Here is a 57,480-nt window from a genome sequence, read left to right as displayed (position 1 = left end):
AAGACAAAATTAATTAGTGCTATGCTCCTTGCTGCAGTTTTACTTTCAGCTTGTGGCGGAGCAAAGACTGTTGACGGCACCAAGTCCGGCAGTGATGCGGCAAGTGAACAAACTGCGGAAAAGACCTCTGCCGGCGGCTCTATCGATGTGCAGATCGGTTCTTCTCCGGAGACCATGGATCCGGCTTTGAATTCCGCTGCCGATGCGGCCAACATGATTCTTCATGCGTTTACGGGACTTCTTACGGTAGACAAGAATCAAAACATTGTGGGCGGTCTTGCAGAGAAATGGGAAACTTCTGAAGACGGGTTAACTTGGACCTTCCACCTTCGCCCGGACTTAAAATGGTCTGACGGATCCGACTTAACAGCAGAGGACTTTGTCTACAGCTGGAAGAGACTTGCCGATCCTTCACTTGCGGCTCCTTATGGCTATGATTTATTGAATATGATTGAAGGCTATGATAAGGCCGCAAATGGTGACTTGGATGCTTTAGCTGTTTCAGCACCGGATAGCAGTACTTTTGTAGTAAAGCTAAGTAATCCCTGTACTTATTTTGATAAAATTGCTTCTTTCATCTCCACATCTCCAGTACAAAAAGCTACCGTTGAAGAAAATGGAGACGAATGGTCTACTAAGCCGGAGACCTATATTACCAGCGGTCCCTATAAAATGACGGAGTATGTAGACGGTGACCATATTACCTTTGAAAAGAATGACTACTACTATGATGCGGCAAATATTACCTTCGACAAGATTGTTTTCCATCTGATTTCTGATGATAATGCGGCATATACCGCATATAATCAGGGAGAACTCCTTCTTGCCAAAGCGATTCCTTCCGAGGAAATTCCGAACCTAGCCGGAAAAGAGGATTTCCATGTGGATCCCATGATGGGAACTTACTATGTGTCCTTTAATACACAGAAGGCTCCCTTTGACAACCCGAAGGTAAGAGAAGCACTTTCTCTGGCTATTGACAGAAACTATGTTGCTAACACGATAATGCAAGGTACTTATTCTCCGGCAGTGAACTTTGTAGGCCCAGGTATCAGTGATGCTGCAAAGGACTCTCAGTTTGCGGAAGTTACAAAAGAGAAGTATGGCGATTTCTTTAATAATGACGACTATGATGCCAATTTTGCAAAGGCAAAGGAACTTCTTGCCGAAGCTGGCTACCCGGACGGCCAAGGCTTCCCGCAATTTTCTTATCTCACGAACGATACCGGATATCACAAGGCTGTAGCGGAGTATCTGCAGGACGTATGGAAGAAGCTTGGCCTTAATATGACAATTGATATCCAGGAGTGGAAGACGGTTACGGCAAATCGTCGAAACGGAAACTTTGATGTGGCACGTAACGGTTGGGTAATGGACTATGATGATCCTTCCAATATCATTAACCTCTTTGAAACCGGTAACGGTAACAATGACGGTAAGTACAGTAATCCTGAATTTGATAAGCTTGTGGAAGAAGCAAGAAGCACAGCAGATGTGGAAAAGCACTATGATTACCTCCACCAGGCAGAGCAGGTTATTTTAAAGGATTACGGTATGGCTCCTATAGCTTACTACAGCGAGTTCTATCTCAAGAGTCCGAAGCTTCAGAACGTATGGTATTCTCCGACAGGATATTACTACTTCATGTACGGAACCTTGGCAGAGTAATTTTACAGAAATAAATTCGGAAAACTTAAGTTTTCTTTTACGACGAAAAAGGCTCGGAAGAATTGCCGAGCCTTTTTTTGTATGGTAAACTAGGGCATTAGAAAGAGGAGAATATTATGGAAAAAAGAAGAGTGATGTTGAAGCTTTCCGGAGAGGCCCTGGCCGGAGAGAAGCATTTCGGATTTTCCGATGATGTTATTTTTAGAGTGGCGGATCAGGTAAAAAGAGCGGTAGACAGAGGCATAGAAGTAGCCATTGTAATCGGCGGTGGAAACTTCTGGAGAGGAAGACAGTCGGAGCAGGTAGACCGGTATAAGGCAGATCAGGTCGGCATTCTTGCGACACTCATGAACTGCATCTATGTTTCGGAAATCTTCCGAATCAGCGGAATGAAGACCAGAATTATGTCTTCTTTTTCCATTTCCGATATGAGTGAGGTTTTTTCCAAGGACGAAGCGAATAAGGCTTTACAAAATGGAGAAGTAGTATTCTGTGCCTGCGGTACGGGGCATCCCTATTTTTCCACTGACACCGGCGTAGTGCTCCGCGCACTGGAGCTCACATGTAAGGAAATTCTCCTTGCCAAGGCAATTGACGGAGTTTATGACAAGGATCCGAAGAAGTTTCCCGATGCCAAGAAATACGATACACTCAGTATTGAGGAAGTGGTGGAAAAGCGTTTGCAGGTCATTGACCTTTCCGCATCCATCCTTTGCCTCGAGAACCGCCTCCCGATGTCCGTATTTTCCTTGGAGGAAGAGGATGGCATCTTCAAGGCACTTCTTGGAGAGCACAAGGGAACAAGAGTGACTGCGGATTAAACTTTTGTCTGATTCGATAGCATAGATTTATACTTAGACCGTACTTGATATTGGCTTTACAAAAGTGATTTCCTATTTTTATAAAATAACGAATATATTTTCTAAAACACAGTAGAAAAGCGAAGAAAGAAGAGGACTGAACAATGGATGATCAATTTACAATCTATATTGAGAAAATGCATAAGACCCACGACAACTTAATGAGTGAGCTCGCGACGATTCGTGCCGGTCGTGCGAATCCCCATGTTTTAGATCGAATCACTGTGGATTACTATGGTACGCAGACCCCGATTCAGCAGGTAGGTAATATCTCCGTTCCGGAAGCAAGAATCATTCAGATTCAGCCATGGGATAAGTCTGTGATGAAGGAAATCGAAAAAGCGATCAATATGTCCGACCTCGGAATTAATCCTACAAACGACGGACAGGTGATTCGTCTTGTGTTCCCTGAACTTACTGAAGAGAGAAGAAAGGAACTGACTAAGGATGTAAAGAAGAAGGGCGAAGCGGCAAAGGTTGCTATTCGAAACATCCGAAGAGATGCCATGGATTTGGCTAAGAAGCTGGAGAAAAATGCGGAGATTACCGAGGACGATTTAGCAAGACAGACGAAGGATATTCAGGAGCTCACCGACCACATGATTGAGAAGATTGATCAGTCCGTGGAAGCAAAGAACAAGGAACTCCTTACAGTATGATGGAAAACACGGAGCGCTTTCCAAAGCACATTGCCATTATTTTGGATGGAAACGGTCGTTGGGCGGCTTCTCGCGGGCTTCCGAGAGCCCTCGGCCATAAAAAAGGCTGTGAGACCTTGGAACAGATTGTAGAAGACTGCGCAAGGCTTGGCGTATCCTATTTAACCGTATACGGTTTCTCCACAGAAAATTGGAAGCGCTCTGAAGAAGAGGTTGGAGCGCTTATGCAGCTTTTTCGTTTCTATATGAAAAAGCTTATTTCCGTTGCCAATGCAAATAATGTGAAAGCGAAGATGATTGGCGAGCGAAGTCGTTTTTCCGGGGATATTCAGGAAGGGATCCGTGCTTTGGAAGAAAGCACGAAGGACAATACGGGGATGGAGTTTATCTTTGCCGTAAACTATGGCGGAAGAGATGAAATCATTCGTGCAATGCATCGCTTTTCTGAAGAATATAGGGGAGAGAATTTGAAAGATGCTTTAGCTAATCTTACGGAAGAGCAGCTTGCTTCCTACTTGGATACAAAAGATATTCCCGACCCTGACCTTGTTATCCGTACCTCCGGGGAATTTCGGACTTCGAACTTCCTTTTATGGCAATCTGCCTATTCCGAGTATTATATTACGGATGTGCTCTGGCCCGACTTCAATAAGGAAGAGCTTTTAAAAGCGATAGAAAGTTATGGAAAAAGGGAAAGAAGATTTGGCGGAAGAAAAAAAATAGAGGGTTAGGGTAGATGGAGAAACAAAACGAAACGGAAGAAATAAAAAATAGAGAAGACCGTGTGAAAACAGCTCCAAAAGGACAGAACGAGAAGAAACTGTCCTCCTTTTTTGTGCGATTAGCAAGCGGAATTGTCTTGCTGCTTCTTTTGTTTATCATCCTTCCCGCCGGAGGAAATCTACTGTTATTCTTTAATTTTATTTTATCTGTCTTTGCCTGCTTTGAACTTCTGCATTGCTTTTCCTTTCATAAGGAGAAAATGTCGATTTTGCCCTACCTTTTTATTTCTCTGCATTACCTTGCACTTTTCTATGGGAAGCATTTTGAAATGGTCCTTATGCTGGTTTATTTCATTCTGCTCTGTGTAGACTATGTGTTGTTTTATCCGGAAAAAACGATTCGAGAGATTTGCCTTTATTTTCTGATTCTTCCCTATGCGGGAATCATGTTTTCCTACCTCTATCAGACAAGAGGAGTCATGCATGGAAAGATTCTGGTTTGGCTGATTTTTCTATCGAGCTGGGCGGCGGATACCTGTGCCTATGCCGTAGGGATTCTTTTCGGAAAGCACAAAATGACACCGGTTTTAAGTCCGAAGAAGACCTGGGAAGGGGCTATAGGGGGAGTTCTCGGCTCTTTTCTTTTAACTTACCTTTACGGACTGTATAATAATCAAGTCTATGACGGATTTTTCCATTCCCCTGTTAAGCTTGCGATTTCTGTCGCCTTTGCCTCCCTTTTTTCCATTGTGGGAGATTTGACGGCTTCCGGAATCAAGCGGGATTTTGGAATCAAGGATTACAGTCATTTGATACCCGGACATGGAGGAGTACTGGACCGTTTTGATTCGGCACTCTTTACGGCTCCGATTATTTACTTTGCTTTGGTTCTTTTTGTGAAATAATGTTTTTAGATATTCGTCGTTTTACATTAAGAGTATTGCAGTCTGTTTTTTAAGACAGATTTTTATAAGATGAACTATTCTATATTTCTGTAAGAAAGCCGTTTTTATAGGACTCTAAGTTCATAAGAAGCTGCTTTCATAAAAAGCTACTTTTTCTAAGATTGTGTGAATCGAGGATAGATATGAATATTGTGATTTTGGGGTCTACAGGCTCTATCGGCACACAGACCCTGGAACTTTTAAAAGACCATACGGAATATAAAGTGCTTGCCCTTTCTGCCGGAGAAAATATTTCACTATTGGAAGAGCAGGCGCGGGAGTGGAAGCCGAAGTATCTTTGCGTTTTTCATGAAGATAAAGCAAAACTTCTGAAAGAGCGCTTTCAATCAAGTTATAATCGTGACAATACACTCGATTCGGAATCTGCCGAGAACAGTATACATTACGAAAAAAAAGAGAGCGAAAAAGATAGCTATTCACCGGTGATTTACTCCGGAATGGAAGGCCTTATTCAGCTTTCTGCCTTGACGGAAGCCGATATGATTGTAGTCAGTGTAGTGGGGATGGTCGGAATACAGCCAACTATTTCGGCTATTCAGGCCGGGAAAAAAGTGGCCCTTGCCAATAAAGAAACGTTGGTCTGTGCCGGGCATTTAATCAATGACTTATTAAAAGAGTCGAAGGCAAAGCTTTTCCCTATTGATTCCGAGCACTCTGCAATCTGGCAGTGCTTAAGAGGAGAAAAGGCGGAAGAAGTCGAGAAACTCATTTTAACCGCTTCGGGAGGTCCTTTCTTCGGCCTCACAAAAGACGAAATGAGGGGAAAGAAGAAAGAAGATGCCTTAAAGCACCCCAACTGGTCTATGGGAAGAAAGATTACCATAGACTCCGCTACCATGGTGAATAAAGCACTGGAAGTTTTGGAAGCCCATATTCTTTTCCATATTCCGATTGAAAAAATTCAGGTTGTCATTCAGCGGGAGAGCATTATCCATTCTGCCGTGCAGTTTCGAGACGGCGCAATCAAGGCAGAGCTGGGAGTCCCCACTATGCGCGTTCCCATTGCTTATGCCGTTTTTGAAGAAGAAAGAGAAGATTTTAAGGGAGAGAAACTGGATTTTACCAAGGCCCTGTCTCTGTATTTTTATCCCCCTTCCTATACCGATTTCCCGGCTCTAGCCTTAGGACGGTCTGCAGGACTGAAGGGCGGCTCCATGACGACCGTTTTTAATGCGGCAAATGAAGAAGCGGTTGCCCTCTTCCTTCAGGATAAAATATCCTTCCTTTCCATTCCGGCTTTGATCGAAAAGGCGATGCAGCTGCATGAGAAGGACTGGAAGGCTTACCCTTCCGTGGATGAGATACTTTCTATTGAACGATGGGCGAGAAACTGCGTAGAAGAAAATGCAAATCAGGTAGAAGTATAGATCTTAGGAGAAAGCCAATGAAGGCTTATATTGAAACTGATTTTAGATTTTAATACAAGATAGTATAGAGATTAATGATTTAAACAAGTAAAGGAGTAATTTTGAGTATTGTTTTGGCGTTACTTGCCTTATCGTTTTTGGTTTTTTTTCATGAATTAGGCCACTTTTTGGCGGCGAAATTTTTTAAAGTCGGTGTTTTGGAGTTTTCTATCGGAATGGGGCCTCGGATTCTTTCCGGCGTCTTCCATAACACAAGATACAGTTTGAAACTTCTCCCCTTAGGCGGAAGCTGCGCGATGCTCGGAGAGGATGCCGCCGGAAGCGGTGATTTTTCGACAGCGAAAGGGGAAGAAGAGGAAGATGTCCTGGACTTTGACGGCGTAGTTTTTTCCAAGGAAGACTTGGAAAAATACAGCTTCGAGAAGAAACCCGCCTGGCAAAGATTTATTATCTGCTTTGGCGGTGTATGGCATAACTTTCTTTTGGCCTTTCTCTTGGCCATTATTCTTACGGTAAATATCGGTACGGAATTTCCGATTATCGGAGCCTCCTCTACTGTAGAGACGCCGGCTATGGAAAGCGGTTTACAAGATGGAGATAGAATTGTAGCTATTGCCTTTGCTGACGGAAGTAAACGCTCCCTTGCCACCTTGCAGGAGCTGTCGATTTTTCTTGAGCTTCACCAGGAGGACTTTCAGAAAGGGGATATCAAACTTATCGTGCTTCGAGACGGAAAGAAAGAGAGCTTTACCTTTAGCCCTTATCGGGATCCGGAGAGTGGAAGATATCGTCTCGGCGTACAATTAAAGAACGGAAGAGTAAGTGCAAAAAATCTATTTCAAGTTTTAGAATACAGCTACTACGAATTCCGCTTTAATGCGCGAATTGTCTTTGACAGCCTCGCGATGATTCTAAGAGGAAAGGTTTCCAGACAGGATGTGATGGGGCCGGTAGGAACCGTGGCCGTGATTGGCGGTGCGGTACAGCAGTCCAGCTCCGGAGGTCTTCGCCTAACGATATTGGTTTTAATGAACCTTTCTCTTATGCTTAGTGTAAACCTCGGGATTATGAATTTACTGCCGATTCCGGCGCTGGATGGCGGAAGACTCCTCTTTATTCTTCTCGAAATGCTTCTTCGAAAGCGTTTAAACCCGAAGTGGGAAGAGAGAATCAACACTGTAGGAATGGCTATTTTACTACTTCTCATGGTGGCAATTGTCTTTAACGATGTATTCAACTTGTTTACAGGAGTGTATTCCAAGTTGTTAAACTAATCTGCATGATTTTAAAATAATCCGGCAAAAAAGGAAAAAACAATGATAAAACGAACGGAAACCAGAGTAGTTGAACTCGGTAAAAAAGAAAACGGAATTTATCCCTCCCTTCCCTTAAAAATCGGAGGAGGGAATCCTGTTGTATTGCAGTCGATGTGCAATACCAAGACAGAAGATATAGAGGGGAGTCTTTCTCAGATTCGCGCTTTAAAGATTGCCGGTGCGGATTTAGTGCGTTTAACGGTTCCCACAAAGGAAGCAGCACTGGCTTTCGGGAAGATTCGAGAAGAATCTCCCCTTCCTATGGTTGCGGATATTCACTTTGACTACCGCTTAGCCATACTCGCCATGGAAAATGGAGCCGATAAAATCCGTATCAATCCCGGAAATATCGGCTCCTCCGATAAAGTAAAGGCAGTTGTAGATTGCGCAAAGGAAAGGAATATTCCCATTCGTATCGGCGTAAATTCCGGTTCCTTGGAAAAGGAAATTTTAGAGAAGTACAATGGAAGAGTGACTGCGGAAGGCCTTGCCGAGTCCGCTCTTAAAAATGTCGAACTTGTGGAAAATATGGGCTATCATAATCTTGTCCTTTCCATTAAGTCCTCCGATGTTTTAATGGCGTATCATGCGCATAAGATTGTAGCGGAGAAATGTGAGCTTCCCTTGCATATCGGGATTACCGAGGCGGGCACCGTCTGGTCCGGCAATATCAAGTCCGCCATGGGTCTGGCTCTTATCTTAAATGAGGGAATCGGAGATACCGTTCGGGTCAGTCTTTCCGCGGATCCCGTAGAAGAAATCCGAAGCGGACAGCTGATTTTGGAAACGCTCGGACTGCGTAAAAAAGCTGTTTCCGTGGTATCCTGTCCCACCTGCGGAAGAACGGATATTGACCTTATTTCCCTTGCAAAAGAAGTGGAGAAGATTGCCTTTTCCTATCCCGATAAGTCCTTAAAGATTGCCGTAATGGGCTGCGTAGTAAACGGCCCCGGAGAGGCAAGAGAGGCGGACCTCGGCATTGCCGGAGGAAAGGGTGTCGGCATGCTCTTTAAAAAGGGAGAAATCATCCGAAAGGTTAAGGAAGAAGACTTACTAAGCGCATTACGAGAGGAAATTGAAAAGTATTCATGAAAACCTTTTTTCAAGTATTTCAAGAATTAAAGGGAAACAAAGACTTAGAAACACTCTTCATGACGACGGAAATCAGTCGCATTACGTTAAGCCGGGATCGCACGAAGATGAAAATCTACCTGCATAGCGACCATTTGCTTAAAAAAAATGAACTCCATGCCATGGAAGAGCTCATTCAAAAGCAGGTGTTTTCGGGGAAGAAAATTCAGATAGAAATTCACGAAAGCTTTCATCTTTCTTCCCAGTACAATGCGAAGATTCTTTTTGAGCGTTATGAAGACTCCCTTTTGGATGAGTTAAAAGAAAAAAACATTGTGCTCCATCAAATGTTTACAAAAGGAAAGCTAGAGTGGGAAGACGAGTCCACTCTAGCTCTTTTGCTACCGGAAATTGCCCTTTTTCAAAAGGAAGAGGAAGAATGTATCCGGGTTGTTGAGAAAATAGTACATGAGCGTTGTGGGATTATCCTGCATTTCTCCATTGGCTATAGTCCCGAGTTGAATAAAGCGGAAGAAAAAGAGTTTGAAGAGGATGAGAGACGTGAATATAGGGAAGAAAAGGAAAAGTTCGAGTCAATCGGGGGAGAAAAGCAAGCGGAAAACGCCGACCGGCATAGCGATGATAAGAGTGAAGCCGGCGGCAAGACAGCGGTAAATAAGGAAAGACCGGAAAAAAGCCTTGGAAAGACTAAAGAGGAAGGAAAAGAAGAGAGTAAGGGAGAGCGTAAAGAAGAGGGTAAATCGAAAGACGGAAAGCAAGAGATAAAAGAGCAAAAAGAATTTAAAGAAAAAAAAGATTTCAAAGAGAAAAATAATGATTCTACTTTTAAAAGGAGCTTCGGAAGTAGAGGTCCTTTTAAGAGAAGTGACAAAGAAGAGGTTTATTACGGCAGAGATTTCCAGGACGAAATTGTGCCGATTTCTTCGGTTGGAGAATTCTCCGGAACCGTCGCATTGCAGGGGATTATTCTTCATGTGGATGAACGGCCTACCAGAAAATCCGGTATGGTCATCTTCACCTTTTCCTTTACGGATGATACCGACTCCATCGCCTCTAAAATCTTCGTGGAAGAAGAAAATCTGGACAATGCGAGATCTTTTTTACAGGTCGGAAAAACTATAACCGTAAAAGGGAATATCGAATACGACCAGTACGACAAGGAACTGGAGCTTTCCCGTGTATTTGGCATTAAAATGTCTGATTTTGTTCGGGCAAAGCGTGTGGACAATGCGAAAGAAAAGCGCGTGGAGCTGCATCTTCATACTAAAATGTCCGATATGGACGGGGTTTCCGATATAGAAGAGTATATTAACAGAGCTCTGGAATTCGGTATGCCGGCTCTTGCCATTACCGACCATGGCGTAGCACAGTCCTTCCCGGATGCCATGGCACACTTAAAAAAGCTCGGAAAGGAAGACGAGCTGCAGATAATCTACGGCATGGAAGGGTATCTCGTAAATGACCTGGATAGCGTGATAAAAAATCTTTTCGAGGACCTTCCTTTATCCTGCAGTACCGTAGTTTTTGACCTGGAGACGACCGGCTTTGATCCGAAGAAAAACCATATCATCGAAATCGGTGCGGTAAAACTGGAAGACGGAAAAATCGTGGACCGCATGGATCTTTTTGTGAATCCTCGTGTTCCGATTCCGTATCGCATTACCCAGCTTACTTCGATAGATGACTCTATGGTTATGGATGCGGACGGCATTGAAGTCGTGCTTCCGAAGTTTCTGGAATTTGTCGGAGACAGTATTCTGGTCGCACACAATGCGGAATTTGACTATAACTTCGTGGAAAATAAGGCGAAGGCACTCGGCATTCCTTTTAAACGACCGGTACTCGATACGGTGGCTTTGTCAAGACTCCTTCTTCCGAAGCTCCATCGTTTTAAATTGGACACCGTTGCGAAGGAATTAAAGATCGAACTTTTGCATCACCACAGGGCGGTAGACGATGCGGAGGCAACCGCCCGCATTTACCTGAAAGAATTGGAGATGCTTGAAAAAAGAGGTGTGCAGTCCTTAGGGCAAATAGACAGCCTCGATATGGACACCGTGGGAAAGGTCAGAAAGCTTCCTACCTATCATATTATTTTGCTTGCCAAAAATGACCTTGGGCGAATCAATCTCTATCGACTGATTTCCGAGTCGCATTTAAAATACTTTGCAAAGCACCCCCGTATTCCGAAGTCTCTTCTGAAAAAGTACAGAGAAGGACTGATTATCGGCTCCGCCTGCTCAAACGGAGAGCTTTTTCAGGCTCTGATTCGCGGTATGGACGATCAGCAGCTTCTCGCGATTGCGTCCTTCTATGACTATCTGGAGGTACAGCCTCTGGGAAATAACCGCTATATGCTTTCTTCCGATAAGTACAGTGCGGAGACGGAAGAAGATTTGATCCAGTATAATAAGAAGATTATTTCCCTCGGAGAACAGCTCGGAAAGCCGGTTTGCGCAACTTCCGATGCCCATTATACGGACAAAGAGGAAGACATTTTCCGAAAAATCATCCTCGCCACGAAGGGAATGACGGAAGAGGAGGGGGATACCTTCCTTTATTTTAGAAGTACGGAAGAGATGCTTTCGGAGTTTTCCTATCTTGATGAAAATACCAAGAAAAAAGTTGTGATTGATAATCCTCTATACATTTTAAAACAATGCGAAAGGATTAAGCCGGTGCGTCCGGACAAGTGTCCGCCCGTGATTCCGAACTCCGATGAAAACTTGCGGGAAATCTGCTATGAAACAGCGCATAAAATCTACGGTCCCGCGCTTCCGGAAATCGTGGCAAATCGCTTGGAGAAAGAACTGAACTCCATTATTTCCAACGGGTACTCCGTAATGTATATCATCGCACAGAAGCTCGTGGATCAGTCCAATGCGGACGGCTATCTGGTAGGCTCCCGTGGTTCGGTAGGATCTTCCTTTGCGGCGACCATGTCCCGCATTACCGAGGTAAATCCCTTACCCCCGCACTACATCTGCCCTAACTGCTATTATACGGACTTTGACTCGGAAGAGGTAAAGTCTTATTCGGGTATGGCAGGTTACGATATGCCGCCTAAAAAATGTCCGCACTGCGGCGCGGAACTTGACCGTTTAGGCTTCGACATTCCCTTTGAAACCTTCCTCGGTTTTGACGGAGATAAGGAGCCGGATATCGACTTAAACTTCTCGGGAGAGTACCAGGCGAAAGCGCATGCCTACACCGGAACGATTTTCGGTGAGGAAAATACCTTTAAAGCAGGGACAATCGGTACCCTTGCCGAAAAGACCGCTTACGGGATGATCAAGAATTACTATGAAGAACGAGGAGAACAAAAGCGAAATGCGGAGATAGATCGCCTTGTGCAGGGGCTGACCGGAATCCGAAGAACCACAGGGCAGCATCCCGGAGGCATTGTGGTACTTCCCCACGGAGAGGACATTAATACCTTTACTCCGGTACAACACCCCGCAAATGATGTGGAAAGCCCGATTATTACCACTCACTTTGACTATCATAAGATTGACCATAACCTCTTAAAGCTCGATATTCTCGGGCATGATGATCCGACCATGATAAGAAAGCTGCAGGACTTAACCGGGCTTGACCCTGTAAAAGACATCCCCTTGGATTCTAAAGAAGTCATGTCCTTGTTCCAATCTACGGAAATTCTCGGGATTAAGCCGGAGGACATTCACGGGGTAAAACTCGGTTGTCTCGGAATACCGGAGTTCGGAACCGGCTTTGCGATGCAAATGGTAGTGGATACGAAGCCGCAGTATCTTTCCGACCTGATTCGTATTTCCGGACTTTCCCACGGTACCGATGTGTATCTAAACAATGCGCAGGACCTGATTTTAAACGGGATAACGACTCTTCGTGATGCCATCTGCTGTCGAGACGACATCATGGTTTATCTAATGCATATGGGCTTGGATCCCTCCGAAAGCTTTACGATCATGGAGGCCACCAGAAAGCATAAGCCCTTAAAAGAGGAGTGGTGTCAGGACATGCGCGACCACGGTGTACCGGAGTGGTATATCGATGCCTGTAAGAAAATCAAGTACATGTTCCCGAAGGCTCATGCCGCAGCCTATGTCATGATGGCTTACCGTGTAGCTTACTGTAAGGTTTTCTATCCGCGAGAATACTACACGGCATATTATTCCGTGCGTGCGGACGGCTTTGATTTTGATAAAATGTGCTTCGGGGTGGAAAAGCTCCGTTTCTATATGCAGGAGTATCTGGAGAAGGATAAGCTTTCCGCGACAGAAAATCTATGTCTTCGTGATATGCGAATCTGTGAGGAAATGTATGCCAGAGGCATTCGCTTTGCAAAACTCGATATCTATAAGGCAAAGGCCAAGGATTTTCAGATAACGGAAGAAGGAGAAATCATGCCGTCCTTCAGCTGCATAGCGGGACTCGGAGAGGCGGTAGCCCTCGGTCTGGAAGAAGGGGCAAAATACGGTCCCTACCTTTCCAAGGATGATTTTGTGCAAAGAACACATTGCCCGAAGGCATTTGCAGATAAATTCCATGAATTAGGCCTACTCGGAGAAATTCCTCTCTCCAATCAAATCTCACTTTTTGACTAAGAAGATTGAAATTTTGTCCCTTTTTCGATACAATATGACTATCCATTTTGTTATCAACGAGTTTTCTGTGGGAACGCTTCAGACTCTCGTTGCAAAAGAGGGCTGAATAGGATAGGTTCTCACAAGAAGCTAAGATTGGAGGAAAGGTTTCTATGAAGGTTTATGATACCGGAAGTATTCGTAATGTTGTTCTTTTAGGGCACGGCAGTGCCGGAAAAACGACTGTAGCAGAGTGTCTTTGCTATGTGACCAAGGTAACAAACAGACTGGGCAGCGTAGACGAAGGCAATACAGTTTCCGACTTTGATAAGGAAGAAAAGAAGAGAAAGTTTTCCATTTCCACAAGCTTACTTCCAATAGAATATAAGGGAGAAGATGGAGATTTAAAGATCAATATACTGGATACCCCGGGTTATTTTGATTTCGTAGGAGAGGTTGAAGAAGCTGTCAGCGCTGCCGATGCCGCTATTATCGTAGTAAACGGCAAAGCCGGTATTGAGCCCGGTACCGTAAAGGCATGGGAGCTTTGCGAGGAGAATCATCTTCCGAGACTGTTCTTCGTGACCAATATGGATGACGATAAGGCTTCCTTCCGTCAGCTCGTTTTGGATCTGGAGAAACGCTTCGGTAAGTCCGTGGCTCCTTTCCAGTTACCGATCCGTGAAAATGAGAAATTTGTCGGCTTTGTCAATGTCGTTAAGATGGCAGGTCGCCGTTTTACCAATTTAAATGAATATGAGGCTTGCCCGATTCCCGACTATGTGGAGAAGCATTTGAATATTGCCCGTTCTTCCTTACTGGAAGCCGTAGCGGAAAGCTCCGAAGAGCTTATGGAGAAGTACTTTGCGGGAGAAGAATTTACCACGGAAGAAATTCAGAGCGCTTTACGGGAAAATGTAAAGCAGTGTAATATTGCCCCGATTCTGATGGGTTCCGGTATCCATGTGCAGGGTTTCAATGTTCTTTTACAGATTATCGATAAGTACTTCCCGTCCCCGAAGGAACTGGAAGCGATTGGAGTGGACGCCTCGACAGGGGAGCATTTTACAGCGCACTATAATGACGAAGCAACCATCAGCGGAAGAGTATGGAAGACCATTGCAGATCCCTTCCTTGGAAAATACTCCTTATTTAAGATTTGTACCGGTGTTTTAAAGGCAAACTCCGAGGTTTACAATGTTAACAAAGAGGCCACTGAAAAAATCGGTAAGCTGTATATCTTAAGGGGAAATACCCCAATTGAAGTACCGGAATTAAAAAGCGGAGACTTGGGTGCCGTTGCAAAACTGAGTATTACAGAGACCGGAGACAGTATTGCGGTTCGTAATGCGCCAATTATTTATCATGCACCGAAGATTTCCACTCCCTATACCTATATGGCTTATTCCGCGGAGAATAAGGCGGATGAGGATAAGCTCTCCACAGCTCTTCAGAGGATGATGGAAGAGGATCGCACCCTCAAGGTAAAGGCAGATCCGGAAAACAGACAGAGCTTACTATACGGCATCGGAGAACAGCAGCTTGAGGTACTGGCAGCGCGTTTGAAGGATCGCTACAATGTTTCTCTTATCTTAACTAAGCCGAAGTTTGCTTATAGAGAGACGATTAAGAAGACCGCCAAGGTACAGGGTAAGTATAAGAAGCAGTCCGGTGGACACGGCCAGTACGGTGATGTAGTCATGGAATTCTCTCCGAGCTTCGACTATGACCAGGCTTATACCTTTAAGGAGCAGGTTTTCGGCGGAGCCGTTCCGAAGAACTATTTCCCGGCTGTAGAAAAGGGAATCCAGGAATCTTGCAAGAAGGGCCCCTTAGCCGGTTACCCGGTTGTGGGCGTGCAGGCAGTCCTCTTAGACGGTTCCTACCACCCGGTAGACTCCTCCGAGCAAGCCTTTAAGACTGCAGCTTCCATGGCATTTAAGGACGGTTTTATGCAGGCAAATCCTGTTCTTCTTGAGCCGATTGCCCGCCTTACGGTAAATGTGCCCGACAGCTACACGGGAGACATCATGGGAGACTTAACGAAGAGAAGAGGAAGAATTCTTGGTATGAACGCCGTACATGGCGGTAAGCAGCTCATTGAAGCGGAGCTTCCGATGAGTAATCTTTACCTTTACAACACGGACCTTCGCTCCATGACAGGCGGCTCCGGATCCTTCTCCTTTGAATTTGACCGTTATGAGCAGGCGCCCGGTGATATCCAAAACATCGTAATTCAAGAAGCGAAGGATAGAGCGGCGACAGAAGAGTAAAAGCAAAAATACTATTGCGACAAAATACCGCTCACTATCTGAGCAAAAAACAGTAAGAATCACGAAACGGCATGCCTTGCAAGAATAAGGTATGCCGTTTATCTTTACTTTTTAAGCTCAAACATCTCTTTATCTTTACTTTTTAACAAGAAATTAGTAAAATAAGTAAAGATAATGGAGGAAAAGTATGATTTCGTATGATGCTTTAGAACGGATTTTAAAGGAAAAAGGGATTGGTAAGACAGAGCTTTCCCTGAAACTTGGAATCTCGTCAAGAACTATTGCAAAGATTTCCAAGGGAGAAAAACTGTCCAAGCGAAGTATACAAAAGATTGCGAACTATTTAAAAACCCGACCGGAAAATTTGATGAGGGAAGTAGTGGAAAATCCCATTTTACAGCTTCTTCGTGAGGAGAAGGAATCAAGGCTTCCGGGAGGTCTGTATCATGAGCTTCAGATTAGAATGACCTATAATTCCAATCACATCGAGGGGAGTCAGTTATCTGAAGAGCAAACGCGATTGATTTTTGAGACAAGTACGATTGACACACAGGATGGTGTTCCGGTGGACGATATTTTGGAAACGGTTCACCACTTCCGTGCTATTGACTATGTTATTGAGCATGCTGAAGATCTGCTTTCCGAGGAAATCATAAAGCATATTCACTATATCTTAAAGCATGATACAAAAGATTCTACTCTGAGCTGGTTTTCGGTGGGAGATTATAAAAAGCGTGCCAATATGGTAGGGGGAAGAGAAACAGCGAAGCCTTCCGAGGTCGCCGGCAGGATAAAAAAGCTCTTGGAAAACTATAATGCAATAGAAAAAGTAAGTATTGAGGATATTATTAGCTTTCATGCCGAATTTGAATATATCCATCCTTTTCAAGACGGAAATGGGAGGGTGGGGAGACTCATTATCTTAAAAGAATGTTTACGGCATAACATTATTCCCTTCCTGATAGAAGATAAGAAGAAAAATTTTTACTATCGGGGTCTTAACGAATGGCATAACGAAAGGGGCTGGCTTATAGATACCTGTTTGGATAGTCAGGACAGCTTTTCCCGGCTGCTATCTATGCTGGAAATCCCGAATTCCTAGATTTTTGTCCTCTTTTTATGCTCTTTCGTCCTATTCACCGCAAGTTGACAGTTTAGGGCGAATAATTTATCATATTTCTTGTTGCTATAAGAGAGTAGGAAAAGGAACTTTCTTATGTATAACGATTGCCGGGCTAAGCGCACGGCATCTCGTTTTTGACAGGAAGCAAGGTTTGTTCCTTAGCATCCTGTTTTTATAGCGTAAAAAGGGGTAAATATGGTTCGTATTGCGATAGATGCTATGGGTGGCGATTTAAGCGCAAAAGCCATGGTAAAAGGCGCAGTGGAAAGTCTTAAAGAGGAGGGAATGAAGCTCCTTCTTTTTGGAGAGGAAGAAGTCCTAAAGCAGGAATTGTCTTCCTACAGTTATGATCCGGAGAGGATCGAGATTGTTCCCTGCAGTGAAAATATCAGTATTCATGAATCACCGGTTATGGCGATTCGAAGAAAAAAGGATTCGAGCCTTGTTCGCGGAATGCTGGCTGTGAAAAATGAAGAGGCCGATGCCTTCATCTCCGCCGGATCTACCGGAGCGGTGCTTGCCGGAGGGCAACTCGTTGTAGGAAGAGAAAAGGGGGTTTACAGACCGCCTCTTGCAGCGCTTATTCCGACTAAGAATGGAGTTTGCCTCCTTACGGATTGCGGGGCAAATGTGGATGCCAAGCCGGAATGGCTGCACCAGTTTGCCAAGATGGGCGCAATTTATATGGAGGAAATGCTGCAGATTAAAAATCCGAGTATCGGTTTAGTCAACATCGGTGCAGAAGAAGAAAAGGGAAACAGCCTTGTGAAAGCTGCCATGCAGATTTTAAGGGAAGACACGGACTATAATTTCATCGGTTCCGTGGAAGCCAGAGATATAGTGGAAGGAAACTGTTCTGTTGTTGTCTGTGATGCCTTTGTAGGAAATGTTGTTCTGAAAATGTACGAGGGTGTCGGAAAGATGCTCCTTTCGGAAATTACGGACACCATGAAACACAGCGGTCCTTTGGCACTTCTTGCGGCTCTTCTTTTAAAGAAGCCCTTAAAGAAGAGACTCAAAAAATTTGATGCAAAGCAGTACGGCGGAGCACCTATTTTGGGACTTAAGGGACTGGTAATCAAGGTACACGGAAATACGGACGGTAAGGAAGTCACAACGGCTATCAAGCAAGCAAAGGAATTTGCGGAAAAGAAGCTGACAAAGAAAATAGCGGAGGCTATCGATTTTAAGGAAGTAGAGGAATAAAGATGGAATTAGAGAAGTTAAAGAAGATTATTTGCAGAGAATTAACGAATATTAAGGAAGAGGATATCACCGAAGACACCCGTTTTGTGGAAGACTTAAATGCCGATTCCTTAGATGTGGTACAGATCGTTATGGGAATTGAGGACGAGTTCGGGATTGAAATTCCGGAAGAGGCAAGCTACCAGATTAAGACTGTCGGAGAAGCACATAAGGCTATTTTAAAAGCATTAGGACAGTAAAATGACAGAGAAGGGAGAGGCGCTTTCCGCCTTGGAAGAGCGTTTAGAATATCATTTTCAAAACAGAGAATTGCTGCAGCACGCCTTAATTCATCCCTCTTACTCCAATGAAATGGGAGAGGCCAAGGAAGCCTCCAACCAGCGTTTGGAATTTCTGGGGGATGCCGTGCTGGAGCTTATTTCCAGTACCGTGCTTTATCATAGGAAGCCTGTCATGCAGGAGGGACTTATGACGAAGCTTCGTGCCGCACTGGTTTGCGAACCCGCGCTTGCCGCCGTTGCCAAGGCTCTCAAGCTCTCGGAGCACATTGTGCTGGGAAAGGGTGAGGGAAGAGAGGGAATCCAATACCGGGATTCCGTGCTTTCTGATACACTGGAAGCCATTATCGGTGCCATTTACCTGGATAGCGGTATTGAAAGTGCAGCCTGTTTTATAAAGAAAAATCTATTAAATGATATCGAGAAGAAGCAACTGCAAATGGATGCCAAAACCATGCTGCAGGAATATTCTACGGCAAAGCACCTTCCTCTTCATTACAGTCTTTTGGAGGAATCCGGGCCATTTCATGACCGCTTTTATCGCGTAATGGTGTATCTGGGAGACACGGAGTACGGTATGGGAGAAGGAAGCTCCAAGAAAAAGGCAGAGCAGAATGCAGCATACTTTGCTTTAGAAAAAATAAAGGCGGAAACAGGGGATGTATTTAAAATCTATTGAGGTACAGGGCTTTAAATCCTTTGCGAATAAAACCGTACTGGATTTTTCCCCGGGTATTACGGGAATTGTGGGCCCGAACGGTTCAGGAAAATCGAATATCTCCGATGCTGTGCGTTGGGTTTTGGGTGAGCAAAAGGTAAAACAGCTTCGTGGTGCTTCCATGCAAGATGTGATTTTTGCCGGAACCGCAACAAGAAGACCGCAAAACTATGCCTCCGTGAGCATTTCCTTTGATAACAGTGATCATGCACTATCGCTTCCCTATGAGGAAATCACCGTCAGTAGAAGGCTCTATCGTTCCGGGGAGTCGGAATACCGTTTAAATGGTTCAGAATGTCGTTTAAAGGACATTCATGAGCTTTTTTATGATACCGGAATCGGAAAAGAGGGCTATTCCTTAATCGGACAGGGACAAATTGATAAAATTCTCTCCGGTAAGGCGGAAGAAAGAAGAGCCCTTTTTGATGAGGCGGTGGGGATTGTCAAGTTTAAAAGAAGGAAGGACATCGCCGAAAAGAAGCTGGAAGAAGAGCAAGCGAATCTGGAACGCATTCAGGACATTGTCTCCGAGCTCGAAAAGCAGGTAGGCCCTCTGGAAAAGCAATCCGAAAAGGCCAGAAAATATCTGAGCTTCCGTGATGAGCTTGTAGTACTGGAGTCAACGCATTTTTTGCAAAAGCTGCAGGATACGGAAAAGCTGTTACAGAAGCTGGAAGAGGCGGAAAAAGATCTGAAGGCCACTATCGAAGCAGAAGTCAAAAAGCAAAATGCGCTTTCCGAGTCCTTTAAGGGCTTGGAGGAAGAGCTCCTCTTACTGGATGAAAAGGAGCAGGAAATCAGCCGCGGAAACGAGGAGGACGAGAGCAGGAAAAAAACGCTCGAGGAAGAGATTGTCCGTTTAAAGGAGGCTATCTCCGGAAAAGAAAGCTCGTCGAGGCATTTTCAGGAAAGAGTCAATGCCTTAAAGGAAGAGGCATCGTCTTCCATTGGGAAAATGGAGGATTTGGTTTCTGCACTCCTTTCCATGAAGAAGAAGTTTCAAAGCTTTCTCCTCTTTAACACGGAAGAAGAGAAGGTGAAGCTTGATATTCAGCTGATTGACTCCACTATTTCGGAAGCCAAGCAAATCATCCGAAGTACCTTTTATCCCGACTTTGACTTTGATGAGGGAATACAGGAGAAGGAAGATGCGGAGGCCTCGTCTGAGGACGCGAAAAATTTCCATGCAATCGAAACGGAAATTCGCGCCTTAAAAAAAGAGGGAGAGGAAAAGCAGGAAGCCTTTTCTCATTTGCAAAGGAAAAGGGCGGACGCGGAAAAGACGGTTACGGATAAAAGAGCAAGCTTACAGGATTTCTTGCACCAAAAGGAAAGACACAGAATTCAGCTGGAAAACCTGCAAAATCTTGCCGAGCGCTATGAAGGCTTCGGACAGGCTGTTCGGAAGTGTATGCAGGAGAAAGAGCGGGAAAAAGGGCTAATCGGTGTAGTAGCCGATGTTTTAAAAACCAAACCCGAGTACGAACTTGCACTGGAAACCACTCTTTCTGGCAGTCTGCAAAACCTTGTTACGGAAGAGGAAGCGACGGCAAAGCGTCTCTTGGAGAAGCTGAAAAGAGAGAAACTCGGTCGGGCAACCTTTTTACCTCTTAGTTCGATTCGAAAGGAAAGAGACGGACGTTATGACAGCGTTCGAGGAGAAAAGGGGCTGATTGGCGTATTTGCCGATTTTGTAGAAGTACCGAAGTCCTGTGCAGGGCTCGAGAACTACCTTTTATCGAAGGTTCTTCTGGTTGACAATCTGGACAATGCCTTAGCCATTGCCCGAAAATATAAACATAGTCTTCGCATTGTCACCCTGGACGGAGAACTTCTCCAGGCCGGCGGTGCTCTTTCCGGCGGAGCTTACCGTAATTCCTCCTCTCTTATTGGCAGAAAGAGGGAAATTGACGAGCTCGTGGAGACGCTGAAAGCTATGGAAAGGGAAGAAGGGGAGAGAAGAGCTTCTCTACGAAGAGAAGAGGACGCATTGCAGGAACTATCCTCTATAGAAGCAGAAAAAAGAGAAGAAATCCTAAATCTGGATAAGCTATATCGGGAAAAACTCCTCACCTTCCAGGGAACAGTCAATGCAGAGAGGCAAACTCTCTCTACTAGAGTTGACTTCTTAACCGAGCAGCTTCATGACTACGGAGAAAGACTCGAAAAGAACTTCACGGACCAGATGGATTTAGAAGAGGAAAATAAAAATACTGCCGGCTCGGTAGAAAAGGACCAAAATCAGATTCATGCTTTGGAAGAGAAGATTTGCACTCTTCTTGAAAAGGAAGAAAAAAGAAAAGAAAGTCTTGCCTCTTTAAAGAATAGAAGGGCGGAAATCGCAGAAGAAGAAAAGCGCTTCTACAAAGAAAAGGAAGGCATTCAGGAAGAGCTTTTGCAAATTGAGAAAGAACAGCTTCGACTGGAGCATCAGAAAGAAAAACTGGAAGACCAGTCTGCTCAATCCGCGTCACAGCTCTTCGAAGACTACGGAATCGGGGTCAGTCAGGCAAAGCAGTATTTCGATGAAAATCTTTCCGATAATCCCGCACTTCCCTCTATTATTCAAGAGAAAAAGGCGGAAATGAAGGGACTAGGCTCCATTAACTTGGACAGTATTGAGCAATATACCGAGGTAAAAGAACGCTATGAATTTCTACGGAAACAGGTGGAAGACCTGATCAGCTCGGAGGAATCGCTTCGAGAGATTATTAAGGACTTGGACAGCGGGATGCGAAAGCAGTTCCATGAGAACTTCTATAAGATTCAGGAGCGCTTTAATGAGGTTTTCCGTGTACTCTTTGGAGGAGGCAGCGGAAAAATCGAAATTGATGACAGTGAGGACCTGCTGGAAAGCGGCATTTCCATTATTGCGGAGCCTCCCGGAAAGAAGCTGCAGAATATGATGCAGCTTTCCGGCGGAGAAAAGGCTTTAACTGCCATTTCCCTGCTCTTTGCTCTGCAGAGCTTGAAGCCCTCCCCCTTCTGTCTTCTGGACGAGATTGAGGCGGCACTGGATGACTCCAATGTGGTGCGCTTTGCGAAGTACCTGCATCATTTAACAAAAAACACGCAGTTTATCGTGATTACCCATAGAAGAGGAACCATGGAAAGTGCCGATCGTCTTTTCGGCGTCACCATGCAGGAAAAAGGCATTTCCACTTTGGTCTCCGTGGACCTTGTGGAAGAACATTTGCAATAACTATATCGAAATGGATTTAGTGGAAGAGCATTTGCAATAAGTAATTAGATATAAAACTATGGTATAAGGAGTAGCTATGGCGAATTTTTTCTCAAAAATTTTAAATAATCTCTTTCAGTCGGATCGGGTTGCCGATGAGGAATTTTACGAAGAGCTGGAAGAGGCTATGATTCAAAGTGATGTTTCTTATCCAAGCTGTATGCGAATTATTGATGCAGTGAAGCGCGAGGCGGATCGAAAGGGCGTGAATCTTACCAAGGATGTCCAGAAGATTTTAAAGGATTACCTTTTGGATACCATGTCGGTAGACGAGGATTACTATAATTTCGAGAAAGAAAAGAGTATCATTTCGGTAATCGGCGTAAATGGAGTCGGAAAGACCACTTCTATCGGAAAGCTCGCCTATCACTTAAAGAAAAAAGGGAAAAAAGTCATTCTTGCCGCTGCCGATACCTTCCGTGCCGGTGCGATTGAACAGCTTGTAGAGTGGGGAAATCGTGTAGGGGTGGACTGTATTCACCAAAAGGAGGGTTCCGACCCGGCTGCCGTGGTTTTTGATGCTTTGCAATCCTTTAAGGCAAAGAATGCGGATGTTTTAATCATTGATACCGCAGGAAGACTGCACAACAAGAAAAACCTGATGGAAGAGCTCGGGAAGATTAACCGTATTATTGACAGGGAATTTGCGGAAGGCTATAGAGAGACACTGGTGGTTCTCGATGCCACAACCGGGCAAAATGCAATGAGCCAGGCCAAGATGTTCAAAGACTGCTCCCAGGTCACCGGTGTGGTTTTAAGTAAAATGGACTCCACAGCTAAAGGCGGTATGGCCATTTCCATTCAGGCGGAACTCGGACTTCCCGTAAAGTATGTGGGAGAGGGAGAAAAGATCGAAGACCTTAAGCGCTTTGATGCAAAAAAATATGTGGAGGATATTTTCGCCTTTTAGAGATTTCTGCCGGCCAAGTTAAAAAAATAAAATCTATTGTAGAAGTAAATTAAATATAAAGCACTCAATAGCTGTCAAGAAAAATACTTGACAGCTATTCTTTTTTTTGTTATTTTATTGCAGCGAGGTGTGCTATGGATGAATTTGTAGAAAAAGGTAATCTATTCCTGCTTTACTCGGGACTTTTAAAGGAAAACCAGAAAAAGGTCTATGCCTATCACATTATGGAAGATATGAGCTTCTCGGAAATCGGCATAGAGATGAATATCACGAGGCAGGCAGCACAGTACTTGTACAGTAAAGCCGACGAACAACTTCGCTTTATGGAAGAGAATCTGCAGCTGGGAAAAAAGTGGTTGCGTATTCGTGCACTGGCGGAGAAGATAGCAGAGCAAAGCGGGGATGAGGAAATCAGGAAATTAGCAGGAGAAATAATGCATGGCATTTGAAAGCTTATCAGAAAGACTAAGTACAATATTTCAAGGTTTATCCGGTAAGGGGAAGCTCTCCGAGGACGATGTAAATCTGGCGCTAAAAGAAGTCCGTATGGCACTTTTGGAAGCGGATGTGAATTTCAAGCTGGTAAAAGACTTTGTTGCCAAGGTAAAGGAAAAGGCCATCGGTGAAGAAGTATTTTCTTCCTTAAGTCCCGCTCAAACCGTAATTAAAATCGTAAAAGATGAGCTTACGGCGATGATGGGTGAGGAAAATACCGAGCTGAAGCTTCGTCCCCAAAGTGAGATTACCGTCCTTATGATGGTCGGTCTGCAGGGTGCCGGTAAAACGACTACAGCGGCAAAGCTGGCCGGAAAGTTCCAGAAGATGCATAGAAAGCCTCTCCTTGTTGCCTGTGATATTTACCGGCCTGCAGCGATTGAGCAGTTAAGAGTCAATGCGGAAAAGCTCTCCATTCCCTTCTTTAGTCTGGGAAATCAGGTTAAACCGGAGGAAATTGCCAAAAGGGCTTATGAAGAGGCGAAAGAGAAGGGATATAATCTTCTCATTTTGGATACGGCAGGTCGTTTGCAAATTGACGATGCTTTGATGCAGGAATTAAAGCGTATGAAGGCTGCCGTTCCGGTGGATTGGACGATCCTTACTGTAGACGCGATGACCGGTCAGGAAGCGGTCAATGTCAGTCAGAGCTTTAGTGAAGACATCGGCGTAGACGGTGTTATTCTTACGAAGTGCGATGGAGATACCAGAGGCGGTGCCGCTTTATCTATTAAAGCAATGACCGGACAGCCTATTTTATTCCTCGGTATGGGGGAAAAGCTTGCCGATCTTGAGCCCTTCTATCCGGATCGTATGGCCGGAAGAATCCTCGGCATGGGCGATGTCCTTTCTTTAATCGAGAAAGCGCAGAGCGAAATTGATGAAGAGAAGGCGAAGGAATCCGTTCGTAAGCTTTCCAAAGGGCAGTTCAACTATGATGACTTCCTGGAGCAAATGAATCAGCTGCAAAAGCTGGGCGGAATTGCCGGGATTTTAAAAATGCTTCCGGGGATGAATAAGGCGATGCAGGGAATAGACCTTGAAGACTCCGAGAAGAAGATGAAGCAGGTAAAATGCATCATCCAGTCCATGACCTTTAAGGAAAGAGCCAATCCGAAGCTTATGAATCCTTCCAGAAAGAAGAGAATTGCAAGCGGTGCCGGTGTGGATATTTCTGAAGTAAACAGACTGGTAAAGCAGTTTGAAGAAATGCAGAAAATGATGAAGCAGTTCGGCGGAGGAAGAGGAAAGCACGGCGGAAATCCGTTTGGCGGTGGCTTCCCCGGTATGGGATTCCCGGGCATGGGTGGCAAAGGAAAAGGATTTCCTTTCTAAGATAGATGAAGAGAATCGGAAATACAATTTTTATCTAAATTTCGATTCAGAATTTGATATATTTAAAGTAAGAAATTAGGCGAATATTTCATTAAACGGTTTCAACAGCATTGCTGAAGAAATAAATCAAGTGTATTTTCAAAGGAGAAAAAAATGGCAGTTAAGATCAGATTAAGAAGAATGGGACAGATCCACGCACCGTACTATCGTGTAATCGTAGCAGATTCCAGAAGCCCGAGAAACGGTAGATTTATTGAGGAGTTAGGATACTATGATCCGACTAAGGAGCCTACCGTATTTAAGGTAGACGCTGAAGCTACAAAGAAGTGGTTACAGAATGGTGCTCAGCCGACAGAAACCGTAGCTAGACTTCTCAAGAAGTTTAACATCTAACTCTACAAGGAGGGGATGCTGTAATGAAAGAACTTCTGGAAACCATTGCAAAAGCATTGGTTCAGTTTCCCGAAGATGTTCATGCCGAAATGGAAGAGAAAGAAGGAGAAGTCTTTCTCACCCTTTCTGTAAATGAGCAGGACATGGGAAAGGTGATTGGACGCTCAGGCCGTATTGCTAAGGCAATTCGTTCTGTGATGAATGCAGCTGCATCCAAGCAAAACAAGAGAATATCCATCGATATTCAGTAAAACCGGCGAGATTTATCTGGCAGTTATGATAAGCGCTGTAAAAGCAAAGCTAAAGATTTTTGATTGCTGTACAAGTCTGTAGAGCATAAGGATGCTTTGATTTTACAGCCCTTTTCTTTAGGAGCGGTAAAGCATGTTAGAAGAATTACGAGTGGGCATTGTAGGAAAGCCTCATGGCTTAAAAGGGGAACTTAAGGTCTTCCCCACAACGGATGATCCGAAGCGATTTTCCGCCTTAAAGGAAGTTATTTTAAAAAAGGAAAGCAAGGGGCTGATCTCCAAGGAAGAGAGAGAAGAGAGAGAAGTTTCCGCTGTCCGTTATCACAAGGATACCGTCCTTTTAAGCTTAAAGGGGATAGACAGCATAGAACTTGCCGAAAAATATAGAGATTACTCTCTTTATGTAAAAAGAGAAGAAGCTCTCTCCTTGGCGGAAGGAGAATATTTCCTCGGTGATTACCTCGGTATGGAGGTTTTTATCGAGGGGGAGGAGAGCCTTGGGCAGGTCTCGGAGCTTATTGAAACCGGAGCAAATCTGGTTTTCGTAGTAAAAGGAAAGGATAAGGAGTATCTGATTCCGCATGTTCCTGCTATCGTCTACTCTATAGAGAACAATCGTATCCATATTCATACCATACCGGGGTTACTCGAATTATGATGAAATTTACTGTACTGACCTTATTTCCGGAACAGGTGGAAGCTGCATTTTCCCACTCCATTATGAAAAGAGCGATGGAGGACGGGAAAATAGAGCTATGCTGCATCAATATCCGGGATTATACGAAAGATCCGCACGGGCATGTCGATGATGCGCCCTTTGGAGGCGGAGCGGGAATGCTCATGCAGGCGGAGCCGATATATGAAGCATTTTCGGAGATACAAGAGAAGGAGAACCCCACAAAGGTAATTTACTGTTCTCCGAGAGGAAGAATATTTTCACAGAAGATTGCAGAAGAGCTGGCAGAAGAAAGTCATATCGTTTTTCTTTGCGGACACTATGAGGGAGTGGATCAGAGAGCCTTGGAGCTTCTTAACGCTGAGGAGCTGTCACTTGGTGACTATGTTTTAAGCGGTGGAGAGCTGGCATGTGCCATTATGATGGATGCCATTTCCAGAGTAAGAGAAGGCGTGCTCAACAAGAAAGAGAGCTACGAGGAGGAGAGTTTCTCAAACGGTCTTTTGGAATATCCGCAGTATACAAGACCGAGAGAATATAAGGGACTCACGGTTCCGGATGTCCTTCTTTCCGGAGATCATAAGAAAATTGCCGCATGGAGACATGAGGAAAGTTTGAAGCTAACCGAAGAGGTTCGTCCCGATCTCTATCAGCTCTATAGAGAAAAGAATCCGGAAGAATTTCAGCCTAAGAAAAAGAGAAGAAAATAGAAAAAAAGAGGAGTAAATATCGGGATTTCATTGTGAAAAGGCTCGATTTTATGCCAATGATATTTCCCTGATCAAGGAGATGGTAAATGCTGGAAATCAAAGGCTTGAAGAAGAGCTTTAAAGCAAAAGAAGTTTTAAAAAATCTGAATCTTTCCATAAAGGAAGGAGTGATTGTCTGTTTATTGGGAAATAATGGAGCCGGAAAGACAAGCTTAATTAACTGCATTCTTCGCATGATCCAGGCAGATGCAGGCTCTATACTCTTGGATGGGCGAGACATTTTTACGTATAAAAACGAAGAGTATTTTTCCAAGGTAAATGCTTTGCTGGAATCCAGTGTGAATGTTTATGACTATCTTACAGGATGGCAAAATATTGAGTACTTTTCCGGACTACTGAAACTCGATTCCGGGAACGAGAAAATAAGACTATAATGAAGTGTTGGAAATAATAGCATTTTGCTGCGGATTATCTGGATTTTTGATTGAAAAATAAGGGATATTTTATATAATATTTTTTCAGGAATGTTCTGCCTTAAAGCGAACTGATATAAGCATGGAACTGCTTATGTGGACTCATTGCAATGAATGATCAGGGGCTGTGTGAACGGCACAGCTCCTTTATTATATATCCGGTATCTACAGCCCCGGTTGTTCCGGATAGGAAATAGAGGTAACGCAGATTGGCTGAGATTGTAATAAATGAAAAGGGCCAGAAGGTCGTGGAGATAGACACCATTATCTTTTCCGGCAAGCGAAAAATCGACTGGGATGGCGTTGAACAATATCTTAAGAAATATGTGGGTGAGTCATATCAGATAGATGAGACGGATGATCTGGTTTATATCGGGTCAGATTTCCCTGATGAATATGCCCATAGTAAGTACAATAACAGGGCATTGGGTACTGTCGGCAAGGCGAAAGCAAATGCATCTCAGGTTATACCGGAGCTTATCAAGATCGCAACGGATATTTCGTTCAGTGAAAACTTTGAGCAGAAGCATTCGCATGACGCGAAGTATGGATGGTATTACTGCATCATTCGCTTTACCCTGCCGGTTACAAATGACCAAAAGGAAGTCATCGGAAGAAACAATTTCCGGGGCAGGATGGTTATTCGGTGCGATCAGGATGGAAAGAAATATCTGTATGATATCGTAGACATAAAAAAAGAAACGTAGTACCCCGCTTGAGCAAAAGCTGTACGGTCCAAAACCACATTCCTCTAGCAAGTATCTTATCAGATGCCGCACTCTTCGTCAAGAGGACAATTTGGAAAAGATGCGGGAACAATTTGGAAAAACTGCGGGAACCGTACACATTATTCTGCACATCAGCTGTTGATATTATTGGAAAATAGTTGTAGTAAATTTGCGATAAGATTCATGATTGATTTTAATGAAAAGCTTTATATAGCCACTAATGTAGTAGTGACTTTTTTCTGCATCTTGACCAAATTCCATGTCGGGATGAAATGATAAGGCAAGGAGGAGCAATATAAAAGTCATTCTTATCAGGCATTGCAAAGTGAAATATGGCTGGCGCAATTTTTACAGCTCGGAAGAATTTGATCGGGCGTGTCGAGAATATGACAGGGCTCCGATTGAAGCCACAGTGCTGTCCGTAGATCAGACGGCGGAGGGCGTGGTTTACATCAGTCGCTTAGAGCGAAGCAAAAGCACCGCGCTTTGCTTCTATGGTAAAGCGGCACTCAAGCAGACGGAGTTATTGGATGAGGTTCCTCTTAGATCAAGTTTTGATACGGAATTACGGTTGCCCTTCTGGTTTTGGAATCTGACGGGGAGAATCCAGTGGTTTTTGAATCATCCAAGGCAAGCAGAGCCCAGACGTCTCACAGAGCGCCGAGCGAAAAAACTGGTCGGAAAAGTATGCGCCGCAGGGGAGAACTGTATCCTCATAACACATGGATTTTATATACATACACTCGTGAAAGAGTTTCAAAAAGCGGGGTTCAAAACAAAGCAGCGCAGAGCGTATTATCAAAACGGGCAAGGAATCACATTGTGGCTTCCTACGTCAAAAGAGGGACAAGCATGAGCTGTGACATTTCGGGACAGAACGATTGACTCACCGGGTTTTTGCGCCGGTTTCAAATGAAACTCAGATGCATTCTGGGAGCTAAGCTTATCGGCATCTATATCCACGGTTCGGTGGCATAGAATGCTTTTCGCTGGGAGCGCTCCGATGTGGATGCGTTCGCGCTGGTTTCGGAGTACCTCACCTAAGCCGAGCGCCTTCACTTTGTAGAGGAGATACGAGCACTCAGTGAGGATGGGTCTGTGAAGGGGATTGAAGTCTCCGTGCTCACGGAGGCGGAGCTTCGTGAGGATGCGCACCCCTATGCTACGGAATGCCATTACTCGCTCTTTTGGGATGAATATGTCCGCGAGGCGGGGTGGGAGAATTGGAATCAAGAATTGCGCAGGGATATGTAAAATCGCGTCTTGATACAATGCCCACCGCACGGGAGTGTAGAAAAGTGCTTAAAGTAAAGGCTTTCCGCAGATTTTGATATTCTGCCGAAAGCCTTCTTCTTTATGTTGCGCTACTGTGGGAGTAGCAACTACAATCGCTTGAACCCGCTCCGAGGTCAAACTGGGAACTTTGAAAACCTGATGATCAAACCTTATTCCATTATGCAAATCATTAGCGTGAAAACCTTGATTTGGTTTATGATCAACAGTGTAAAAGCCTTGATTTGCATAGGAATAGCCTCTTTGTTTATAAAACTTAGCTTTCGGTTTGAATACTTTTATATTGTGATCTTGGTGTGCTTTGGCTGTATGGGGATATCCTATATTCTGTCTGCATTCACCCTCATTTTTACGAAAATGGCTTCTTTTTTCAGCATTGTGGGCTATCTGTTTTTATTTCTTTCTGGCAGTATCTTTTCCTTACCGAAATGTTTGCAGTATACTAACCCGTTATCGGCAGGTTCCCATTTTTACGCTCTCTTGATTCATCAAACAGCAGGTGTTAAAGATTTTTTCATGTTACTAATTCTATGTGCAGTATATTTCTTTGTAGGAAAAGAAATTTTTGCCCTTGTTTTTCGAAGAAGTAAACAGTTTAAATGGACCTATTAAGACTATAATGAAGTGTTGAAAATATCTGTATGATATCGTAGACATAAAAAAAAACGTAGTACCCCGCTTGAGCAAAAGCTGTACGGTTCAAAACCACACTTCTCTTAGGCAGGTATCCTATCAGATGCCGCACTCTTCGTTAAGAGGACAATTTGGAAAAACTGAGGGAACACAATGCAATTTCAATGGTTGAAATTCTAAAGTGCAGAGAATAATAGTTAAGACAGGAGGAAACGATTGAACAAATCGTAATAGTGTTATGAAAGAGTATTATATTAATGACCGCAGGATACCGCCTTGCTTGATAGGAACGTGGACATGGGGCAGCGGAAGTAACGGTTCACAGATGATTTTTGGAAAAAAGTATGATACTGAGACACTTAAAGAAACCTTTAATCAAGCGGTTGAGAACGGTTTTGTTTTCTGAGATACGGCAGAGGTTTACGGAATGGGTAATTCTGAAAAGCTTCTCGGCAGTCTGATAAAGGATTCAAAAGAGAAAATAATCATATCCACAAAGTATGCTCCGAATAAAAAATACCAGAAAGGCAAGATGGGAGAATCCCTTTCAAATAGCATTGAGAGGTTGAAGATAGAGGCTCCAGATATATATTGGCTTCATAATTCAAATAACTGTAAGGAAAATTCAGAGGAAATCCTCCAGCTTCTGAAGGAAGGCAAGGTAAAGAGCGTTGGTCTTTCAAACTTCAGCATGAAGGATATAATCGCTGTTTCTGAAATTGCAAAGAAAAACGGTGTGAAGATAACGGGCATTCAGAATCACTTTAGTTTAATTCACTATAACGACGAACAAAAGAAAATAGTTAAATGGTGTCAGGATAATGATGTGATTTATTTTGCTTATATGGTATTGGAGCAGGGGGCTTTGTCGGGAAAATACGATTATAAGAACAGTTTTCCCTTTTTTTCCACACGTAACTTTTTCTTTGGAAAAAAGAAGTTCAAGCAAATAGACCCTCTGATAAAGCTTATAAGGGAATTAGGGAAAAAATATAAAGTTTCCCCTGCTCAGATACCGATTGCGTGGACAATAAGCAAAGGCGTCGTTCCGATAGTCGGCCTAACAAGTCCATCACACGTAAAGGGACTTGTTGAGGGAGTAAACGTCAGTCTGTCTGCTGATGATATAAACAGACTTGAGAAAACGGCAGAGGAAACGCATCTTGTATTCAAAACAAGCTGGGAACCGTAATTCTATATCCCTTCTGACCAGCGGCAGAAATATTCGCCGAAGCTATTTACTAAGCGAAAATCGTAATATACTGGTACAAGATGCGGTGCTACAAGAACAGAAGCTATTGACGCCAACGGACATACGCCGGTAGATGATGCGGAAGTTCCTGCAACCTGTACCGAAGCCGGGGAGACCTCCGGAACACATTGTTCTGTCTACAACGCTATCCTTTCCGGACATGAGGTAATCCCTGCCACTGGGCATACCGCAGTTGTCGATGCGGCTGTAGCTGCGACCTGCACGGAGACAGGGCTTACCGAAGTGGTGGCAAAAGACGATGGTAACACTGTCGTCTTTTTTCTTTGTGAATTTTAGGGAGAAAGGAGGAAGTAAATGGCAGAAAACAAGAAAACAGAAATTAAAGAAATACAGACAGAAGAACAGGTACAACACCAAAAACCTGATGGTATTCTTACGAAAAAGATAAATGGAAAGACCTTTGTAACAGAGATATGTTTTGATAAAAAGAGTAAAGAGACATTTCAAGATAAGTTATTCAAAGTAATACATTCTAATGGGGAATAGTAGCGAGTGAGTAGGAAATCTGGCAGTAGAAAAAAATGCCTAAAAAATGCTATAATATTTAGCGACATAGACAAATAAATTTGAAGTTATCGAGTTGATAAAAATTGATTTGGCGAAATGGAGTGAAAATATATGTACCAAATATTGAATTGGAATACTGCTTTAACAGAAAAGCGGAATACTGCTTTAACAAAAACAGAAAAGGAAAATAATCTTTCGAAGATATTACAATTTATAAAGAAGTTTTTAGACGGAAAAAATACCATAGCCGTATTGCAACAAATCCCATTCAAAATGAAAAATGAAGATGGCAGCTGGATATATAGTGATTCATATAAGAAATTTGAAACTGAATTTTCAAGTGATGAATATAAAATCATTAGTAATAATGACTTTAATGACGGTTTTATAGTTATGCAGACTGTAATTGTGACAAGAATTAAAACGTTTCCACCAAAGGATAATAATATATATACTAAAGGGGAGCCTACTAATAGAGAAGTGGCTATAGAAATAGAGAATGCATTTTCATTATTGGGACTACATGCGGAAAATGGTGAAAAAAATTTGACTTATATAAAAAGTATTAAAGGAATTGCAGATGTTATAGTTGGTGACTTTAATGCTGGCGATTATCAAAAATATACTCATTGGGAAACTTTCAGAAAAATACTTCCATCACATGTATGTGTATGTAATCTACCTACAAAATGTGTCGTGGATGAAAACGGAAAGTTGATTCGAAAAACATGTATTGATCATATATTTATCAAGAGAGAATTGATTACTAAATGTGAGAATGTAAAAGTACATGATAACATAAACTATTCTGATCATTATCCTATAACATTTGATATTAAATTATAAAAGTTGTTGAATTATATATCATGCAATAATTAAATGAAAGAGATAGATTATTGATAAAGGAATGTAGATAACTAAATCAGACAAATTCCAGTTTGTAGAACTAACAGTTTAATAAAAATTACCACAGGAACAGTAAAGATGAAATTTTTCTGATGATGTAATTTATATTTAGAGTTGGTGTCCTAAGTATGAAAACCGTCAAACAGTAAAGCAATGGTTTAACGAGTGGAATACAAGAGGAATAGTGCTTGCGTGGGATATAAAGCAATTTTTTCAAAAGGATAATCAAACTATTGTAGAATGGCACTTCAAAAATAAAATGAATGAGGGGAAAGTTGAAGAATTTGACGGTATTTCTTTGATTGTTTGGACAGCCGATAATAAATAAAGGCATTAAAAGAGTTTGGCTGTAATTGCAATAACTACAATCCTTATAAAGAGAGTGAAACACCCTTATTTCGAGATGAAAAAGCAAATTGGTTTTGAGGAGATAAAACATTGATAGAAAGTAGACCTGAGTTTGATAAAATTACATCGTTTGATGAATTTAGTAAATACTATTGGTATCGTGAAGAACTTTCACAGATATGCAAGTCATTAGGATTAGAATATAGAGGTATAAAACAAGAACTCAATTATATTATTGAGCAGTATTTTAAGGGTAATTTGATTAAAAAGTCATCAATAAAAAATGAAAAGAAAAAAGTGGAAACTATTACCTTAGATATGCCATTACTTGAATGTGGGTTCTCCTTTAACACACAATTTAGAGAATATTTCTCAATTTTAACAGATGTTTCACCATTTAAATTTACTGCTGATATGGCTACTGCTTGGAGAAAAGTAAAAAGCGAAAATGATTTGAGTTTTACAATTCAAGATATGCTGAAAGTTTATTATGGAAAATCAGATTATGCCAAGTATGATAATTCGGTTTGTCAATGGAATCAATTTTTAAAGGATTTCTGTGCAGATGAAAATAGTTGCAACTATTCAAATAAATTAAAAGTAGCTTCCATTCTTTGGAAAGAAGTAAGAAATTCAAGAAATGAAAAAATTTATTCAAAGAATCTTTTGACTGAATATGCTTATAAAATAAAATAAAAAATATTAGCCTTATAACAATAATAGTATTTTTTCTTGCATTTTAGACTTGTCTGTGCTATTCTATACGAGCTGTTTTGTCATAAGACAAAATATAACCCTATAATATGTTCCGCTGACGAGACCGTGTATGAACATAGAATGTTTTGGAGGACTTGTATATGTCAAATTTTGAAATCATTAGAGAAATTGAGCAGGCGCAGTTAAGACAGGAAGCCTTAGCACCGTTCAACACAGGAGATACCATTAAGGTATACAACAAGATCAAAGAGGGTAACAGAGAGAGAACCCAGATTTTTGAGGGAACCGTTTTAAAGATTCAGGGTGGTTCCAACAGAGAGACCTTTACTGTTCGTAAGTCCAGTAACGGTGTAGGCGTTGAAAAGACCTGGCCGATTCATAGCCCGTTCGTAGAAAAGATTGAAGTAGTTCGTAAGGGTAAGGTTCGTAGAGCGAAGTTGAACTACCTTCGTGATCGTGTTGGTAAGGCTGCTAAAGTTAAGGCTGCGAAGTAATTTAAACCATACAGTACAGGTGTTCCTTTCGGAGCACCTGTTTTTTTCTAAGGAGTGTTATGAAAGAAAGAACGATTTTTCAAAAGTTTATTCATACTCTGGTGGACATCCTTGTTCTTCTTTCTTTGGCCTGGTTCATTGTTTACAGCTTCTTCTCCCTTTACAGGGTTTCTGGACACAGTATGGAGCCCGCACTTTCCACAGGTGATACGGTTCTTATTGATGAGCTGAGCTATCGATTCATTAAGCCGAAAAGAATGGATATCGTGCTGTTCCAAAGAGCGGATAAGTCTTATAATATGAAGCGTATAGTCGGTCTTCCCGGTGAGACCGTGATTATTCAAAATGGAAGAATCTATATTAACGGAGAGCTTCTGGAAACAACAAAGATTTCTCCCATCGCTTTACCGGGTTTGGCTAAGAATCCCGTAGAGCTTGGGAAAGACGAGTATTTCCTTATTGGAGACAATACGGATTCCTCGGAGGACAGTCGTTTTCAGAATATTGGAAATGTGCATTTTTCGCAGATTCGGGGAAGAGTCTGGTTTCGCCTGCTTCCTCTTCGGAAAATGAAGCTCATAGTATAGAAAGGAGCCGGAAGTGAAAATACAGTGGTATCCCGGGCATATGGCAAAAGCCAAGAGAAAGATGAAAGAAGATCTGCCCCTTGTCGATGCAATTATTGAAGTGATAGACAGCCGTTGTCCTAACTCTTCCCGTAACCCGGAAATCGACATTTTGGCTAAAGACAAGGCCAGAATCATGCTTTTTAACAAGGCCGACCTTGCAGATCCGGGAAGAACAAAGAGCTTTATGGAAAGCTTTCAGAAACAGGGCTTTTATACCATGGAAATAGACGCCAGAAGCCGTTCCAGTGTAAAGGGCGTAAATAAGCTTATTATGGAGAGCTGTGCGGAGCTTTTAGAAAGAAAGAAGCAAAAAGGGATTCTTTCTCAAAGCATCAAAGCCATGGTTCTCGGCATTCCGAATGTTGGGAAATCCACCTTTATCAACGCCTATGTGGGAAAGGCAACGGCAAAAACCGGAAATAAGCCCGGAGTCACTAAGGGGGCACAGTGGATTAAGATCGGAAAGGATCTACAGCTTCTCGATACACCGGGAATCACCTGGCCGAAATTTGAAAGAGAGATTGTGGGCTTGAATCTGGCTCTCATCGGTTCTATTAACGATGAGATACTGCCGATAGAAGAGCTTATCTTTTATCTTCTAAAATATCTTACCCGTTATTACGGCTCCGCCCTTGTTTCCCGCTATGGAGAAACGCTTTTAGGGAAAGAAGAAGCTTTGGAAGCAATGGACGCCATTGCCATAAAAAGAGCCTGTATCAAAAAGGGTGGCGATATTGATTACACGAAGGTATCGAGACTCATTCTGGACGATTTTCGAAGCGGAAGACTGGGAAGAATCAGCCTGGAGCATCCCATGAAATGGGAAGAAGACAGCCAAATGGAAGTATAAACTTATGACCGATAAAGCAAGAGAAAAGGAAGAGCTTCGGCTCGAGGAAATGCGAAAAGAGGAGAGGGCAGTACTCGATTTAAGTCCGATAGCAGGAGTGGATGAAGCGGGACGAGGCCCCTTGGCAGGACCGGTGGTTGCCGCCTGCGCGGTGATTCCCTTGGACTATCCGTTTTATTATTTAAATGACTCGAAGAAAATGTCCGAGAAAAGAAGGGAAGCGCTTTTTGAGGAATTACAAAAAGAAGCCATTGCCTTTGGAATCGGCATCGTTTCTCCGGAAAGAATCGATGAAATCAACATCTTACAGGCGACCTATGAAGCTATGCGAGAGGCACTGAAGGATATGGAGAAGCGTTTTTCTCTTAGTCCCCGCATTCTTCTAAACGATGCAGTGACGATTCCGGGAATTTCGATTCCGCAGAAGGCTATTGTTCACGGCGACGCGAAGTCTTTATCCATTGCGGCGGCCAGTGTCTTAGCCAAGGTGACAAGGGATCATATCATGCTGGAATATGATGAACTATATCCCGAATACGGTTTTAAGCAGCATAAGGGCTACGGAACAAAGCTTCATAGAGAAGCCATTCTTACACACGGCCCCTGTCCGATTCACAGAAGAAGTTTTTTAAAGAATTTATACAGTTAAATATGAGTAAACTGCCAAAGAGAATGCAATCTCGATTTGCAGACTTTCCTATGAATAATCAGTGCTTTAGAAATAGCACAACGGTTTATCGAGAGAGGTAAATCAAATGCAGAATAATAAGGCAAAGAATACCCATCTTCTCGGAGAAAAGTACGAGAATAAGGCGGTAGAATATTTGGAAGCAATGGGGTATAGTATTTTGGAGCGCAATGCGCGCTTTCACCATTTGGAGACGGATATTATTGCAAGAGACGGGGAATACCTCTGCTTTATAGAAGTAAAGGGGAGAAAGAGCGGGAGCTTAAGCTCTCCCTATGAAGCCGTGAGTCGAAAGAAAATCCAATTTCTTCGGACCATGGCGGAGGGATACCTGGTAAAACGACATTTATCCTTATATGACACCCCTTGTCGTTTTGATGTACTTTGCATTTCAGGGGAAGAAATTGAATTGATAAAAAATGCATTTTAGCTAATGAATAAAGGAGTTTTGGTAATGGAAGAGAATAGCAAGAAGAAGGCAAGAAAAGTGATTTTAACGGGAGACAGACCTACCGGAAAACTGCATCTTGGACATTATGTAGGATCTTTACAAAGAAGAGTGGAGTTGCAAAATTCCGGGGAATATGACGAAATCAATATTTTGATTGCGGATGACCAGGCCTTAACCGATAACTACGATAACCCGAAGAAAATCAGAGATAACATTATTGAAGTGGCTCTGGACTATCTTTCTGTCGGTATTGATCCCGCTAAGAGTACCATCTGTATTCAGTCGGCTCTTCCCGCGCTCCATGCCCTGTCTTTCTACTACTTAAATCTGGTTACCACGCAAAGACTGAGCCGTAACCCGACTGTGAAGGCGGAAATGAAGCAGAAGGGCTATAGCGGAGAAAATGAAAATGACAATGAGGCGGGGCTTCCTGCCGGCTTCTTTACCTATCCGGTGTCACAGGCTGCGGACATTACCGCCTTTAAGGCGACAACCGTTCCGGTTGGAGAAGATCAGCTTCCCATGATTGAGCAGACGAAGGAAATCGTACGACGCTTCAACCAGCTTTATCAAAGAGAGGTACTTCTCGAGCCGGAGATTCTTCTTCCGAAAAATTCCAGCCAGAGAAGACTTCCGGGAATTGACGGAAAGGCGAAGATGAGTAAGTCCCTCGGAAACGGAATTTACCTTTCCGATGATGAAAAGACTGTTAAAACAAAGATTATGAGTATGTATACCGATCCTTCTCATATTAATATTACAGACCCCGGTCATGTTGAAGGAAATACGGTATTTACTTACCTCGATGCTTTTTCAAAACAAGAAGATTTTGCTGAATTCCTTCCGGAATATCAAAATCTCGAAGAGATGAAGGAACACTACAAAAGAGGTGGTCTCGGGGATGTAAAGTGTAAAAAGTTTCTTCTAAAGGTTATGGAAAACATGCTTTCTCCCATAAGAGAAGAAAGAAAGCTCTGGGAGAATCGCATTTCCGATGTCTATGATATTCTTTATCAAGGCACGGAAAAGGCAAAGGAAACGACAAACGCTACGCTCGAAGAAGTACGCGATGCTATGCGGATCAATTATTTTAAAGGAAATGAAATCATCGGAGAATGGGATAAATGGGTACATGGAAGTCAAGAGGGCTAAGAGGCTCTCTTTTGGAAGAGGAGCTGAACCAGACTATTTCTCTCTATAGGGAAAAGAACCTTGCCCTCATTCAGAAAATACCGACCCCGATTACTCCTATAGAATTGGATAAGAGCCATAAGCAGATCACCCTTGCCTACTTTGACCGGAAGTCCACTGTGGATTATGTGGGAGTAGTGCAGGGGATTCCTGTTTGTTTCGATGCCAAGGAATGTCATAAGGACTCGCTCCCCTTGCAAAACCTTCATGCACACCAAATGGCTTTTATGAATGACTTTATGAAGCAGGGCGGAATCAGCTTCATCATTCTTTCCTTTACCGAAAGAAATGAAATCTATTATGTGCCTCTTCGGGAGCTTCTTCGCTTCACAAAGAGAATGGAAGAGGGCGGTAAAAAGAGTTTTCGCTATGATGAGCTTCTGTGCTCACATCGTATTTACCGAAAAAAGGACCTTTTGGTGCACTTTTTGGAAGCTTTAAACGAGGATATTTTATTATTAAATGAAATGTCTTCGGAATAAAGAAACAAACTTATATCCTACTCTGTCGGGTTGTGTTTTATTGGAAAAACCGAACTAGTATCGTATTTTATTGAAAAAATAGCATTGGAATACAAAAATTTATAAAAAGGAAGACGAAATGAATATTATTGTAGTCGGATGTGGTAAAGTCGGTCTGAACTTAGCCGACCAATTAAACAAAGAAGGGCATAACATCACTATCATTGATAATGACGAAAAAGAATTACGACATGCTGTGGACTTTCTGGACGTCATGGGAATTCACGGTAACGGCGCAATGCCCCAAACTCTTCGAGAAGCAGGCATTAATGATGCGGATGTTCTGATTGCCGCAACAAATCAAGATGAAGTCAATATGCTTTGCTGCCTCTTTGCCAAAAAGGAAGGACACTGCAGTACTATCGCAAGAATCCGTGATCCGCAATATACAACGGAAATCAAATATTTACGAGACGAATTAAATCTCGCTATGGTTATCAACCCGGAAATGGCAGCCGCAAGAGAAATAGAAAGACTGCTTCGTTTTCCTTCCGCTATAAAAATAGACAGCTTTTCCCGAGGAAGGCTCGATTTAATTCGGGCAAAAGTACCGGAAAACAGCAAGCTGGTGGGCATTCCTTTTTATTCTCTTAAAAATGAAATCGGGCTGGATGTCTTGGTATGCTGTATAGAAAGAGGAGAGGATGTTCTCATTCCAAAGGGTTCCGACTGCTTTATGGCAGGAGATGAAATCAGTTTTATTGCTTCTCCGAAAGATATTACAGACTTTTTCTTAAAACTCGGGCTCGAATATACGCCTGTACGGGATTGCATGATTGTAGGCGGCGGAAGAGTCAGCTACTATATTGCAAAATATTGCAAAGAAACACATTTGAAATTAAAACTGAAAATTATCGAAACCAATCGGGAACGCTGCGAGTTTCTTGCGGAAGAGTTTCCGGAGTGCAGCATTATCAACGGAAACGGCATAGACCAGGAACTCTTAAAGCGTGAGGGAATCGAAACCACGGATGCTTTTTGTTCCCTTACCGGTTTTGATGAAGAAAATATCATGCTGTCCCTTTATGCGGGAAAATTATCCGATACCCGACTGGTGACCAAAGTAAACCGTATCAGCTTCGAAAATGTCATTCGTGAAATGAATTTGGGTTCCGTAATTTATCCCAAGCAAATTATTGCGGACAGCATCGTTCGCTATGTTCGTGCTTTGGAGAATTCGAAAGGCTCCAACGTGGAAACCCTTTATAAGATTGCGGACGGAAGAGCGGAAGCCATGGAATTCCGTGTTTTAAATGACCCGGATTTAATCAATAGAAGCTTTTCCGACATGAATTTCAAAGACGGAGTATTAATATGCGGAATCATTCGAAATCATAAAGTTATCACGCCTAATGGTTCCGATATGATGAAAGTGGGAGATCGCGTAATCGTGGTTACCAAGAATACCGGCTATAACGACTTAAGAGATATCTTAGAAGAGAAGGAAGAAGAGGAGAGTGTAATCCATTATGAACTTTAGTATGATTGTCTATATTCTGGCATGGGTACTGAAAATTGAAGGAATTAGCATGATTTTACCGCTCATTTGTTCCTTACTTTACAGAGAAAATGACATTGCGCTTTGCTTTTTCTTCATTGGAGCGGCATCCATTTTACTGGGATATATTTTAACGGCAAAAAAACCGAAGAAAATTGCGTTTTATGCCAGAGAAGGCTTCGTGATTGTAGCGGCCTGCTGGGTTGTTCTTTCTCTGGTGGGGGCTTTACCCTTCTTTATTTCCGGGAGAATTCCTCACTATATAGACGCTTTATTTGAAATCGTTTCCGGCTTTACCACAACCGGTTCTTCCGTGCTTTCCGATGTGGAGGCTCTCGGAAAAGGGCTCTTATTCTGGCGTTCCTTCTCTCACTGGATAGGGGGAATGGGAGTACTTGTCCTGGTTCTTACCGTTCTTCCTCTGGGAGGCGGCTACAATATGATGATTATGAAGGCGGAATCTCCGGGGCCGGAAGTTTCAAAAATGGTTCCCAGGGTAGCGGATACGGCAAAAGCGCTTTATAAAATCTACTTTATTCTGACCATTATCATGATTGTGATTTTTCTCCTTTCCGGAATGCCGCTTTTTGATGCCTTATGCATCGGATTCGGTACGGCGGGAACCGGAGGCTTTGCCATTCGAAACTCCGGAATGGCCGATTATTCCATGCTAAGCCAGTTTTTAATTACCGTATTCATGATCCTTTTCGGTGTGAACTTTAATGTGTATTACCTGATTCAGAGGAAGAAGTTTTCGGATGCATTTCATTCGGAAGAAGCCAGAGGCTATTTTATCATTATTGCGGCAAGCACTTTATTTATCACTTTGAATATCTTCCAGAGTATCGGAAGAGGATTTCTCTTTGCTCTGCATCATGCTTTTTTCACAGTAGGTAGTATTATTACCACAACAGGATTTTCCACCTTGGATTTTAATGAATGGGCTGTGCCGTCCCAGATGATAATTTTATTCCTGATGATTTGCGGAGCCTGTGCAGGATCGACAGGAGGAGGCCTAAAGGTATCGAGACTTCTGATTCTTTTAAAAAGTCTCGGAAAAGAGATGCACTTGATTATTCATCCCGAAGCCATACGAAAGGTGCGTTTGGAGGGAAAGTGCCTGGATCACGCGGTGGTTCGTTCCGTTAGTACTTATTTGATGGCATATTGCTTTATTTATATGATTTCCATATTCCTCATCAGTTTTGACGGATATGATTTTATGACTAACTTTTCAGCCATTTCCGCAACCTTTAACAATATCGGACCGGGGCTGGGAAAAGTCGGACCGCTAAGCAATTTTTCCGTGTATTCTTATTTTTCAAAACTGGTCATGATTTTTGATATGTTAGCTGGAAGACTGGAAATATTTCCGATGTTGATTTTATTCTCCATTAAGACATGGAGAAAGACAAACTGAGCTAACTATTCGCTAAACTCTTGTTTAACGAATAGTTATATGCTAAAATAAGGGTATAGCTGAATAAGCTGTGCCTTTTATATTGCAAATAAACAGCTACTTTAAAGATCTATAAAAGAATTATCAGGACTTACAATATTCAATGCTATTTTAAAAAATGATGTGAGGTGAACCATGGCTTTAGCCTATCATGAGGAATTGGATAAAAAGAATACTTTAAAACTCAGGGAATTACAAAAGGATCTTCCGGCTTTCTGTAATGTATTTTTTCGCGGAATTGACCAGATTACCGCGTCTCGCACAAAGATAGCCTATGCTTATGATTTGAAGGTATTTTTTACCTATCTTATGGAAGAACTGAAACTGCATGATTCTATAGAGCAATTTACCGTTTCAGATGTGGAAAATTGTTCTATACCGGAACTCGAGGAATATATGGAATATCTCAAGTACAGAACCAAAAAGAAGAAAAATGCTGACGGAGAAATGGAAACCGTCGATATTTTAAACCACAATAAGAGTATTAAACGGAAAATTTCTTCTTTAAAGAGCTTTTACAACTACCTTTATAAGGCAGGATTAATCAGCAGCAACAAAGCTTCTCTACTCTCCCTCCCCAAACTCTCTCAAGAGGAGATTATTCGTATGGATCAGGGCGAAATTGCGGAGTTTTTGGATGAAGTGGAAAATGGAAATCAATTAAGCAAAAAAGAGCGTGAATTTCATGAGAAAAACAATGTTCGTGACCTTGCCATGATGCAACTCATGCTGGGAACCGGGATACGTGTTTCCGAGTGTGTGGGGTTAAATTTATCCGATTTAGACTTTAACAATAACGGAATTCGCATTCATAGAAAAGGCGGTAAGAATGTCACGATTTACTTCTCGGATGAGGTGGAAAGCGGCCTTCGCGCCTATTTAGAGGAAAGAAAGCTGAAAATTCCGGCTTCAGGACATGAAGAAGCCTTATTCTTATCCATACAAAACAAGCGTATTTCCGTTCGTTCCGTAGAGAAAATGGTAAAAAAATATGCCGGCAGGGTCACCCCTTTAAAGCATATTACGCCGCATAAGCTGCGAAGCAGCTACGGCACAAATCTCTATCAGGAGACCGGAGATATTTATCTTGTTGCCGATGTACTCGGGCATAGCGATGTAAATACAACAAAAAAGCACTATGCCGCCTTAGAGGAGGAAAGACGTAGAAGCGTACGAAATGTTGTTCGCCTTCGTAAAGAGGAAGGAGAAAGCTGAAATGGCTTTCTCCCTTTTTAATGGCTTTTTCCTTTTTTGCAAGATACATGGACTCAATTACAAAGAATTCGAATTTTACGAGGAACAATTCGATAAAACAGTCTAAAAAAACGACGAATTCTCTTCGTTCCAGCGCTGTTCATCCTTATATTTCTTGACTCGCCTTTGATAAGTTCTGAGCTGCACACCGGCATATTCTGCGGCTTCAGCGCTCTTATGCAACTTACTGTAGAGAAATACTTCCGAAACTTTCTTTGCAGAACCGTAATCTCTTTTCTTTCCGGCGGCTCTTTTTAACCTGTCCAAGGCGATATCCCATTTTAATATAGACTTTTCTTCTTTATTTTGGGATAAAGAAAGCTTCATGCCATATTTTTTCAAAAGAGAATCCAGCTCTGAAACTTCTTTCTGAATCTGTAAAAAACTTTCCTCATCCTCTACTCTAAGCTCCAGGCTTTCCACCACATGTTTTCCGAGACCCGGTTCAGACCATTTTTCCAACATAGGCTTTACTCATTATAATCCAAGACGAATCAATCCCACGGCTTTACCAAGGATGGTACAATCTTCAACAATAATCGGATCCATGGCATCATTTTCCGGTTGTAAACGAATATGTCCATTTTCCTTGTAAAAGCGCTTTACCGTGGCACTGTCATCCACCAGAGCAACAACCACTTCACCCTGGGCGCAGGTGTTCTGCTTAGCCACAATCAGATAATCTCCATGAAAAATACCGATGTTAATCATGGAATCTCCCTTAACCTTCAAGATAAAACTTTCCTGATTGGGAAGTAAATTCACGGGAAAAGGAATGTTCCCGGTGATATTCTCTTCGGCAAAAATCGGTGTTCCTGCAGCAACTGTTCCCACAATGGGAAGGGCAGCCATCTCTTCCCCGTAAGCTTCCGTAGAAACCGTTTCCTCATCTGAAGTCGTTTTTTCTGTAGAAGAATCTTTTTCTATAGAAGAATCAACGGTTCCGGAATCGTTGTTTTGTTCCTCGTTCTGCTTTCTCTCCAAGCTTAATCCTTCACGGTTTAAAATCTCGATAGCTCTCGGGTGAGCAGGATCCTTTCTGATTAAGCCAAGCTTTTCCAAATCATTTAAATAAGTGAACACACTGGAGGTGGACTTTAAGCCGACTTTCGCACAAATATCCCGCACAGAAGGGGGATAATTCCTCTTCTGCACACAATCCTTAATGTATTCATATATTTCTTTCTGTTTTTCCGTTAAATTATCTATGCTATATACTTTTTTGGGTCTTCCCATGCTATCCTCCCGGAATCAGTTCTTCGTCTCTACAATCTCGCTCATATCTCTCTCACGAACTTTTGTTCTTATAAAGTATAGCATAAAGAATCTAAATTGCAAACATTTGTACGGAAATAGTTCTATTCTTTACATTTCCATTCTTTTCGCATCGGACCAGATTTTTTCCAGATCATAAAAAGCTCTCTGTTCCTTTGTGAATAGATGCACCACAATATCTCGATAGTCCATCAGTATCCAACCGGAACTGCTCTCCCCTTCCTTATTTACCTCTAAACGAACATCCTCTTCTACCGCATCTTCCAATGCATCCAACTGCCTTACATTTTCAGCGGATGCCAATATAAAGTAATCAGCCAAAGTGGATATTTCGGAAATATCAAGAGCAAGAATATCCGTGGCCTTTTTTTCCTCCAAAATAGTCATGATTTTTTTTGCTAAAGCTTCTGATTCCATATTTATCCTTTCCGTTCTCTATTTTCTTTCCTATGCTTTTTTGTTTTTCTATGTATGCTATCTTTTTCAATGCGTTTATTTTACTGCATTTCCGGCGCTTCCTCACTCCGCGCTTGATAATAACGTAATGCCTCCAGGGAGGACGTACAAAGTGGCTGTCCCTTTTCTTCGACATACTGTATCGTTTGAGATAAGGCTAAATACATCGCCTCATCCAGATTGGTAAAGGCTACTCTTCTCACCTCTTCCAGTTCCTCCCTATAGCCTCTTCTCACCTCAATATAATCCGCCAGATAAATTATTTTCTCCAGCAAACTCATCGCCGGTTTTCCGATAGTATGGTAGTAGATAGCCGATAAAATCTCTTCATTCTGAATTTGAAAATGCTTTCTGGCATATGTTGCACCGTAAATTCCATGCAAGACCTGCGGAGCTGCAATATATTCCGGAAGAAGGGGGATATGCTCCCTTTCACAAGCGGAAATTAACTCTTTCTTTCCCATAAATTTTGCACAGTCGTGGCAAAGCCCTGCAAGCTCTGCAGCCTGTAAATCATAACCATGGGCCATGGCAAGAGCTATCGCCGAAAAGGAAACACTGATGGAGTGTTCATAACGATTATCCTGTAAATGCTCTTTCAAATGTTTCCGAATGGATTTGATTTTCTCCAGATATTCCTTTTCTTCTATCAAAGCAAGCTCCTTTTTACGTCAATATTAATATTGACGTTTTCCATAAAATAATGACTTTTTCTATAAATCTTCTTGCCATCTATAAAAATACAATTTCACAATGATTCCATTTCCGCAAATTGCCAACTCCGGCAACACAAACTTCATCCTATTTCTTATTCATAAAAGCGATTCTTTTGTATAAATTCTATTACCGGCTCGGGAAGCATTCCTTCTATTGAAGCTTTCTCCTTAATTCGTTTCCGAATAAGGGAACTGGAATATTCTATTCTTTCCATCTCCAAGAAAGTGCATTGGAGACCGTACTCTTCCTTCAAGAATACAGTCCTTTCTTCCAGCGCTTTTTGCTCCGCTTCTCCGTTTCGATTGGCTACCAAAAACTTGAGCACTTTCCCTAACTCTTCAGTTTTGTACCAGTTCTCCAAGGTATAAAATTCATCGGTTCCGATAATCAAAAACAGTTCTGCATAAGGAAAAATCTTTTTTAAAAGAACAGCGGAATCATAGGTATAAGAATTGCCGCTTCGTTCTCCCTCTATTGTGGAAAAGAAAAATCGTGTTAGGGCACCCTGTTCAAAAGCAAGTTTTCGGTTTTCTTCCTGCAGTGCTAGGTAAAGCATCTCCGAACGTGCAGAAAAAGGAAGTATATCCTTGTTTTCCTTATGATAAGGAAGCCCTGTAGGCAAAAATAAAATGCATTCGTTCGGCATCCGGTCCTGTTCACATTGCTTACATTCCTGTGCTTCCAGAGCCTTTAGGGCTGTTCTCCCCAAGATTAAATGCCCGTAATGAACAGGATTAAAGCTTCCGCCAAGGATTCCGAGCTTTTGAACCGAGGGAAAGCACAGTCCTTTTTCGATATCGGAAAGACTGAGGCATAAATTTTGCTTATCCATTAGAAGGCTCTGTTCTTTTCTTCCTTTGCCGGCTTATACAGTACTATTTTCCTTCCGATAATCTGTACCAGCTCGGTATTGGACCGCTCTGCTATAGTATTTCCCAACTCATGCAAATCTTCGTCGCAGTTCTTCAGCACATTAATCTTCATGATTTCATGCTTTTCCATGTATTCTTCCACAGAACGGGTAAACTCAGGCGTAAGGGCATTTTTCCCAACGGAAAGCACCGGATCAATGCTTTGTGCAGCACTTCGAATACGAGCCCGCATCTTACTATCTACAATATAGGACTTCATTCTTCCTCCCCGGACTCATTTTCATCCGCAGCTTCATCGTCATAATATTCAAATTCATGTGAGAAAATCTTAATGGTATCGCCTTCCTTCAAGCCCATTTTTTTAAGTTCTTTAATAATGCCCTGTTCCACCATAAAGCGCTGGAAGAAAAGGAATCCTTTTTCCGCCTCTAAATTGGTGTATCCAAGCATCTTCTCCATCTTCGGCCCCTCCACAAGGAAGAGTCCCTCTTCCGGATGCTCATACTTGATGGGAAGGGATTCTACCGCACCAAGAGTTTCCAGATCTACTTCACTTTCATAGAGCATTTCCTCTTTACTGATTCCTTCCAAGAGTTTGTATGCTTCTTCCAGAAGAGGATAAATTCCCTGATTGCTTGCAGCGGAAATTTTAAAGAAAGGATAATGCATTTCCTTGCAATACTTCTCTAAATCTTTCAGGGCTTCTTCCTGCTCCTCGGATTGAATAAGCTCTACTTTATTTGCGGCAACAATAATCGGTTTCTTTAAAATCTCCAGATCATAGCTTTTGCACTCGGCATGAATGCTCTTTAAATCCTCCAAGGGTACCCTTCCTTCCGATCCCGCCCCATCCACAAGGTGTATAAGGACACGGCAGCGGTGAATATGGCGAAGAAATTGAAATCCGAGTCCCACTCCTTCACTGGCTCCCTCAATCAGTCCCGGAATATCCGCCATGACAAAGCTTCTGTCTCCCTTTAAATTCACCACGCCAAGGTGAGGATTTAACGTCGTAAAATGATAGTTGGCAATTTCCGGTCTGGCATTACTACACATGGAAAGAAGAGTCGATTTTCCTACATTCGGAAAGCCCAAAAGCCCTACATCCGCAATCACACGAAGCTCCAGGCGGAGAGTAATTTCTCTTGCTTCCTGCCCGGGTTGAGCAAACTTTGGAGCCTGCATAGAGGGTGTTGCAAAATGCATATTGCCCAAGCCGCCCTTTCCTCCCGGAAGCAGGACAATTCTGCGGTTTTCCCCGCTCATATCGGCAATCACCTTACCTGTTTCCGCATCCTTTAAAAGCGTCCCGGCAGGTACCTTTAAAATCAGGTCCTTTCCGTTCTTGCCGTGCATTTTACGTCCATCGCCTTCCTGTCCGTCTCCGGCAGTATATTTTGTTTTATGGCGAAAAGAATCCAAGCTGTTCAGACCATCATCCACTTCTACGATAATATCTCCGCCCTTACCGCCATCTCCGCCATCAGGTCCTCCGGCCGGTACGAATAGCTCTCTTCGAAAGGAAACATGTCCGTTTCCGCCCTTACCGCTTCTTACATAGATTTTTGCTACGTCAGCAAACATAAAAGCTCCTTTTATATTGAAGAAAAAACCCCACACCGGAAACCGGCATGGGGTTAACATTTCTTTATGCCCTTGGAAGAACAGAAACCTGCTTACGATCTCTACCTAATCGGCCGAACTTTACAACACCGTCAACCTTAGCGAATAAGGTGAAATCATTTCCCAAGCCTACATTTTGACCCGGATGAATTCTTGTGCCGTTTTGCTTGTACAGGATATTTCCTGCCTTTACAAACTGTCCGTCTGCTCTTTTCGCACCAAGTCTTTTTGAATTAGAATCTCTACCGTTTTTGGTAGAGCCCATACCCTTATGATGAGCCATTTTTTACTCCTTCCTGCAATAAACGAGTTTGATACTTCCTACTCGTTACGAATTAACCGATCTTGTCAATCTTTACTTCCGTAAAGAGCTGTCTGTGACCGTTCTTCTTGTGATAACCGGACTTTCTCTTGTAACGGTAAACAATAACCTTCTTGCCCTTACCGTTCTGAAGAACCGTTCCGGAAACCTTCGCACCTTTCACAGTGGGAGTACCAATCTTCAGAGAACCGTCGTTAATAAGAAGAACCTGATCAAAGGAAACCTTTGCTCCCTCTTCCACTTCCAACTTCTCTACGCGGATTACATCGCCTTCACTGACTTTGTACTGCTTTCCGCCACTTACAATAACTGCATACATTTAGGACATCCTCCTATAAATTTACTCGCTAGCTTTGGTGAGTTGACACTGCTTAAACCTAGCTATGCGGCATCTAAGCTACTCTACAGTATTTTCCTTCTTCCGTCAAGCAGTTTTCTTGATTCCAAAGTGAAAATTTTCTTGATTTCAAAGTGAAAAATATCGCTATTTCTTTACAGCACAAAAAACAAGCTTGACTGGACAATCAGCTCCAAAACGCCTAAGGTAGAATACTCCTGTAATAAGGATAGTTTGCAGAAACCTCATCTACGGAAACGGTTCCTGCCGTAGAGTTCTCATGAATGGCAAGCATTTGTCCTTCTTCCGTCCATGCCAAAAACATCACAACATGGCTTTCCCCGCTGGGCTGAATCACCAGATCTCCGGGAATCAATTCACTGCGTTTAATTTTATTTCCCTTTCCAACGAGTTCCTTCGTACTGGAAGCAAAATCCAGGGGATTTTCCGCGCCGCTCCAATACGCCCATTGTACAAATCCCGAGCAATCCAGCCCCTTTTTATTTCTTCCTTTATAATCCCGACCAACGGTTTTTCCGAATTGGTTTCCATCCAATCCCTGCTTTGCTGCCTTTCCGCCATAATAATAGGGAACCTTCCCTACAGCGCTTAGGGCATAGTATATCACATTCTTTCGTTCTGCACTCAAATTCTCCGGCAGCATACTCATGTAGCGAGAAATTTCTTCTTCACTAAGCGGCATCTTGGTTTCAACAGTGGATAAACTTAAACCGTATGCATTGAACCAGTCTGTATCTATTAATTGATTCACTGCATTAATGCATTCCTCATTCCACCCCTTCCATCGGGAGCTTGGCATATTGTCAAATGGCTCATCCTTTTTTAAAGAATCCAGAATGATTTCTTTCAAACCGTTTTGATCTCCAAATTTCTTGACTTGGATCGTAATCGTCAAGTCAACATGGCCGGGACAATAATTCTTCGGTAAACTCTTCTTTTCACTACTTTCGGTTGTTTTCTTTGCTTTTTTAGCACTCCCGTTTTCCATTTCAGAAGGACTTACTTTAGCACTGTCGTTCTCCCCTTCTTTCCTTTCTTTATTTGCTTCTTCAGCGGGGTCCGAAGCTGAGCTTTCCTCTGTACTTTCAGTTGAAGCACTCGATTCGAGAGACACATTGGAAAGAACCGTTTCTTCCGGCTTCTCTTTTTCCGCTACATTTCCGTCTTCAATTTGTTTTCCCGATAATTTTTCTTCCTGACCTTCCGCTTCCTTTCCAATCTGTGTCTCGGAAGCACTCTCCGTCGAATCTTTCTTACTCTCTTCCATCCCTTCCGTTTGTTTTTCTTCTTTTTGAATTTCTTCTACAGACTTTCCTCCGGCATTTTCCGCCTCTTCTTTTGCGCTGAGATTGACACAGCCATCATCATAATAGACAGGACTGATGGATAAGCTGTAGGAATGAGACTTTAAGTAGAGTTCCTGACAGATTTCCTTGAAATGCTCAATATCCAGATAATTATGCTTATAGCTATAAACGGATGCCATGGCAAGAATGTCTTTAACATTACTGGAATCCTCAATCTCCTGCCCGTCTCCGTTTAGAAATCGATAGTGAATATTTTTAAAATAGGCCACCGGATAAGAAGCGGAACGATTTTCATTTTCTCCCTGTATCGCAGGATTATATTTTCCCATAATACGGGAACGTTTAATCCCCAGGCTTTTTGCCACCTTTTCCGGCGTTTCTCCTGCCTCATCCGTGATAGAAGCCAAGTACCGACTGTCCATACTCATCATTTCTTTATAGAATTGATCTCCTATGGATTGTCCTTCCTTATTTTTTTCTATAGAAAAGATTATAAACATCAATCTTTGGACTGTAATTTATAAAAGAATCTTCCGCTCTGTCATAGTACAGTTTCATAGTCGGTAGAGTACTACTGCTAAGTACCGATTCGGCAACCGGTGCTTCTTCTTTTTTTGCAGAAGCATTTTTCAAATATAAAAGACCCAGAAAAATAAAAGTGAACACAAGGATATATTGCTTTGTACCAATCCGCTTAAACTTCTCTTTGCTCATTTTTATCCATTTATAAAAGTGAATCAAAACTCTTTTCTCCCTTACCTCTACCGTATTCCGCTTCTCTCTTTTTGAATTTCGTTATTCTACAACCGAAGTAAAATCTATGCTTTAAGAGTTTGATAAACTTCTATTACATTTCTTGAAAAATTTTTATCTTATCATGCGAAGTTTGTTCAGAAGCTTTTGAAAATCTTCCGGATAATCTGCGGAAAATTCCATATACTCTCCGCTTCGCGGATGAACAAAACCCAAAACCATAGCATGAAGAGCCTGGCCTTTTATTGCATAAAGATTCTTTTTCGGGCCGTATAAAGGATCTCCCAATAGCGGATGTCCGATACTTTTCATATGTACACGAATCTGGTGGGTTCTTCCGGTCTCCAAACGGCATTCCAAAAGACTGGCATTTTGCAGATTTTCCAAAAGCCGATAATGGGTTATCGCTTCTTTTCCATGCTTGTAATTTATCGCCTGTTGTTTTCTGTTTTTTTCATCTCTACCGATAGGAGCGGAAACGGTCCCCTGCTCTTCTTTCAATCTTCCCGAACAAATAGCATGATAACGACGAGTAATGCTGTGTTCTTCCAATTGCTTTGCCAAAGCTTTATGACTAAAATCATTTTTACAAACTAAAATCAAGCCGGATGTATCCTTATCAATTCTATGTACAATTCCGGGACGTAAAACGCCGTTAATGGAGGATAAACTCTCTCCGGCGTGAGAAAGCACTGCATTGACAAGAGTCCCGGATGTATGACCGGGAGCAGGATGAACAACCATTCCTCTCGGCTTATTAATCACCATCAGATCATCATCTTCATAAACGATTTCCAAGGGAATTTCTTCCCCTTTTACAGCCAAAGGTTCCGGTTCTTTTTCAAACAGTTCAATTCTGTCTCCTGTCTTAATCTTTGTAGAAGCCTTGGACGGCTTTCCATTGTACAGAACCAAATTTTCCTCTATCATTTTCCCGATAAAAGATCTGGTATAGTTTGCAGTATTTTTCTCCGCAAGAAAACTGTCCAGACGTTTTCCCGCATCGACGTCTTCAACAATAAAAACCATTAGTTTTCCGCCTCATTTTGTTTGGATGTCTTTTTTAAAAAGCCCATATCTTCTTCCTTGTAGTAAAACCCGAGTAAATACACAAGTAAGAAAGAAGCACAAGTAACATAGATATCCGCTACGTTAAAAACAGGAAAGTCAATAGGACTGAAATAAATAAAATCCACAACATAGGATTGAAGCTGCCTATCAATAAAGTTTCCGATTGCACCGGAAAAAACAAAACAAAGCGCGATAAATAGAGGATAATAAGATTTCCCTTTATTTTCCCGGACTCTTTCCCCTTCAAAATTTTTCGCCTTACAATGCAGTGGAAGCTTCCAAAGAACATATAAGATTCCCGTCAATACAATCACGGTAATCAACAAAAAGAAGCCCTGCTGTCCGTGTAAAATCCCGAAAGCGGCACCCGGATTTTCCACATAAACAAGAGAAAGAGTATGGGGGATGAGGGAAATTTCCGTTCCGGTCTTCAGCGTACTCACGGCCCAATGCTTCGTCCATTGATCCATCCCGACAAGAACCGCAGCAAGGATAAAAAAAAGCAAATAGCGTCGAATCTTATTCATCTAGTCCTCCACAAAACGATAAAAAGCCTGCTCCAGTGTTTCCTTCTCCAAAGCTTCGTCAATATAAGGAGAACAAAGATGATGCAGCAAAATAAATTGCAAATGGTCTTTATTTTGTTTTTTATCTTTTTTCATGGCAGAAAAGACTGACTCAAAATCCATTTTTTTGCAACGGACTTCCAAAGATAAATCTTGCATCAATTCTTCAATACTCTTTCGTTCATCCTCGGATATCCCTGCACAAAGACTCAGTGCCATAAGGGAACCGAAGGCCACACATTGTCCGTGACTGTAGGAGAAATCGGCAACTTTCTCTATCGCATGTCCCAAGCTATGTCCAAAATTCAAGAATTTTCTGTCTCCATGTTCAAAAGGATCCTTTTCGACAAAGTATTTTTTGATTCTGTTGCTCTGATAAATGGTCTCTAAGAGGGTATCCGCATCTTTTTCGATTAATCCCTGTCTGTGCTCCATTAAATACGGGAGATACTTTGGATTATGAATTAATGCATGCTTAATAATTTCTCCCATCCCTGACGCATATTGCAGTTCAGGCAGAGAAGAAAGTGTATGCATCGAGGAATAAACCAGGCAGGGCATATGAAACGCTCCAACCATGTTTTTATAATGCTGAAAGTCCACTCCTGTCTTTCCTCCGATAGAAGAATCAACCTGGGCAAGAAGGGTGGTCGGAATTTGAATAAAGCGTATTCCCCTTAAGTAGGTTGCGGCAGCAAATCCCGTCATATCTCCCACTACTCCGCCACCAAGCGCAATCATAAAATCCTTCCGTTGTAACCCGAAAGCAATTGCCGCCTCATAAATTGTAGCAATATGGGATAAGGTTTTATTTTCTTCCCCGGAAGGAAGCACTACGGATTCCATTGCCGAGAAAGAGGAACGGATCTTATCCTCGAGTTCTTTAAGATAAAGCGGAGCGACATGGTCATCCGTTACAATCAAAACCTTCTGTTCCTTGCAGTCCAGTTCCTTTAATTTTTCCGAAATTCCAGAAAAATTTTTCTCCAAATAAATGGAATAACTATGAAAATCTTTCTCGTAAATATCCAGCTTTCGCATATCTGCTCCTTGCATTAAAAAAAGGCATATCCTTTCGGGATATGCCTATATACTTTTTATTATCTAAAGTTCAAAGCTCCAAAAGTACCTTCCCCGTCTCCTCCAAAACCTGCACCGGAGAATTCACCGGAAAGATGAATTTCTTCAGGGCTGATAATAAAGATATAGGTGGAAATCTTCTGCAGATTTCCGTTAATGGCATAGGCTGTTCCACTCAAAATATCAATGATTCTCTGTGCAACCTCAGTATGTAAGCCTTCCATGTTCAGAACAACAGCTCTTCCGCTAAGAAGATAATCGCAAATCTCTGTTGCATCTCCCATGGAATTCGGTTTAATCATTGTAACTTCCATGCTGGCTCTTCTTTCATTTGTATTGGACTTGGCTTTACTGAAAAAACGAATCTTGGGTTCAGCTTCTTCTTCATCCTCATCAACTCGTCTTCCAAAGAAGGAAGGCTTTCTCGGTGCTTCTTCTTCCTCTTCTTCGTACTCGTCGTCGAAGTCATAATCATTATCTAAATCATAATCATCATCGCTGTCTCTATTCAAATTCATCTTTGTCATAAGGTTACTTAAAAAGCTCATACTAATCTCCCAATATCGGCCATGTTAATCAAGATAATTTTACTCAATTTCCAAGTAAAGTCAAGCTTGAAAGTTCCCTGCAATCATTTTCTACAGAAAGTTTCCTGCGATCATTTTCTATTGAAAGATCAGTTGGCCGTCACTCACCATATCTCCCTGTAATACAATATGATCGTAAACCTCAATTCCCGAAGAAGTATTCTTCTCTACTATAATATATTCGTCATTTTTTTCCAATGGAATAATCTGTCGAAAAACAGCATATCCTTTGTTAATATTATACACACCTTCCAAAGATTTTGTAGGGCCGATGCTATAGGAATCCGAACTTCCCTCTTTCCGTAGTACGTCCCCCGTTTTCAAAACATGACTGTCTTCATCTTTAGGAATACTGATATAGGAAAACTGCTGATCTTTCCGATAAATCTCTGTGGCAATAAACTTAGTGCTTCCGTCACTCTCCTGCCTGTAAAATCCCTGGCTTCCGTCTGCCGAAACAGCCAGGAACTCATTTGGAATAACATAGAATTCTTTTTGAACCACTGCGGATGCCGGAATTTTAAGTCCGCTTTCTTCCTTTTCTTTGAGAGAAAATTCGACAAAACGATCCTCCAGGAAATAATCTATGTAATTCTTTAATTCTACCTTTCCGTAAAGCGCTCCGTCTTTTCCGTGAACAAAAAAGAGTTCTCCGGAAAGTTCCAAATCCGGATTGGAAAAGGAAAGTGTTACTTTGTGACGATTTTCCAAACTGTTCCGCTCTTCTTCCGTCAAAGGAAAGACTAGGCTCCAGTTCGAAGAAGAAATGATTTTATAGATTTCCGTTCCTTCCTCTACGCGATCTCCGCCATGGATATATACCTTCTTTCCATTGGCATTTCGAAAAGTATCTGCCGAGAGATCCTCCTCTTTCCAGTTTTCATAGCCGTCCAAAATATAGGACACTACACCTGCCTCCTTGGCATTTTCAACAGTATAAGAAATTCCCAGCTGATTTAAAATGCTGTTTAAATACTTTATTCCATCCTCTCCGGAAAATGCCAGATTATCTCCATCCATTCCTGAAGGAAAGGCATAGAGAGAATAAAACTCGTCATCTCGAAAAGAACGAGAGAAGCTTTCCAATCGATTTCGAATTTCCATGATTTGTTGTTCACTTAAATTCTCTTGCAGCTCAGGATGATCCGAAAGATATTTTTCCAAATTTCCGGTTTCATCCAAGGTATAGAGCTCCGCCCCCTTGGAAACTCTTCTGCCTTCCGATACCGTAAAATGAATATAACCGCTTTTAACTGCATTATAGGCTTTTTCTTCTCTCAATATCAGTCCGGTATACTGATTTTCCCGAACCAAGCTGCCTTCTCGCACTTCATAAAAACGAATTTGATCTCTCCTCAGAAAAGATATAACACTAAAAAGAATATAGAGAGCAATAATCATAAAGATTACTCCCTCTATATTGAAAAAACTTCTTCTTTTCTTTAAATAACCGCTATTTGCCATAATTAAAGTGCTAACGCAATATGATCCTTTAAGTCTGCAGGAACCTCATCCGGGCTCATGGATAAGCTGCTTACAATATTTACTTTATACTTATCGGAAAGCAAATCCAGCTTTCTGATGCAATCGGTAATAGGCTTTCCCTCCAGAGAGGCTAATTTCAGAAAACTGTCGAGAAAAAGATATTCTAAATCATGATCTTGAGAAATAATACCGCTAACAAACCCGATAAAAGCGTCTTCAGAATCCAATTGAAACTCATTTACATTGATTAAACGAATTTTATTATTCAGTTCATACATATGTTGAGCGGAGCGATCCAGAAAATCGACATTACCCTTCGCTTCTTTGACAGTAGAATTCGCTTTCTCAATCAGCTGCTTTGTCTTTCCTTTTCCTCTTTGTCCTACAATAAATTGAACCATTTGCATTTCCTCCTTGACAGAACAAGAATTTTACTTGCGTTTAAACTGCTAAAACTTATAAAAAGTATAGTACATTCAAGAAATCTTATCAAGCAAGTTTGTCATATTTTCATAAAGAATGTCTTTCGTATCCGCTTTCATAACAATAGAAAAATAGTCCAAATCACTCCCCGTCTTCTCTGTATTCAAGGCCAGGCAATAACCGGCTTCTTTGGTCGTTCCTGTTTTGGCTCCCATTATTTTTAGGCCCTCCGGCAGCTCTTTTTCTCCGGTACTGTAAAGATTTGTCGCTTTCCACACCTGCGTTTTTCGCGCTCCGTTCCGGTCTTTATAGACAACTTGGTACTCTTTTGTTCCTAATATTTCACGCAAAACTTCATGTTGCATTGCAGCACGAAAAATCAAATAAATATCGTACGGAGAAGTATAATGATTTTCATCCGGAAGTCCGTGAGGATTGGTAAAATGGGAGGACAATGCACCAAGCTTTACCGCCTCTTCATTCATTTTCTCCACAAATGCATCGACAGAACCGCAACTTGCTTCTGCAACCGCAACGGCAGCATCATTTCCGGAAGGAAGTAGCATCCCATACAGTAAATCTTTAATTTTCAAACTTTCTCCGACCTGCAGAAAAGCGGTGGAAGACCCGCTTACCTTTATGGATGAAGCAGAAGAAATCACAAATTCCTGCTCTAAATCCTCAACTGTTTCCACACAGACAAGTGCAGTCATCAATTTTGTAATGCTGGCAGGATAAACTCTCTTGTATGGATTTTTATAAGAAAGAGCTCGGTCGGAAACGGTATTGCTTTTTTCCACCAGCAGAAAGCTCTCGGTATCCATCTCCTGCTCGTTATAGCTTTGATCCACAGGTATCGCAAGCTTTGCGGCAAAAGATTGTGCGGTATGATTTGCTTCCGTACCCCAGGATAGAGAAGTCAGCCTTTGTATACACTGTTCTTCCGAAAAGGCTTTCTCCGGTTTTCTTTCGCAAGAAACACAGAAAGACAGAATCAACAATAAAATTAACCATAGAAAAAAAGGAGTAGAGACTCTACTCCTGCGAAAAAACTTTAGCCTATATTTCTCCACTCCAACTCTCCTCTTTCCAATGCATGAATCAACAGCTCAGCAGTAGCAAGATTCGTCCCGATGGGAATATTGTACATGTCACAAAGTCGAATAACTTCTGTAAGTTCAGTCTCCCCGTCCGCTTCAGGAGAAGGGTCTCTTAAGAAGATAATCATATCCAGATTTCCCTGTTCAATCTGAGAAGCAAGTTGTCTTACCCCGCCGGTTTCTCCCGGTAAAAACTTATGGATCTTCAAGTTGGTCACTTCTTGTATTAAACTTCCGGTTGTCCCTGTTGCATATAAATCGTGTCTGGTCAAAATTCCTCTATAAGCGATACAAAAGTTCTGCATGAGCTTCTTCTTAGAATCATGCGCAAGCAAACCCACTTTCATCTCCTACTCCTCCTATGTTTTTCTTTGCAAAGCAACATTTAAGACTATTCCCAACCCGAAATAAACCGAAAGCAGGGAACTTACGCCTCTGGAAAAGAAGGGAAGCGTAATTCCCGTGTTAGGGAAGAGTCCTGTTGCAACCGCAATATTTGTATAGGTTTGGAAACCAATCCAAGCCATTACCCCCACAGATATTAATCTTCCGCTTAATGTTTTAGCCTTGTAAGCTATTATAAGACATTCCAGAATAATCAACAAGAAGAATATAATAATTATTATTGACCCTCTAAATCCTAATTCTTCTCCAATTACCGCAAAGATAAAGTCATTGTCTTCCTCAACCAGAAAGTTTCCGTTCTTCACGGAGAAAATGGAGTGGTTAAAGAGCCCCTTTCCCTTAAA

General features: G+C 42.3%; 58 protein-coding genes and 2 pseudogenes (2 of these 60 cut by a window edge). 41 read left to right on the top strand and 19 right to left on the bottom strand.

Translation table 11 applies throughout. The features are described from left to right. The 41 genes and pseudogenes from HMPREF9624_RS02105 to HMPREF9624_RS01905 form a co-directional block, all read left to right on the top strand. A protein-coding gene (locus HMPREF9624_RS02105) for a peptide ABC transporter substrate-binding protein (RefSeq protein WP_009536323.1) crosses the window boundary here: on the top strand, positions 1-1,668 show its 3' portion. It extends 6 nt beyond the left edge of the window; only the last 1,668 of its 1,674 coding nucleotides appear in the window; the start codon falls outside the window, past its left edge; its stop codon occupies positions 1,666-1,668. Positions 1,669-1,784: 116 nt separating this feature from the next. Next, positions 1,785-2,489: a UMP kinase gene (gene pyrH, locus HMPREF9624_RS02100; protein WP_009534327.1), complete on the top strand. Its 705-nt coding sequence runs from the start codon at positions 1,785-1,787 to the stop codon at positions 2,487-2,489. Between the two features lie 143 nt (positions 2,490-2,632). Next, positions 2,633-3,187 carry a ribosome recycling factor gene (gene frr / locus HMPREF9624_RS02095; RefSeq protein ID WP_009429767.1) on the top strand — a complete coding sequence of 185 codons (555 nt, stop codon included), beginning with the start codon at positions 2,633-2,635 and terminating at the stop codon, positions 3,185-3,187. After that, positions 3,184-3,918, top strand: a complete 735-nt coding sequence (locus HMPREF9624_RS02090; RefSeq protein WP_009536322.1) for an isoprenyl transferase — start codon at positions 3,184-3,186, stop codon at positions 3,916-3,918. Before frr ends, HMPREF9624_RS02090 begins: the two co-directional genes overlap by 4 nt. Positions 3,919-3,923: 5 nt before the next feature. Further along, entirely contained in the window at positions 3,924-4,814 is an 891-nt protein-coding gene (locus HMPREF9624_RS02085) for a phosphatidate cytidylyltransferase (protein WP_009536321.1), read from the top strand. Between the two features lie 182 nt (positions 4,815-4,996). Next, complete coding sequence (dxr, locus tag HMPREF9624_RS02080) at positions 4,997-6,241, top strand: 1-deoxy-D-xylulose-5-phosphate reductoisomerase (RefSeq protein ID WP_009536320.1); 1,245 nt, start codon at positions 4,997-4,999, stop codon at positions 6,239-6,241. 101 nt (positions 6,242-6,342) lie between these two features. Beyond that, positions 6,343-7,515, top strand: a complete 1,173-nt coding sequence (locus HMPREF9624_RS02075) for a M50 family metallopeptidase (RefSeq protein WP_009536319.1) — start codon at positions 6,343-6,345, stop codon at positions 7,513-7,515. A 42-nt stretch (positions 7,516-7,557) separates the two neighbouring features. Beyond that, positions 7,558-8,649, top strand: a complete 1,092-nt coding sequence (gene ispG / locus HMPREF9624_RS02070; protein WP_009536318.1) for a flavodoxin-dependent (E)-4-hydroxy-3-methylbut-2-enyl-diphosphate synthase — start codon at positions 7,558-7,560, stop codon at positions 8,647-8,649. After that, positions 8,646-13,235, top strand: a complete 4,590-nt coding sequence (locus HMPREF9624_RS02065) for a PolC-type DNA polymerase III (RefSeq protein WP_009536317.1) — start codon at positions 8,646-8,648, stop codon at positions 13,233-13,235. Before ispG ends, HMPREF9624_RS02065 begins: the two co-directional genes overlap by 4 nt. 152 nt (positions 13,236-13,387) lie before the next feature. Then, on the top strand, positions 13,388-15,487 hold the full coding sequence (locus HMPREF9624_RS02060; protein ID WP_009536316.1) for an elongation factor G: 2,100 nt from the start codon (positions 13,388-13,390) through the stop codon (positions 15,485-15,487). Positions 15,488-15,674: 187 nt separating this feature from the next. Beyond that, entirely contained in the window at positions 15,675-16,589 is a 915-nt protein-coding gene (locus tag HMPREF9624_RS02055) for a Fic family protein (protein WP_009536315.1), read from the top strand. 216 nt (positions 16,590-16,805) lie between these two features. After that, on the top strand, positions 16,806-17,816 hold the full coding sequence (gene plsX / locus HMPREF9624_RS02050; RefSeq protein WP_009536314.1) for a phosphate acyltransferase PlsX: 1,011 nt from the start codon (positions 16,806-16,808) through the stop codon (positions 17,814-17,816). 2 nt (positions 17,817-17,818) lie between these two features. Next, positions 17,819-18,055 (top strand): acyl carrier protein, encoded by a 237-nt coding sequence (gene acpP, locus HMPREF9624_RS02045; protein WP_009534318.1) that lies wholly within the window; start codon positions 17,819-17,821, stop codon positions 18,053-18,055. A gap of 1 nt (position 18,056) precedes the next feature. After that, positions 18,057-18,773, top strand: a complete 717-nt coding sequence (gene rnc, locus HMPREF9624_RS02040) for a ribonuclease III (protein ID WP_009536313.1) — start codon at positions 18,057-18,059, stop codon at positions 18,771-18,773. Next, positions 18,754-22,014, top strand: a complete 3,261-nt coding sequence (gene smc / locus HMPREF9624_RS02035) for a chromosome segregation protein SMC (RefSeq protein WP_009536312.1) — start codon at positions 18,754-18,756, stop codon at positions 22,012-22,014. The genes rnc and smc overlap by 20 nt, the downstream gene beginning before the upstream one ends. A gap of 76 nt (positions 22,015-22,090) precedes the next feature. Further along, positions 22,091-22,963 (top strand): signal recognition particle-docking protein FtsY, encoded by an 873-nt coding sequence (ftsY, locus tag HMPREF9624_RS02030; RefSeq protein WP_009536311.1) that lies wholly within the window; start codon positions 22,091-22,093, stop codon positions 22,961-22,963. Between the two features lie 134 nt (positions 22,964-23,097). Further along, positions 23,098-23,412, top strand: coding sequence for a helix-turn-helix domain-containing protein (locus HMPREF9624_RS02025; RefSeq protein WP_009534308.1), 315 nt, complete (start codon positions 23,098-23,100; stop codon positions 23,410-23,412). Then, positions 23,402-24,793, top strand: coding sequence for a signal recognition particle protein (ffh, locus tag HMPREF9624_RS02020; protein WP_009536310.1), 1,392 nt, complete (start codon positions 23,402-23,404; stop codon positions 24,791-24,793). Before HMPREF9624_RS02025 ends, ffh begins: the two co-directional genes overlap by 11 nt. Before the next feature lie 153 nt (positions 24,794-24,946). Next, a complete protein-coding gene (gene rpsP, locus HMPREF9624_RS02015) occupies positions 24,947-25,186 on the top strand; it encodes a 30S ribosomal protein S16 (protein ID WP_009534306.1) in 240 nt (79 codons plus the stop codon). 23 nt (positions 25,187-25,209) lie between these two features. Then, the gene (locus HMPREF9624_RS02010; RefSeq protein WP_009428061.1) at positions 25,210-25,437 is read left to right on the top strand and encodes a KH domain-containing protein; all 228 of its coding nucleotides are present in this window, start codon (positions 25,210-25,212) and stop codon (positions 25,435-25,437) included. A gap of 133 nt (positions 25,438-25,570) precedes the next feature. After that, entirely contained in the window at positions 25,571-26,095 is a 525-nt protein-coding gene (gene rimM, locus HMPREF9624_RS02005; protein WP_009534305.1) for a ribosome maturation factor RimM, read from the top strand. Then, positions 26,092-26,823, top strand: a complete 732-nt coding sequence (gene trmD / locus HMPREF9624_RS02000) for a tRNA (guanosine(37)-N1)-methyltransferase TrmD (protein WP_009536309.1) — start codon at positions 26,092-26,094, stop codon at positions 26,821-26,823. Before rimM ends, trmD begins: the two co-directional genes overlap by 4 nt. A gap of 86 nt (positions 26,824-26,909) precedes the next feature. Continuing rightward, on the top strand, positions 26,910-27,257 hold the full coding sequence (locus HMPREF9624_RS01995) for an ATP-binding cassette domain-containing protein (protein ID WP_009536308.1): 348 nt from the start codon (positions 26,910-26,912) through the stop codon (positions 27,255-27,257). Positions 27,258-27,505: 248 nt separating this feature from the next. After that, entirely contained in the window at positions 27,506-28,003 is a 498-nt protein-coding gene (locus tag HMPREF9624_RS01990) for a hypothetical protein (protein WP_009536307.1), read from the top strand. A gap of 316 nt (positions 28,004-28,319) precedes the next feature. After that, positions 28,320-28,880: a histidine phosphatase family protein gene (locus HMPREF9624_RS01985; protein WP_036594537.1), complete on the top strand. Its 561-nt coding sequence runs from the start codon at positions 28,320-28,322 to the stop codon at positions 28,878-28,880. 242 nt (positions 28,881-29,122) lie between these two features. Further along, the gene (locus HMPREF9624_RS11715) at positions 29,123-29,278 is read left to right on the top strand and encodes a hypothetical protein (RefSeq protein WP_154646737.1); all 156 of its coding nucleotides are present in this window, start codon (positions 29,123-29,125) and stop codon (positions 29,276-29,278) included. Between the two features lie 1,090 nt (positions 29,279-30,368). After that, positions 30,369-31,142: pseudogene (locus tag HMPREF9624_RS01975) on the top strand (aldo/keto reductase); the annotation flags it as partial. Between the two features lie 375 nt (positions 31,143-31,517). Further along, positions 31,518-31,709: a transposase gene (locus HMPREF9624_RS01970; RefSeq protein WP_009536304.1), complete on the top strand. Its 192-nt coding sequence runs from the start codon at positions 31,518-31,520 to the stop codon at positions 31,707-31,709. 132 nt (positions 31,710-31,841) lie between these two features. Beyond that, positions 31,842-32,576 (top strand): endonuclease/exonuclease/phosphatase family protein, encoded by a 735-nt coding sequence (locus HMPREF9624_RS01965; protein ID WP_009536303.1) that lies wholly within the window; start codon positions 31,842-31,844, stop codon positions 32,574-32,576. Positions 32,577-32,721: 145 nt separating this feature from the next. After that, positions 32,722-33,062: pseudogene (locus HMPREF9624_RS11710) on the top strand (nuclear transport factor 2 family protein); the annotation flags it as partial. 12 nt (positions 33,063-33,074) lie between these two features. Next, positions 33,075-33,680 carry an SAP domain-containing protein gene (locus HMPREF9624_RS01955; RefSeq protein WP_009536302.1) on the top strand — a complete coding sequence of 202 codons (606 nt, stop codon included), beginning with the start codon at positions 33,075-33,077 and terminating at the stop codon, positions 33,678-33,680. A 161-nt stretch (positions 33,681-33,841) separates the two neighbouring features. Next, a complete protein-coding gene (gene rplS, locus HMPREF9624_RS01950; protein ID WP_009429342.1) occupies positions 33,842-34,195 on the top strand; it encodes a 50S ribosomal protein L19 in 354 nt (117 codons plus the stop codon). Between the two features lie 59 nt (positions 34,196-34,254). Next, complete coding sequence (lepB, locus tag HMPREF9624_RS01945) at positions 34,255-34,782, top strand: signal peptidase I (protein WP_009536301.1); 528 nt, start codon at positions 34,255-34,257, stop codon at positions 34,780-34,782. A 13-nt stretch (positions 34,783-34,795) separates the two neighbouring features. Continuing rightward, positions 34,796-35,674 carry a ribosome biogenesis GTPase YlqF gene (gene ylqF / locus HMPREF9624_RS01940; RefSeq protein WP_009536300.1) on the top strand — a complete coding sequence of 293 codons (879 nt, stop codon included), beginning with the start codon at positions 34,796-34,798 and terminating at the stop codon, positions 35,672-35,674. 4 nt (positions 35,675-35,678) lie between these two features. Next, positions 35,679-36,323 (top strand): ribonuclease HII, encoded by a 645-nt coding sequence (locus tag HMPREF9624_RS01935; protein ID WP_009536299.1) that lies wholly within the window; start codon positions 35,679-35,681, stop codon positions 36,321-36,323. 106 nt (positions 36,324-36,429) lie between these two features. Continuing rightward, positions 36,430-36,792, top strand: a complete 363-nt coding sequence (locus HMPREF9624_RS01930; RefSeq protein WP_009536298.1) for a YraN family protein — start codon at positions 36,430-36,432, stop codon at positions 36,790-36,792. Positions 36,793-36,816: 24 nt separating this feature from the next. Continuing rightward, entirely contained in the window at positions 36,817-37,965 is a 1,149-nt protein-coding gene (gene trpS, locus HMPREF9624_RS01925; RefSeq protein ID WP_009536297.1) for a tryptophan--tRNA ligase, read from the top strand. Further along, a complete protein-coding gene (locus HMPREF9624_RS01920; RefSeq protein WP_009536296.1) occupies positions 37,938-38,486 on the top strand; it encodes a Holliday junction resolvase RecU in 549 nt (182 codons plus the stop codon). The genes trpS and HMPREF9624_RS01920 overlap by 28 nt, the downstream gene beginning before the upstream one ends. A gap of 118 nt (positions 38,487-38,604) precedes the next feature. Then, positions 38,605-40,005 (top strand): Trk system potassium transporter TrkA, encoded by a 1,401-nt coding sequence (trkA, locus tag HMPREF9624_RS01915; protein WP_009536295.1) that lies wholly within the window; start codon positions 38,605-38,607, stop codon positions 40,003-40,005. After that, positions 39,995-41,443, top strand: a complete 1,449-nt coding sequence (locus HMPREF9624_RS01910) for a TrkH family potassium uptake protein (protein WP_009536294.1) — start codon at positions 39,995-39,997, stop codon at positions 41,441-41,443. The genes trkA and HMPREF9624_RS01910 overlap by 11 nt, the downstream gene beginning before the upstream one ends. 174 nt (positions 41,444-41,617) lie before the next feature. Continuing rightward, entirely contained in the window at positions 41,618-42,697 is a 1,080-nt protein-coding gene (locus HMPREF9624_RS01905; RefSeq protein ID WP_009536293.1) for a tyrosine-type recombinase/integrase, read from the top strand. Between the two features lie 102 nt (positions 42,698-42,799). Here the strand turns inward: HMPREF9624_RS01905 and HMPREF9624_RS01900 are convergent, their stop codons facing one another. From HMPREF9624_RS01900 to HMPREF9624_RS01810, 19 genes are all read right to left on the bottom strand, one after another. Further along, positions 42,800-43,201: a hypothetical protein gene (locus HMPREF9624_RS01900; RefSeq protein WP_009536292.1), complete on the bottom strand. Its 402-nt coding sequence runs from the start codon at positions 43,199-43,201 to the stop codon at positions 42,800-42,802. 12 nt (positions 43,202-43,213) lie between these two features. Further along, positions 43,214-43,972: a transcriptional repressor LexA gene (lexA, locus tag HMPREF9624_RS01895; RefSeq protein WP_009536291.1), complete on the bottom strand. Its 759-nt coding sequence runs from the start codon at positions 43,970-43,972 to the stop codon at positions 43,214-43,216. A 129-nt stretch (positions 43,973-44,101) separates the two neighbouring features. Beyond that, a complete protein-coding gene (rsfS, locus tag HMPREF9624_RS01890; protein ID WP_009536290.1) occupies positions 44,102-44,428 on the bottom strand; it encodes a ribosome silencing factor in 327 nt (108 codons plus the stop codon). Positions 44,429-44,508: 80 nt separating this feature from the next. After that, positions 44,509-45,120 (bottom strand): bis(5'-nucleosyl)-tetraphosphatase (symmetrical) YqeK, encoded by a 612-nt coding sequence (yqeK, locus tag HMPREF9624_RS01885; protein ID WP_009536289.1) that lies wholly within the window; start codon positions 45,118-45,120, stop codon positions 44,509-44,511. 155 nt (positions 45,121-45,275) lie between these two features. Continuing rightward, positions 45,276-46,016: a nicotinate (nicotinamide) nucleotide adenylyltransferase gene (nadD, locus tag HMPREF9624_RS01880; RefSeq protein WP_009536288.1), complete on the bottom strand. Its 741-nt coding sequence runs from the start codon at positions 46,014-46,016 to the stop codon at positions 45,276-45,278. Continuing rightward, positions 46,016-46,315: a YhbY family RNA-binding protein gene (locus HMPREF9624_RS01875; RefSeq protein WP_009427760.1), complete on the bottom strand. Its 300-nt coding sequence runs from the start codon at positions 46,313-46,315 to the stop codon at positions 46,016-46,018. Before HMPREF9624_RS01875 ends, nadD begins: the two co-directional genes overlap by 1 nt. Further along, positions 46,312-47,640: a GTPase ObgE gene (obgE, locus tag HMPREF9624_RS01870; RefSeq protein ID WP_009536287.1), complete on the bottom strand. Its 1,329-nt coding sequence runs from the start codon at positions 47,638-47,640 to the stop codon at positions 46,312-46,314. Before obgE ends, HMPREF9624_RS01875 begins: the two co-directional genes overlap by 4 nt. A 64-nt stretch (positions 47,641-47,704) precedes the next feature. Then, positions 47,705-47,962 (bottom strand): 50S ribosomal protein L27, encoded by a 258-nt coding sequence (gene rpmA / locus HMPREF9624_RS01865; RefSeq protein ID WP_009429415.1) that lies wholly within the window; start codon positions 47,960-47,962, stop codon positions 47,705-47,707. Between the two features lie 52 nt (positions 47,963-48,014). Beyond that, positions 48,015-48,320, bottom strand: coding sequence for a 50S ribosomal protein L21 (gene rplU, locus HMPREF9624_RS01860; protein WP_009429894.1), 306 nt, complete (start codon positions 48,318-48,320; stop codon positions 48,015-48,017). A gap of 220 nt (positions 48,321-48,540) precedes the next feature. Beyond that, positions 48,541-50,088 (bottom strand): C40 family peptidase, encoded by a 1,548-nt coding sequence (locus HMPREF9624_RS01855; RefSeq protein ID WP_242822604.1) that lies wholly within the window; start codon positions 50,086-50,088, stop codon positions 48,541-48,543. Positions 50,089-50,533: 445 nt separating this feature from the next. Then, positions 50,534-51,448 carry an RluA family pseudouridine synthase gene (locus HMPREF9624_RS01850; protein WP_009536284.1) on the bottom strand — a complete coding sequence of 305 codons (915 nt, stop codon included), beginning with the start codon at positions 51,446-51,448 and terminating at the stop codon, positions 50,534-50,536. Then, entirely contained in the window at positions 51,448-52,017 is a 570-nt protein-coding gene (locus tag HMPREF9624_RS01845; RefSeq protein WP_009536283.1) for a signal peptidase II, read from the bottom strand. Before HMPREF9624_RS01845 ends, HMPREF9624_RS01850 begins: the two co-directional genes overlap by 1 nt. Continuing rightward, a complete protein-coding gene (gene aroB, locus HMPREF9624_RS01840) occupies positions 52,018-53,097 on the bottom strand; it encodes a 3-dehydroquinate synthase (protein ID WP_009536282.1) in 1,080 nt (359 codons plus the stop codon). Between the two features lie 59 nt (positions 53,098-53,156). Then, positions 53,157-53,684 (bottom strand): cell division protein SepF, encoded by a 528-nt coding sequence (locus HMPREF9624_RS01835; RefSeq protein ID WP_009536281.1) that lies wholly within the window; start codon positions 53,682-53,684, stop codon positions 53,157-53,159. Between the two features lie 117 nt (positions 53,685-53,801). Then, positions 53,802-55,187 carry an HlyD family efflux transporter periplasmic adaptor subunit gene (locus tag HMPREF9624_RS01830; RefSeq protein ID WP_036594531.1) on the bottom strand — a complete coding sequence of 462 codons (1,386 nt, stop codon included), beginning with the start codon at positions 55,185-55,187 and terminating at the stop codon, positions 53,802-53,804. Between the two features lie 2 nt (positions 55,188-55,189). Next, positions 55,190-55,609, bottom strand: a complete 420-nt coding sequence (locus HMPREF9624_RS01825; RefSeq protein ID WP_009428269.1) for a hypothetical protein — start codon at positions 55,607-55,609, stop codon at positions 55,190-55,192. A gap of 75 nt (positions 55,610-55,684) precedes the next feature. Next, the gene (locus HMPREF9624_RS01820; RefSeq protein WP_009536279.1) at positions 55,685-56,704 is read right to left on the bottom strand and encodes a D-alanyl-D-alanine carboxypeptidase family protein; all 1,020 of its coding nucleotides are present in this window, start codon (positions 56,702-56,704) and stop codon (positions 55,685-55,687) included. Then, positions 56,686-57,078 carry a methylglyoxal synthase gene (locus HMPREF9624_RS01815; protein WP_009428727.1) on the bottom strand — a complete coding sequence of 131 codons (393 nt, stop codon included), beginning with the start codon at positions 57,076-57,078 and terminating at the stop codon, positions 56,686-56,688. Before HMPREF9624_RS01815 ends, HMPREF9624_RS01820 begins: the two co-directional genes overlap by 19 nt. A 12-nt stretch (positions 57,079-57,090) precedes the next feature. Next, positions 57,091-57,480 carry the end of an FtsW/RodA/SpoVE family cell cycle protein gene (locus HMPREF9624_RS01810; RefSeq protein WP_009427667.1) on the bottom strand. It continues 744 nt past the right edge of the window, so the window shows 390 of its 1,134 coding nt (coding positions 745-1,134); the start codon falls outside the window, past its right edge; it ends in the stop codon at positions 57,091-57,093.

The organism is Oribacterium asaccharolyticum ACB7, assembly GCF_000238075.1.
GTDB classification, from domain to species: Bacteria; Bacillota; Clostridia; order Lachnospirales; family Lachnospiraceae; genus Oribacterium; species Oribacterium asaccharolyticum.
The sequence above is the reverse complement of the archived record's forward strand: the minus strand, read 5'-3'. Positions and strand labels throughout refer to the sequence as shown.

Excerpts from the sequence above, each read along its gene's own strand:
- rnc (WP_009536313.1), top strand. The coding sequence starts at position 18,057 with ATGACAGAGAAGGGAGAGGCGCTTTCCGCCTTGGAAGAGCGTTTAGAA.
- HMPREF9624_RS01850 (WP_009536284.1), bottom strand. The coding sequence starts at position 51,448 with ATGGTTTTTATTGTTGAAGACGTCGATGCGGGAAAACGTCTGGACAGT.
- trkA (WP_009536295.1), top strand. The coding sequence starts at position 38,605 with ATGAATATTATTGTAGTCGGATGTGGTAAAGTCGGTCTGAACTTAGCC.
- HMPREF9624_RS02085 (WP_009536321.1), top strand. The coding sequence starts at position 3,924 with ATGGAGAAACAAAACGAAACGGAAGAAATAAAAAATAGAGAAGACCGT.
- HMPREF9624_RS02010 (WP_009428061.1), top strand. The coding sequence starts at position 25,210 with ATGAAAGAACTTCTGGAAACCATTGCAAAAGCATTGGTTCAGTTTCCC.
- nadD (WP_009536288.1), bottom strand. The coding sequence starts at position 46,016 with ATGGATAAGCAAAATTTATGCCTCAGTCTTTCCGATATCGAAAAAGGA.
- ftsY (WP_009536311.1), top strand. The coding sequence starts at position 22,091 with ATGGCGAATTTTTTCTCAAAAATTTTAAATAATCTCTTTCAGTCGGAT.
- rimM (WP_009534305.1), top strand. The coding sequence starts at position 25,571 with ATGTTAGAAGAATTACGAGTGGGCATTGTAGGAAAGCCTCATGGCTTA.
- lepB (WP_009536301.1), top strand. The coding sequence starts at position 34,255 with ATGAAAGAAAGAACGATTTTTCAAAAGTTTATTCATACTCTGGTGGAC.
- HMPREF9624_RS01930 (WP_009536298.1), top strand. The coding sequence starts at position 36,430 with ATGCAGAATAATAAGGCAAAGAATACCCATCTTCTCGGAGAAAAGTAC.
- pyrH (WP_009534327.1), top strand. The coding sequence starts at position 1,785 with ATGGAAAAAAGAAGAGTGATGTTGAAGCTTTCCGGAGAGGCCCTGGCC.
- rpsP (WP_009534306.1), top strand. The coding sequence starts at position 24,947 with ATGGCAGTTAAGATCAGATTAAGAAGAATGGGACAGATCCACGCACCG.
- ffh (WP_009536310.1), top strand. The coding sequence starts at position 23,402 with ATGGCATTTGAAAGCTTATCAGAAAGACTAAGTACAATATTTCAAGGT.
- HMPREF9624_RS02090 (WP_009536322.1), top strand. The coding sequence starts at position 3,184 with ATGATGGAAAACACGGAGCGCTTTCCAAAGCACATTGCCATTATTTTG.
- HMPREF9624_RS01920 (WP_009536296.1), top strand. The coding sequence starts at position 37,938 with ATGGGTACATGGAAGTCAAGAGGGCTAAGAGGCTCTCTTTTGGAAGAG.
- HMPREF9624_RS02055 (WP_009536315.1), top strand. The coding sequence starts at position 15,675 with ATGATTTCGTATGATGCTTTAGAACGGATTTTAAAGGAAAAAGGGATT.
- rsfS (WP_009536290.1), bottom strand. The coding sequence starts at position 44,428 with ATGGAATCAGAAGCTTTAGCAAAAAAAATCATGACTATTTTGGAGGAA.
- obgE (WP_009536287.1), bottom strand. The coding sequence starts at position 47,640 with ATGTTTGCTGACGTAGCAAAAATCTATGTAAGAAGCGGTAAGGGCGGA.
- HMPREF9624_RS01905 (WP_009536293.1), top strand. The coding sequence starts at position 41,618 with ATGGCTTTAGCCTATCATGAGGAATTGGATAAAAAGAATACTTTAAAA.
- HMPREF9624_RS02065 (WP_009536317.1), top strand. The coding sequence starts at position 8,646 with ATGAAAACCTTTTTTCAAGTATTTCAAGAATTAAAGGGAAACAAAGAC.
- HMPREF9624_RS02025 (WP_009534308.1), top strand. The coding sequence starts at position 23,098 with ATGGATGAATTTGTAGAAAAAGGTAATCTATTCCTGCTTTACTCGGGA.
- HMPREF9624_RS01835 (WP_009536281.1), bottom strand. The coding sequence starts at position 53,684 with ATGAGCTTTTTAAGTAACCTTATGACAAAGATGAATTTGAATAGAGAC.
- HMPREF9624_RS02060 (WP_009536316.1), top strand. The coding sequence starts at position 13,388 with ATGAAGGTTTATGATACCGGAAGTATTCGTAATGTTGTTCTTTTAGGG.
- HMPREF9624_RS01910 (WP_009536294.1), top strand. The coding sequence starts at position 39,995 with ATGAACTTTAGTATGATTGTCTATATTCTGGCATGGGTACTGAAAATT.
- HMPREF9624_RS01935 (WP_009536299.1), top strand. The coding sequence starts at position 35,679 with ATGACCGATAAAGCAAGAGAAAAGGAAGAGCTTCGGCTCGAGGAAATG.
- HMPREF9624_RS01995 (WP_009536308.1), top strand. The coding sequence starts at position 26,910 with ATGCTGGAAATCAAAGGCTTGAAGAAGAGCTTTAAAGCAAAAGAAGTT.
- acpP (WP_009534318.1), top strand. The coding sequence starts at position 17,819 with ATGGAATTAGAGAAGTTAAAGAAGATTATTTGCAGAGAATTAACGAAT.
- plsX (WP_009536314.1), top strand. The coding sequence starts at position 16,806 with ATGGTTCGTATTGCGATAGATGCTATGGGTGGCGATTTAAGCGCAAAA.
- aroB (WP_009536282.1), bottom strand. The coding sequence starts at position 53,097 with ATGCGAAAGCTGGATATTTACGAGAAAGATTTTCATAGTTATTCCATT.
- HMPREF9624_RS01855 (WP_242822604.1), bottom strand. The coding sequence starts at position 50,088 with ATGGACAGTCGGTACTTGGCTTCTATCACGGATGAGGCAGGAGAAACG.
- trmD (WP_009536309.1), top strand. The coding sequence starts at position 26,092 with ATGATGAAATTTACTGTACTGACCTTATTTCCGGAACAGGTGGAAGCT.
- HMPREF9624_RS01845 (WP_009536283.1), bottom strand. The coding sequence starts at position 52,017 with ATGAATAAGATTCGACGCTATTTGCTTTTTTTTATCCTTGCTGCGGTT.
- smc (WP_009536312.1), top strand. The coding sequence starts at position 18,754 with ATGTATTTAAAATCTATTGAGGTACAGGGCTTTAAATCCTTTGCGAAT.
- HMPREF9624_RS01965 (WP_009536303.1), top strand. The coding sequence starts at position 31,842 with ATGTACCAAATATTGAATTGGAATACTGCTTTAACAGAAAAGCGGAAT.
- trpS (WP_009536297.1), top strand. The coding sequence starts at position 36,817 with ATGGAAGAGAATAGCAAGAAGAAGGCAAGAAAAGTGATTTTAACGGGA.
- HMPREF9624_RS01825 (WP_009428269.1), bottom strand. The coding sequence starts at position 55,609 with ATGGTTCAATTTATTGTAGGACAAAGAGGAAAAGGAAAGACAAAGCAG.
- frr (WP_009429767.1), top strand. The coding sequence starts at position 2,633 with ATGGATGATCAATTTACAATCTATATTGAGAAAATGCATAAGACCCAC.
- HMPREF9624_RS01830 (WP_036594531.1), bottom strand. The coding sequence starts at position 55,187 with ATGGCAAATAGCGGTTATTTAAAGAAAAGAAGAAGTTTTTTCAATATA.
- rpmA (WP_009429415.1), bottom strand. The coding sequence starts at position 47,962 with ATGGCTCATCATAAGGGTATGGGCTCTACCAAAAACGGTAGAGATTCT.
- rplS (WP_009429342.1), top strand. The coding sequence starts at position 33,842 with ATGTCAAATTTTGAAATCATTAGAGAAATTGAGCAGGCGCAGTTAAGA.
- ispG (WP_009536318.1), top strand. The coding sequence starts at position 7,558 with ATGATAAAACGAACGGAAACCAGAGTAGTTGAACTCGGTAAAAAAGAA.
- HMPREF9624_RS01970 (WP_009536304.1), top strand. The coding sequence starts at position 31,518 with ATGGCAGAAAACAAGAAAACAGAAATTAAAGAAATACAGACAGAAGAA.
- HMPREF9624_RS01900 (WP_009536292.1), bottom strand. The coding sequence starts at position 43,201 with ATGTTGGAAAAATGGTCTGAACCGGGTCTCGGAAAACATGTGGTGGAA.
- HMPREF9624_RS01815 (WP_009428727.1), bottom strand. The coding sequence starts at position 57,078 with ATGAAAGTGGGTTTGCTTGCGCATGATTCTAAGAAGAAGCTCATGCAG.
- dxr (WP_009536320.1), top strand. The coding sequence starts at position 4,997 with ATGAATATTGTGATTTTGGGGTCTACAGGCTCTATCGGCACACAGACC.
- rplU (WP_009429894.1), bottom strand. The coding sequence starts at position 48,320 with ATGTATGCAGTTATTGTAAGTGGCGGAAAGCAGTACAAAGTCAGTGAA.
- lexA (WP_009536291.1), bottom strand. The coding sequence starts at position 43,972 with ATGGGAAGACCCAAAAAAGTATATAGCATAGATAATTTAACGGAAAAA.
- HMPREF9624_RS01875 (WP_009427760.1), bottom strand. The coding sequence starts at position 46,315 with ATGAAGTCCTATATTGTAGATAGTAAGATGCGGGCTCGTATTCGAAGT.